Source organism: Mitsuaria sp. RG, assembly GCF_028369275.1.
Taxonomy (GTDB): domain Bacteria; phylum Pseudomonadota; class Gammaproteobacteria; order Pseudomonadales; family Pseudomonadaceae; genus Aquipseudomonas; species Aquipseudomonas peradeniyensis.
In genome coordinates this window covers 56,600-114,270 of sequence record NZ_JAQMYQ010000010.1, presented here as the reverse complement: position 1 = coordinate 114,270, position 57,671 = coordinate 56,600, and the positions used below count along the sequence as shown (strand labels likewise).

General features: G+C 58.5%; 50 protein-coding genes and 1 pseudogene (2 of these 51 running past the window's edge). 21 read left to right on the top strand and 30 right to left on the bottom strand.

All coding sequences use genetic code 11. From position 1 onward, the window contains the following. From POF53_RS08565 to POF53_RS08550, 4 genes are all read right to left on the bottom strand, one after another. On the bottom strand, positions 1–82 hold the beginning of the coding sequence (locus tag POF53_RS08565) for a hypothetical protein (RefSeq protein ID WP_498967269.1). The gene continues 197 nt to the left of window position 1, outside the view; the window shows 82 of its 279 coding nt (coding positions 1–82); its start codon is at positions 80–82; its stop codon lies beyond the left edge, outside the window. Between the two features lie 357 nt (positions 83–439). Further along, positions 440–1,345, bottom strand: coding sequence for an alpha/beta fold hydrolase (locus POF53_RS08560; RefSeq protein ID WP_498967267.1), 906 nt, complete (start codon positions 1,343–1,345; stop codon positions 440–442). A gap of 163 nt (positions 1,346–1,508) precedes the next feature. Continuing rightward, positions 1,509–1,610: a DUF3077 domain-containing protein gene (locus tag POF53_RS08555; protein ID WP_302328695.1), complete on the bottom strand. Its 102-nt coding sequence runs from the start codon at positions 1,608–1,610 to the stop codon at positions 1,509–1,511. A gap of 205 nt (positions 1,611–1,815) precedes the next feature. Continuing rightward, entirely contained in the window at positions 1,816–2,073 is a 258-nt protein-coding gene (locus POF53_RS08550) for a hypothetical protein (protein ID WP_254464302.1), read from the bottom strand. 447 nt (positions 2,074–2,520) lie between these two features. On the opposite strand from POF53_RS08550, the gene POF53_RS08545 reads away from it, so the two are divergent. Then, positions 2,521–2,988 (top strand): hypothetical protein, encoded by a 468-nt coding sequence (locus tag POF53_RS08545; protein WP_475858737.1) that lies wholly within the window; start codon positions 2,521–2,523, stop codon positions 2,986–2,988. A gap of 431 nt (positions 2,989–3,419) precedes the next feature. Here the strand turns inward: POF53_RS08545 and POF53_RS08540 are convergent, their stop codons facing one another. After that, the gene (locus POF53_RS08540) at positions 3,420–3,590 is read right to left on the bottom strand and encodes a hypothetical protein (RefSeq protein WP_475858738.1); all 171 of its coding nucleotides are present in this window, start codon (positions 3,588–3,590) and stop codon (positions 3,420–3,422) included. 543 nt (positions 3,591–4,133) lie between these two features. Here POF53_RS08540 and POF53_RS08535 point away from each other — a divergent pair. After that, positions 4,134–4,376: a hypothetical protein gene (locus POF53_RS08535; RefSeq protein WP_254464301.1), complete on the top strand. Its 243-nt coding sequence runs from the start codon at positions 4,134–4,136 to the stop codon at positions 4,374–4,376. A 223-nt stretch (positions 4,377–4,599) separates the two neighbouring features. Here POF53_RS08535 and POF53_RS08530 read toward each other — a convergent pair whose 3' ends face one another. Further along, on the bottom strand, positions 4,600–5,313 hold the full coding sequence (locus POF53_RS08530; protein ID WP_498967263.1) for a tellurite resistance TerB family protein: 714 nt from the start codon (positions 5,311–5,313) through the stop codon (positions 4,600–4,602). A gap of 166 nt (positions 5,314–5,479) precedes the next feature. Further along, positions 5,480–5,875, bottom strand: a complete 396-nt coding sequence (locus POF53_RS08525) for a RidA family protein (protein ID WP_110737717.1) — start codon at positions 5,873–5,875, stop codon at positions 5,480–5,482. A 140-nt stretch (positions 5,876–6,015) separates the two neighbouring features. Between POF53_RS08525 and POF53_RS08520 the strand changes: the two genes are divergently transcribed. Beyond that, positions 6,016–6,930 (top strand): LysR family transcriptional regulator, encoded by a 915-nt coding sequence (locus POF53_RS08520; protein WP_498967261.1) that lies wholly within the window; start codon positions 6,016–6,018, stop codon positions 6,928–6,930. A gap of 241 nt (positions 6,931–7,171) precedes the next feature. Here POF53_RS08520 and POF53_RS08515 read toward each other — a convergent pair whose 3' ends face one another. Both POF53_RS08515 and POF53_RS08510 read right to left on the bottom strand, forming a co-directional pair. Next, complete coding sequence (locus POF53_RS08515) at positions 7,172–9,076, bottom strand: caspase family protein (RefSeq protein ID WP_498967259.1); 1,905 nt, start codon at positions 9,074–9,076, stop codon at positions 7,172–7,174. Further along, entirely contained in the window at positions 9,073–12,558 is a 3,486-nt protein-coding gene (locus POF53_RS08510; protein ID WP_498967257.1) for a caspase family protein, read from the bottom strand. Before POF53_RS08510 ends, POF53_RS08515 begins: the two co-directional genes overlap by 4 nt. A 990-nt stretch (positions 12,559–13,548) precedes the next feature. On the opposite strand from POF53_RS08510, the gene POF53_RS08505 reads away from it, so the two are divergent. Then, positions 13,549–14,760 carry a hypothetical protein gene (locus POF53_RS08505; protein ID WP_498967255.1) on the top strand — a complete coding sequence of 404 codons (1,212 nt, stop codon included), beginning with the start codon at positions 13,549–13,551 and terminating at the stop codon, positions 14,758–14,760. 302 nt (positions 14,761–15,062) lie between these two features. Here the strand turns inward: POF53_RS08505 and POF53_RS08500 are convergent, their stop codons facing one another. Next, positions 15,063–15,968 (bottom strand): hypothetical protein, encoded by a 906-nt coding sequence (locus POF53_RS08500; protein ID WP_498967254.1) that lies wholly within the window; start codon positions 15,966–15,968, stop codon positions 15,063–15,065. Between the two features lie 449 nt (positions 15,969–16,417). Further along, complete coding sequence (locus tag POF53_RS08495) at positions 16,418–17,335, bottom strand: LysR substrate-binding domain-containing protein (RefSeq protein ID WP_498967252.1); 918 nt, start codon at positions 17,333–17,335, stop codon at positions 16,418–16,420. Positions 17,336–17,458: 123 nt separating this feature from the next. Between POF53_RS08495 and POF53_RS08490 the strand changes: the two genes are divergently transcribed. Continuing rightward, positions 17,459–18,094 (top strand): glutathione S-transferase family protein, encoded by a 636-nt coding sequence (locus POF53_RS08490; RefSeq protein WP_498967250.1) that lies wholly within the window; start codon positions 17,459–17,461, stop codon positions 18,092–18,094. A 15-nt stretch (positions 18,095–18,109) separates the two neighbouring features. Beyond that, positions 18,110–19,141 (top strand): LLM class oxidoreductase, encoded by a 1,032-nt coding sequence (locus POF53_RS08485; protein WP_498967248.1) that lies wholly within the window; start codon positions 18,110–18,112, stop codon positions 19,139–19,141. A gap of 142 nt (positions 19,142–19,283) precedes the next feature. On the opposite strand, the gene POF53_RS08480 is transcribed toward POF53_RS08485, so the two are convergent. The 5 genes from POF53_RS08480 to POF53_RS08460 form a co-directional block, all read right to left on the bottom strand. Beyond that, a complete protein-coding gene (locus POF53_RS08480; RefSeq protein ID WP_232856088.1) occupies positions 19,284–20,258 on the bottom strand; it encodes a 5-oxoprolinase subunit C family protein in 975 nt (324 codons plus the stop codon). Then, entirely contained in the window at positions 20,255–21,127 is an 873-nt protein-coding gene (locus tag POF53_RS08475) for a 5-oxoprolinase subunit B family protein (protein ID WP_028690765.1), read from the bottom strand. Before POF53_RS08475 ends, POF53_RS08480 begins: the two co-directional genes overlap by 4 nt. Beyond that, entirely contained in the window at positions 21,124–22,497 is a 1,374-nt protein-coding gene (locus POF53_RS08470) for an acetyl-CoA carboxylase biotin carboxylase subunit (RefSeq protein ID WP_498967246.1), read from the bottom strand. The genes POF53_RS08475 and POF53_RS08470 overlap by 4 nt, the downstream gene beginning before the upstream one ends. 10 nt (positions 22,498–22,507) lie before the next feature. Further along, the gene (locus POF53_RS08465; protein ID WP_498967244.1) at positions 22,508–22,753 is read right to left on the bottom strand and encodes an acetyl-CoA carboxylase; all 246 of its coding nucleotides are present in this window, start codon (positions 22,751–22,753) and stop codon (positions 22,508–22,510) included. Positions 22,754–22,847: 94 nt separating this feature from the next. Continuing rightward, on the bottom strand, positions 22,848–23,606 hold the full coding sequence (locus tag POF53_RS08460) for a 5-oxoprolinase subunit PxpA (protein ID WP_498967242.1): 759 nt from the start codon (positions 23,604–23,606) through the stop codon (positions 22,848–22,850). A gap of 125 nt (positions 23,607–23,731) precedes the next feature. On the opposite strand from POF53_RS08460, the gene POF53_RS08455 reads away from it, so the two are divergent. The 3 genes from POF53_RS08455 (at position 23,732) to POF53_RS08445 (ending at position 26,274) form a co-directional block, all read left to right on the top strand. After that, on the top strand, positions 23,732–24,649 hold the full coding sequence (locus tag POF53_RS08455) for a LysR family transcriptional regulator (protein ID WP_498967240.1): 918 nt from the start codon (positions 23,732–23,734) through the stop codon (positions 24,647–24,649). A 503-nt stretch (positions 24,650–25,152) separates the two neighbouring features. After that, positions 25,153–25,398, top strand: coding sequence for a DUF3630 family protein (locus POF53_RS08450; protein ID WP_498967238.1), 246 nt, complete (start codon positions 25,153–25,155; stop codon positions 25,396–25,398). Positions 25,399–25,956: 558 nt separating this feature from the next. Next, positions 25,957–26,274 carry a hypothetical protein gene (locus tag POF53_RS08445; RefSeq protein WP_498967236.1) on the top strand — a complete coding sequence of 106 codons (318 nt, stop codon included), beginning with the start codon at positions 25,957–25,959 and terminating at the stop codon, positions 26,272–26,274. Positions 26,275–26,545: 271 nt separating this feature from the next. Here POF53_RS08445 and POF53_RS08440 read toward each other — a convergent pair whose 3' ends face one another. Both POF53_RS08440 and POF53_RS08435 read right to left on the bottom strand, forming a co-directional pair. Beyond that, positions 26,546–27,262: a hypothetical protein gene (locus tag POF53_RS08440; protein ID WP_498967234.1), complete on the bottom strand. Its 717-nt coding sequence runs from the start codon at positions 27,260–27,262 to the stop codon at positions 26,546–26,548. Positions 27,263–27,468: 206 nt separating this feature from the next. Continuing rightward, entirely contained in the window at positions 27,469–27,711 is a 243-nt protein-coding gene (locus tag POF53_RS08435; protein WP_475858757.1) for a hypothetical protein, read from the bottom strand. Between the two features lie 459 nt (positions 27,712–28,170). Here POF53_RS08435 and POF53_RS08430 point away from each other — a divergent pair, with 459 nt between their 5' ends. From POF53_RS08430 to POF53_RS08420, 3 genes are all read left to right on the top strand, one after another. Then, positions 28,171–28,674, top strand: coding sequence for a sigma-70 family RNA polymerase sigma factor (locus POF53_RS08430; protein WP_498967232.1), 504 nt, complete (start codon positions 28,171–28,173; stop codon positions 28,672–28,674). Next, positions 28,674–29,672, top strand: coding sequence for a FecR domain-containing protein (locus POF53_RS08425; RefSeq protein ID WP_498967230.1), 999 nt, complete (start codon positions 28,674–28,676; stop codon positions 29,670–29,672). Before POF53_RS08430 ends, POF53_RS08425 begins: the two co-directional genes overlap by 1 nt. 82 nt (positions 29,673–29,754) lie before the next feature. Further along, a complete protein-coding gene (locus POF53_RS08420) occupies positions 29,755–32,151 on the top strand; it encodes a TonB-dependent siderophore receptor (RefSeq protein WP_498967228.1) in 2,397 nt (798 codons plus the stop codon). Between the two features lie 91 nt (positions 32,152–32,242). Here the strand turns inward: POF53_RS08420 and POF53_RS08415 are convergent, their stop codons facing one another. Next, the gene (locus POF53_RS08415) at positions 32,243–33,229 is read right to left on the bottom strand and encodes a fimbrial protein (protein WP_498967226.1); all 987 of its coding nucleotides are present in this window, start codon (positions 33,227–33,229) and stop codon (positions 32,243–32,245) included. 285 nt (positions 33,230–33,514) lie between these two features. Here POF53_RS08415 and POF53_RS08410 point away from each other — a divergent pair, with 285 nt between their 5' ends. The 7 genes from POF53_RS08410 to POF53_RS08380 all read left to right on the top strand — a co-directional run bounded on the left by POF53_RS08410 (position 33,515) and on the right by POF53_RS08380 (position 45,666). Beyond that, positions 33,515–36,307 carry an ATP-binding protein gene (locus POF53_RS08410; RefSeq protein ID WP_254464281.1) on the top strand — a complete coding sequence of 931 codons (2,793 nt, stop codon included), beginning with the start codon at positions 33,515–33,517 and terminating at the stop codon, positions 36,305–36,307. Further along, positions 36,294–37,475 carry a response regulator cyclic di-GMP phosphodiesterase PvrR gene (gene pvrR / locus POF53_RS08405; RefSeq protein WP_254464280.1) on the top strand — a complete coding sequence of 394 codons (1,182 nt, stop codon included), beginning with the start codon at positions 36,294–36,296 and terminating at the stop codon, positions 37,473–37,475. The genes POF53_RS08410 and pvrR overlap by 14 nt, the downstream gene beginning before the upstream one ends. A 49-nt stretch (positions 37,476–37,524) precedes the next feature. Then, the gene (locus tag POF53_RS08400) at positions 37,525–40,722 is read left to right on the top strand and encodes a hybrid sensor histidine kinase/response regulator (protein ID WP_254464279.1); all 3,198 of its coding nucleotides are present in this window, start codon (positions 37,525–37,527) and stop codon (positions 40,720–40,722) included. Positions 40,723–40,840: 118 nt separating this feature from the next. Beyond that, the gene (locus POF53_RS08395) at positions 40,841–41,488 is read left to right on the top strand and encodes a response regulator (protein ID WP_254464278.1); all 648 of its coding nucleotides are present in this window, start codon (positions 40,841–40,843) and stop codon (positions 41,486–41,488) included. A gap of 122 nt (positions 41,489–41,610) precedes the next feature. Continuing rightward, positions 41,611–42,201, top strand: a complete 591-nt coding sequence (locus POF53_RS08390; RefSeq protein ID WP_254464277.1) for a fimbrial protein — start codon at positions 41,611–41,613, stop codon at positions 42,199–42,201. Between the two features lie 71 nt (positions 42,202–42,272). Next, positions 42,273–43,004 (top strand): fimbrial biogenesis chaperone, encoded by a 732-nt coding sequence (locus POF53_RS08385; protein WP_254464276.1) that lies wholly within the window; start codon positions 42,273–42,275, stop codon positions 43,002–43,004. Between the two features lie 67 nt (positions 43,005–43,071). Continuing rightward, a complete protein-coding gene (locus tag POF53_RS08380) occupies positions 43,072–45,666 on the top strand; it encodes a fimbria/pilus outer membrane usher protein (RefSeq protein ID WP_498967222.1) in 2,595 nt (864 codons plus the stop codon). Between the two features lie 352 nt (positions 45,667–46,018). On the opposite strand, the gene POF53_RS08375 is transcribed toward POF53_RS08380, so the two are convergent. From POF53_RS08375 to POF53_RS08340, 8 genes and pseudogenes are all read right to left on the bottom strand, one after another. Then, the gene (locus POF53_RS08375; RefSeq protein WP_254464275.1) at positions 46,019–46,531 is read right to left on the bottom strand and encodes a GrpB family protein; all 513 of its coding nucleotides are present in this window, start codon (positions 46,529–46,531) and stop codon (positions 46,019–46,021) included. Positions 46,532–46,611: 80 nt separating this feature from the next. Further along, positions 46,612–47,154, bottom strand: a complete 543-nt coding sequence (locus POF53_RS08370) for an AAA family ATPase (RefSeq protein ID WP_254464274.1) — start codon at positions 47,152–47,154, stop codon at positions 46,612–46,614. A 124-nt stretch (positions 47,155–47,278) separates the two neighbouring features. After that, positions 47,279–49,702: a TonB-dependent siderophore receptor gene (locus POF53_RS08365; RefSeq protein WP_498967219.1), complete on the bottom strand. Its 2,424-nt coding sequence runs from the start codon at positions 49,700–49,702 to the stop codon at positions 47,279–47,281. Between the two features lie 73 nt (positions 49,703–49,775). After that, entirely contained in the window at positions 49,776–50,735 is a 960-nt protein-coding gene (locus POF53_RS08360; protein ID WP_498967217.1) for a FecR family protein, read from the bottom strand. Continuing rightward, on the bottom strand, positions 50,735–51,253 hold the full coding sequence (locus POF53_RS08355) for a sigma-70 family RNA polymerase sigma factor (protein WP_110737654.1): 519 nt from the start codon (positions 51,251–51,253) through the stop codon (positions 50,735–50,737). The genes POF53_RS08360 and POF53_RS08355 overlap by 1 nt, the downstream gene beginning before the upstream one ends. A 163-nt stretch (positions 51,254–51,416) precedes the next feature. After that, positions 51,417–52,272, bottom strand: a pseudogene (locus tag POF53_RS08350) (IS5-like element ISPsp10 family transposase). A 316-nt stretch (positions 52,273–52,588) separates the two neighbouring features. Further along, complete coding sequence (locus POF53_RS08345) at positions 52,589–53,224, bottom strand: hypothetical protein (protein ID WP_232856103.1); 636 nt, start codon at positions 53,222–53,224, stop codon at positions 52,589–52,591. Positions 53,225–53,473: 249 nt separating this feature from the next. Further along, positions 53,474–54,595: a hypothetical protein gene (locus tag POF53_RS08340; RefSeq protein WP_475858765.1), complete on the bottom strand. Its 1,122-nt coding sequence runs from the start codon at positions 54,593–54,595 to the stop codon at positions 53,474–53,476. A 191-nt stretch (positions 54,596–54,786) separates the two neighbouring features. Here POF53_RS08340 and POF53_RS08335 point away from each other — a divergent pair, with 191 nt between their 5' ends. Then, the gene (locus POF53_RS08335) at positions 54,787–55,002 is read left to right on the top strand and encodes a hypothetical protein (protein WP_498967214.1); all 216 of its coding nucleotides are present in this window, start codon (positions 54,787–54,789) and stop codon (positions 55,000–55,002) included. Between the two features lie 106 nt (positions 55,003–55,108). On the opposite strand, the gene chrA is transcribed toward POF53_RS08335, so the two are convergent. Together chrA and POF53_RS08325 are read right to left on the bottom strand one after the other, a co-directional pair. After that, positions 55,109–56,461, bottom strand: coding sequence for a chromate efflux transporter (chrA, locus tag POF53_RS08330; RefSeq protein WP_232856105.1), 1,353 nt, complete (start codon positions 56,459–56,461; stop codon positions 55,109–55,111). A gap of 140 nt (positions 56,462–56,601) precedes the next feature. Next, positions 56,602–56,802 carry an ATP-binding protein gene (locus tag POF53_RS08325; RefSeq protein WP_498967211.1) on the bottom strand — a complete coding sequence of 67 codons (201 nt, stop codon included), beginning with the start codon at positions 56,800–56,802 and terminating at the stop codon, positions 56,602–56,604. A 349-nt stretch (positions 56,803–57,151) separates the two neighbouring features. On the opposite strand from POF53_RS08325, the gene POF53_RS08320 reads away from it, so the two are divergent. Further along, positions 57,152–57,427: a hypothetical protein gene (locus tag POF53_RS08320; protein ID WP_232856106.1), complete on the top strand. Its 276-nt coding sequence runs from the start codon at positions 57,152–57,154 to the stop codon at positions 57,425–57,427. Between the two features lie 60 nt (positions 57,428–57,487). Here POF53_RS08320 and POF53_RS08315 read toward each other — a convergent pair whose 3' ends face one another. Further along, positions 57,488–57,671, bottom strand: the end of a protein-coding gene (locus POF53_RS08315) for a hypothetical protein (RefSeq protein ID WP_498967209.1). Its footprint extends 1,538 nt past the window's final position; the window shows 184 of its 1,722 coding nt (coding positions 1,539–1,722); the start codon falls outside the window, past its right edge; the stop codon is at positions 57,488–57,490.

Here is a 57,671-nt window from a genome sequence, read left to right as displayed (position 1 = left end):
TGTCTTCAAGGAGATGAGGGGACTCAGTGGACGGGGGTGGATCCGGGACGATCTTCAACATGACTTCATACTCGACGTTCATGAATGATCAACCAGACACCCATTTACCTGCAGGAGGATGGGTGGCGGCTACGTGCGGGTCTGCAAGTCCGGGGAACATCGAGCGATAACCCGGCCGGCCCGAGGGCCAACCGCACGTAGCCACCATTGAGCACAACCACTGGAAAACGCCAGCGACTCGAAGGTGAGTACAGTTCGATGTTCAGACGGGCTTGCAGGCCCGGTCGTTGATTTGGCAACGACCCAGCGAGACTAGCCGCCACTTCGAGGGCGCAACAGTGGCCAAAGCATGCTTCGGAAATGCACTACTCGAAATAGGGAAAATCTGATTCATCCCTGTAGGACGCACCAACAAATCATTGGCCGGGCTCCGCGCTGCTTACTTTTTGAGGAAGGTTTCTACAACGCTGGCAAACCGTTCCGGTTGATCGAGCATGACGAAATGAAAACTGTCATCGATCCGGGTGAAATGGATATCAGGTGTCGAGGCATAGGCCCGACGGAACGTTGCATCGACGCTGGATGCAGGCACACCGTAAAAATCGTCGTATGCATAAACGACTTCGACCGGCGCGCTGATGCGACCGAGTTCGGGACGCAGATCAGTGATCATCAACTCATACACCGCATCCGCCACGGTCTTGCGATCAGAGCTGATCCCCGCAGAAACCAGCCCTGGCCAGACCGCCTCGGTCTTGGCGAGTCGGGCGATGGATGCCTTCTGCATCGCTTCGCTCTGCTCCGGCGATGCCGACAAGAGCGAACTACGCATTGCTGCCGCCTGCGCCGTAGCGGTTTCGCTGGTGGCCGAAGGGTCAATCAGCAACGTATAGAACGGCAACGCATCGACGATCATCAAGCGCCCAACCTGATCGGGATGACGAGCCCCCAGCATCAATGCAACCTCTCCCCCCAGTGAGTGACCGATGATCACGGGTGCCTCTATATGCTGGGTGCGGATGTAGTCAGCAATTGCCTCGGCCACCGGAGCGACCACTTTCCCTTCGCTATCGGACACCGCAGGCAAACCGGCAAAGCCTGCGAGCTGCACAAGGTGAAGACGGTGGTTCTGGCGTAACCGAGCGGCAAGGTCAGCCCATACCTCGCGAGACGATGCCAGCCCCGGAATCAGGATCACATCCCTGCCCTCGCCTTCGACCTGGACCGAGATACGCTGCTGATCAGTGTGTAACGGAGACGAAGGCTGGCCGGGTGACGCCGACAGCGACGCCGACATCAACGACAAGGTAGTCCCGACTGCCGCGAGGATCGTTGCGATACGCATCAGATTCCCCTCTCCGGGCGATGTGCTGCTTGTTTCATGGCCACTCCTTTGACTGATGACAGCTAGGCACTATACGGGCTTGTCGCCACGATAAAAGGTGTTGAGGGCATTCGAGTGTGGTCCGGGTCGGTTCGGCTGACCACCCAGACCACCGGGGTCTGTTTCACACCTTCTTCAACATCCCCATATGCGCATCATCCATCAATGCCTTGGCCATATCGCTCAGGTAGTGCGATGCCCAGACCAGCACCGGTTCATTGTCCATTTGCGAAATCCTCTCTCGTGGAAAAGCCATAACTCATTGATTTAGCTCAACCCTGTAGGAGCGGCCTTGCGCCGCGAAAGGGCTGCGCAGCGGCCCCAGGTTCCGAGCCGCCATCAAAATCGCCGGGGCTGCTGCGCAGCCCTTTCGCGACACAAGGCCGCTCCTACATGGCTAGATGATCGCCTAGGGGGCCGTGGCAGCCCTGTCAGTGCAATGTGTATGACGGCGGTCGCACACTCATCTGGAGCTGGGCCAAAGCCGACTCCAGCAGCATGCGGGTGGCATCAAGCTCGTGCATCATCGTCAGCATCACCAGAGTGGCCGGTGATTTCGGCAGGTGACTGAACGACTGATGGGCGACGGCCAGTGCGCACATGACGTACTCGGTGGCCTGGACGAGGGTGTCCTCGAGGAGATAGGAGGATTCGGTGGACGGGGGTGGATCCGGGACGATCTTGAGCATAAACACCTCGCAATGCATTAGTCAGACCGCCACCTCTTCACTTGCAGGTGAAGGGTGGCAGCTACGTGCAGGTCTGCAAGACCGGGGCATTACGAGGCGAAAACCCGGCTGACCAAAAGGCCACCCGCACGTAGCCACCATAAAGCGAGACCCACGACTCGACGCCGAGGCTCATGGTGAGCACCATCGTAATACCGCGCAGGCTTGCAGACCCGGTCGTTGATTTGGCAACGACCCAGCGAGACTAGCCGCCACTTCGAGGGCGCAACAGTGGCCAAAGCATGCTTCGGAAATGGACTACTCGAAATAGGGAAAATCTGATTCATCCCTGTAGGACGCACCAACAAATCATTGGCCGGGCCCTGCCCTACTCACTGCTCACCCCTTGGCAGACATTCACAGCCAAAAGCAGTAAGTTATGTGAGCTTCAGCAGAGCGAGAAACTGAATGTTCAACCGGCTATCAATTGCCAGTCACAAGTCCAAGTACAGCCAAGGTTACTACCCAACCTTTGCAATTGACGGATCACCCCTTGAGGTTTGGCTACCCAGACAGAATGCGGATGCCGAATTCCACCTTGTAGCCGCCCACTCCGGTTTGCACAGTGATGAAGACACCTTGTTGATCTGGGATCGGATCTATTCCACGGTGCCAGGATGGAAGACCTTGGTGCCGTTGCTGGTCTGCGCGGATGACCTGGACCTCACTTGCACCGTGATTGTCGCTGAGCAATGCGCCCATGAGCATGCCGTTCACTGGAGTCGATTTGGCTTGCTGAAGGACCTGATCATTGTCGAAGCCCCTGCTGTTGACTGGTTCGACGCGATACCCTGCCTGACTTTTGAAAGGTCGCATTTTCACAGCGTGCTGGATGAGTTCAGAGTGCAGGAAAACATCGAAATGTACTGGGACTAGCCTGGCCGGCAAGCGATGTGAGATCCGCTACTCCCGGAGAATCCCTAGCTTGCGTACCCTTCCCCTGATGAGGGCAAGGCCTATTGAAGGCGCGTGCCTTTGGTGGCACCTTCCAGGCAGGTGCAGCTGCCGACGGTCCAGCCGAGTTTGCCGTGGTCTGCAGGGGTTTCGTTGTCCATTTGCGAAATCCTCGGGTGTCTTTTGCATAGCGGTATCGACGTTTGGGTTGCCATGCGCCTGCAGGAAATTGCCCAGCCCTACGGGCAACGCTACCGCGTGGGAACTTGGTTCGCAGGTAGTCCACATCCCCCTGTGGGAGCGGGCTTGCCCGCGAACACCGGCAAAGCCGGTGCCAGCCACCGCGGCGCCTGCTTCGCGGGCAAGCCCGCTCCCACAGGGAAACAGCTCCCTGCTGACCTGTGGCAGCTCTATCAGTGCAATGTGTATGACGGCGGTCGCGCACTCATCTGTAGCTGAGCCAGTGCCGACTCCAGCAGCATGCGGGTGGCATCAAGCTCGTGCATCATCGTCAGCATCACCAGGGTGGCCGGTGATTTTGGCAGATGGCTGAAAGACTGATGGGCGACGGCCAGTGCACACATGACGTACTCGGTGGCCTGGACCAACGTGTCTTCAAGGAGATGAGGGGATTCAGCGGACGGGGGGGGGCCGGGACGATCTTGAGCATGATGAAATTCTCTAGTTGCGCTGATCGGACCGCAGCCCATCGCTTGCAGGCGATAGGGTGGCGGCTACGTACGGGCCTGCAAGACCGGGGCAACTAGAGTAAGCCCGGCTGACCCGAAGGCCACCCGTACGCAGCCACCATAACGCACGGCCAATGGCTTGAGACCAATGGCAAGGGGTGGCGCTGATCTAGTTGTCCCGCTCAGGCTTGCAGACCCGGCCGCTACTTTTTGCAGCGACTCAGCGAGACTAGACCTCTGTTGGAAGGCGTAAAAGCGGTCAAAGCATGCTTCGGAAATGGACTACTCGAAATAGGGAAAATCTGATTAATCCCTGTAGGACGCGACGCGGGTCTCTCCCCTGCCCGTCTACCCAGCCCCAAAAAAGACGGTTTACATCTCACCCAGAGCTTGTAGAGAATCCCGCCACTTTTGGTCATCAGGTCTGAGAAGCTGCATATGCCCTACATCATGCAAGCTGCCATCCTTCTGGTACTGGGCGCACTGCTCGTTCAGCTTCTGAAACCATACCCCATACGCAAGTGGCTGGGCGTGGCGCTGTTGGCTGCGGGCCTGGTCGGCATCTTCAAATTCGACCAGCAGCAGGTGCCGGGCTTTGACCTGGAGCTGCTGGCGCTCCTGGCCGTGCCGTTGGGCGTGGTGCTGTTCGTGACGCGGCGACGGTTCATGGAGGTGGGCTGAAGCCCAGGTCAAGCTCTTGCAGGAGATCGCCGGGCCCTATGGGCTACGCAGTCGTGCAGGAAACAACGTTACAAGCATTACCAACGTGGGAGCGGGCTTGCCCCGCGATGCGGCGTATGGCACCGGCATTGCCGGTGATCGCGGGGCCAGCCCGCTCCCACGCAGCCCAACAACCAGGTTGCATTGAGAACAGCGCCTTGGATCAATGCCCACTTCGGATCGATCAGGCGGCCCCCTTCGCCTGCTGCTCCAGATGCACCTGCAACGTCGGATCGATCCCCAACGCACTGGCCAACTCATCAAGGTAGGCCCGCTCCGCATCCTGTTGGTCATCCACCAACATCACACTGGCCAGGTACATTTCCGCAGCCATGCCCGGGTCCTGGGCCGACTGCGCCACCTCGGCGGCATCGAGTGGTTTGCTGACTTCCTCATCCAGCCACTGCTGCAATTGCGGGTCGCTGGTGTGACGTTTGATTTCGGCGTAGATCAACTGTTCTTCCTGCGGGTCGATGCGACCGTCAGCCTTGGCTGCCGCAATCAGCGCACGCAAGATCGCATGGCTGTGATCTTCGGCCTCGGGGCCAGACAATTGATCCACGGTGCGCACGGCCTGTTGCGGGGCTGCCGCCTGGCTGCGCTGCCAACTTTGATAAGCCTGGAACGCCATCATGCCCAGCGACGCGAGAGCCGCGTAATTGACGCCACCAGCAGAGCGTCCCTGAGCGGAAGCGCCGGCGTTGCCACCACCGCCACCCAAAATGCCGCCCAGTAAACCACCAAGACCACCACCACCCCCTGCTCCACTGCCGCCGCCAAGCAGCCCTCCCAGCAATCCACCCAGGCCATCTTGCGCTGACATGCCGCCGCGCCCTTGTTGCGCTTGCGAGCCCTGCCCGGCCCGAAGCAACTGTTCCAGTAGATCACTCGTGTTCATGGCACCGCCCTCGGTCGGTAGTCGTCGCCCAGACAAGCAACGATAGCCCCCGCAAGGCGAACCGCCATTACCGTCTGGCCGACGGGTAAGCGGGAGCTTACCGAGTGCAGCGAAATAGCATGGACGCACCCTGCAACTTGAACCCGAAGCAGGGGCTGGACCGCCTCTATTGCGGCAGTTTCGCGATCACCTTGATCTCGAAATCGAAGCCGGACAGCCAGGTCACGCCAAGAGCGGTCACCGTGGGATAAGGCGCCTCACCCCAATACTCGGCCGCCACCTCCCAGATGGTTTCGAACTTCGAATCGGGGTCGACCATGAAGATGGTCGTATCAACCACATCCTCGAAACTACTGCCGGCCTCGGCGAGAATCGCGTTGAGGTTAGCGAAGGCCAGGCGAACCTGCGCCGCCAGGTCCGGCTCGGCCGAACCATCCTTGCGGCTGCCGACCTGACCGGATACGAACAGAAAACCATTGGAGCGAATCGCCGGCGAGTAGCGGTGCAGCTCGTACAAAGCATGGCGATCGGGTGGGAAAACGACATCACGTTTGCTGGACATTACCTACCTCGTTCTAGGCCATCGCGGCCCGGTGTTTACGGTAAGGTCACTTTAAAAAGGCCACCTACCTGGATAAACGGGCAGCGCTGGTCAGGACTGTTTGTATACTCCAAACAATCCAGGTGCGAACGAGGCGTGGAATGGACCGATTCGATGCAATGCAGGCGTTTGCCCGAGTGGTGGAAACCGGTAGTTTCACCAAGGCGGCCGCCACCCTGCACATGAGCAAGACCACCGTGACGCAGCTCATTCAGCAGCTGGAAGCGAGGCTGCGCGTACGCTTGCTCAACCGCACCACACGCAAGGTCAATGTCACCGCCGACGGCGCGGCCTACTACGAACGCGTCGTCCGGCTACTGGTCGACATGGACGACGCCGAGACCAGCTTGTCCAGCGCGTCGATGGCACCGCGCGGACGGCTGCGGGTGGATGTCCCCAGCCCGCTGGCGCGAATGCTGCTCATACCCGCCTTGCCAGAGTTTTTTGCACGTTATCCAGAAATCCAGCTGACCGTGGGCGTCAGCGATCGCATCGTCGACATCATTGGTGAAAACGTCGACTGCGTGGTGCGTGGCGGCGAGATAACCGATCAGTCCCTGGTGGCAAGGCATGTGGGCGATTTGAAGCTCGGCTTCTATGCCACGCCGGGCTATTTGCAGCGTTTCGGGACGCCGGTGCACCCGCGTGAGTTAGAGGAAGGCCAGCACAAAACCATCGGCTTTCTCTGGTTTCGTACAGGCAAAACCTTGCCCTACGCGATGCAGCGAGGTGAGGAGCGCATAGAGGTCCAGGCCCGCCCGCAACTGACGGTCGATGACGGCAATGCGTACCTTGCCGCCGGCCTGGCTGGCCTGGGGATGCTCTGGCTGCCGCAATACATGGCCAAACCTCACCTGATCAGCGGCGAGCTGCTGCCGTTGTTTGAAGACTGGCACATGTCGCCAATGCCTATGTACCTGGCCTTCCCGCTGAATCGCCATGTTAGCGCCAAGGTGCGAGTGTTTATCGACTGGATAATCGAGTTGATGGCCGAGCATGCGCCGGTGGTTGGATGAAGCGGGTGTAAACCATCTCAGGATCAGGTACTCCAAATTTCCGCTTCTGTCCGTTTTCCGCCAGTGCGGTGCAGTGAAGGGCAAAGCGGCATTTCGCGACCGTCCGCCTCCGACCAAAAGCGGACCTTTGGTGCGGAAACAAAAACTGGAACCTTATCAGCACTGGCTGTATCGCATAATTCGCCGCCTAGAAACGTAAACGCTACACTACCTTCTGCTCGCGGGGCTATACCGCATGAAACTATTCCACAACCATGCTTGTTACTATCGTCGACCAACCGGTCAGAGGAAGTGGCCGGATCGAGCCCCGTGATACAGAACCAGAGTTTCGTATTAGTTGCGTAAGTGGGTCTTTGTCTGTCTGCAAGGACACTCTCCGCAAGGAATCTTGCGCTAGACAGGGCTGCTGCAAGGCTTCGAGTGAAACCGGTACATCAGCATCCAGAACAAAGAAATACTCCCGCCCACGGGCTGGCCCGGCTCGAAGGGGCTTAGTGCGGGCAAGTGCGGTTTGTGGCAGATCTACACCGTAAGGTGGTGGACTCAACAAGCGTACACAGAGATTTGATGAGATATTCAGCAAATAAACATGCCTTGCCTTGGCATCACTGTTGTTGATGCTTACTTTAAATAAATCGCCCGCCTTGAGGTGAACCTCTCCGTTGCGAATTACCGGCTTGGTCAATTCCTCTGTAGGGCTAACCAGGTAGATGTTGGTAGTAATCGGAGACTTGGGCCTCAAGGGGTTAGTCAGGCCAAGCAGAGCTTGGACATGGGCTAGACGCCCGAGAAGAATTGCCAATGAATCGTCAAGCGTGATGTCAAGCCCGGACGGCATGCCTAACGTACTACCGTCAGAGAGAGTCAGTTGAGTCCTCCCATTCCGGATTTGCAGCCAATGCGTCGCCTGATCGCTCTGGGTCACCTTCACGAATTCGAATTTTGATAGCGCCGTGACGAGCTGGGTCCGTTCAGCCTCATTTCCACCGTCAATTGCAATGCGCAGCTTTAAATCCCCAAACGCGTGACTGCGCTCAATGGCGAACATGGTTGAGGGTAACGTCGAACTGGACGTGAGCGTGACTTGAGCAGTGTCTGCCTTCACATCAATCACTTTGGCTGTTGCGAGCGGTGACGCCCCAAGCGCAGCATTTGCTGCAGAAGCGAAGAGATCGTACACCGAGTCCACGGTGACACCTGTCGCTGCGCCAATTCGAAGCGTTGCTGTTTTGTCATCAGTTTTTTCTGCAAGTACTGGCGGCCGCTTTAAAGGGCCCGTCCCCAGAAATTTCTGCTGCAGATTACCTTCACCTTGTGGTCGATGTGGAACACCCAAAGCAGCCATGCTTACTCTAGTGCGGGTAAGGACATCCAAATAAGTAGTCTCCGGCTCGGATCGGCGTAACACGCCAACAAGAGCACGAGTAAACTCACTCATAACCTTACCGCCCCGTTCTATCTCAATCGCCTCTTCGGAATCAGAAGCTGCCGCCAGAAGAGTCCCATATCCACCGGCTATATCGCGCGACCCACTTGAACTACCCCGACCTGGGCTTGCATGTGCAGAACGCAGTACCGGTGGCGCATACTTGGCGTGGGCTAGAAAGCGGATACCAGTGCCTGAATAGCAGCTATCGAGAATAACAACTGGCATTGCACCTTTTGCCCGAGACGCATCGATAATCGCACCAAGTTCATCATCGGTGATATCAAGCACTTTACCCTCAATTGCACGTGCATCATAGGGAAGAATCGTGCTGTCAAATCTCGACGATTCATCAAATGAACTGTCGTAAATTCGAGAGCCATGACCAGAAAAATAAAATAACGCAACCTCACCCGGCTCGGGTTCTTCCACCATCACCTTCCTCAATGCAGCGAGTACTGCACTGCGAGAAGCTTTTTCATCGAGGAGCACCGTTGTCTTGCTCGTTTGCAACCCAAACCTTTCGGATAATACTTCCATCATGGCTGCGACATCATTGGGTGGGCCTTTGAGAACCGCAAGCCCAGCACTACTTGAAGCCTGGTAATTCCCAACGCCTACCAAGAGTGCATGGACGCGAGGCGGAATGTCTGCCGCCATGGTATACGACCCACCAGAAATCAATGCGAAGAGCACTATTAGCCGGGAGAAATAATTCATTGACTAGTCCTCGATGTTCGTATTATCACAAATTCTCGTGCCGAGCTCGGATCAGGAATAAACACCCGTGGTGTTTGCCCCCTATTCAGAAACTCGTCTGCGAACTCTGATCGATTTGACCATCTTTTTGGGTTGAGGCCTGCCAGGCCAGCATCCAACTCCTTTGGTGTTTCCGATTGAGCGAATTCAAGCCACTCTCGAACAGTTACGAAGCCATCCTGGTTTCCATCCGCTTCTCCGCTCAACCCACGTTCAAAAAGTACGTACGAGAAAACGCCATGCCCAAGTCGCTGTAACTCGTGCGCAGCCTGAGTGCTTTGTGAGGCGCTCAGAATGAAAATTGCCTTGTCGTAGGCTAGCTGAGCCAGACTGCGGCCGGCGAGTGGCCCTGCACGCGCGTCTACTTGATCAAGTGCCTGACCAGATTCACACGCATCAATAATGATGACAGCGCGGTCTGCCTGTAGAGACTCCAATGCGACTCGAATCTGATCAGCGGAAACGGTACCGTCTGCGAGCCCGGCCCCTACGACTGCATTTGCTGCTATCAGCCTATAGTCGCCGGCAAAACCACCTCCATGGCCTGCGAAGTAAATGAAAACAGCGTCTGACGGCGTGCTACGTCGTAAGCCTACAAGGGCACCAGCCTGAACGGGATCATGTGATCCGGCGAGTATCTTCAGGCCTCTTATAATTTCTGACGAAGTTGCATCCTTGTCGAGCAGCATAGCTGTATTAACGGTGGCGTATTGCCCTGACGCTTGCAATGCCGAGACAAGTTTTGTCTGTGCCAGGGATGCATCCGGAACAGCAAACGTCAGCTCTGACTCTTGGGGAGAGTACCTGTTGACGCCTATGACAAAAACAAAAGCGTTCCGGGCGGACTTGAGGCTTGAACCTCCGAAAACCCGCACTTCGGTTTCCCTACTTCGAAGTCCGGAGGAAGAAAAGCAGTACGCAGAGAGAAGGTTTTCACCTTCTAGGAGAGGAAGCGTTGCTTTGATTAGGGCCACACCATTCTCAGCAGTTGTGGGAAAAACGGATTCTATCAGTCGCCGATTTCGAAACACTCTGCATTCCCCGACTCCGTCCCCTCTGCCACGAACTTCCGCCTCAAAGTTAATCGAAGGTGATTGGGCTACCTGGCGACCTTGAAGCTCACTATTCGTCTCATTTGGCTCAATCAGTGCCCAGGAAATTTGCTCTCCATTTTCATTCGTTCGCGAATCACCAAGCAGCTGAACGGTCGTTGATGATGGCAGTGCCGCACCACGAAAATAGTTTGATATTGGAGCGACAATATGGACTGTCGGAGGATTAAGTAGTTGTACCTCAACAGGTGAACTCAACATTGCTGAATCGTCAATCTTCATGGCTTGTGCAATCAATTGCGGTCGATAGGAAATTGCGAAAAAATTCGCCGGTTCTATGGCCACAAGGGGTGTTTGAGTCAACGTAGCCCGAAGGTCGTCCCACGCGGCGTAGGAACCATCAAAGCCGCCGGTCTCATCACGAGCAAGCCATCCACGTCGATCGAGACTGACCAGTTCCGCCAAGCGTTTACCGTCCTGGATACGGTAGAGGAATAGCTTTCCGTGACCAGACCCAAACGCCACTATTCCTGCGTCCTGACTTATTGCAACGCCGTTGATGGCACCACCGATCGAGATGTCTTGAGCGTTGTAGCTCTGGCCGTCCGCCGACCAAATACGCGCAGCACCTTCGGCAGTAGCCGCTACTCCACTACTGGTGCCGGATAACCAAGCGTATGATTGAGGAGAATCTTCGTAATCCATGATATTGGAATTGTCTGAGACTGACTTCATCGTCAAGCGCCGTAAGCTTCCATCTTGCGCATAGACGGGTACGCCCATTTGGGGCTCACTGCGTGAAACCTCCACTCCTGTCTGCGCGTTCAATTCAAGCGTTCCGTTATGGCCAAAAATCGTCAGCCGATCACCGGCGACGTTCATTGCTGCACTCATTGCCCCTACATTGGAAAAGGGGACATTCATGGTGGTACGATCATTATTATTAACAAAGGTTACACTGTGACGTCCCAGAATGGCTGAACGCTCCAAACTTCCCGCGACTACGCCTACGGGCTCCTTGGTTTCGAACGTGGACAGGACCACACCATTGGTAATGTTCACTATTTCGACAGCACCACTTTTATGTGAAATCAACAAAATTTCCGGACTGAGAAAAACCAAGCCAAGGACTCGCTCCTTGTCGAACTCAAGTGAGTTTGTAATTCCCTCGCCGGAAACATAGACAGCAGAATAACGCACCTGTGTTTCGACATCACTGAAAGCGGGTTCTGGAGGCGTTCTTACTCGTTTTAAAGGATCAAGCACACGGTACCAGTTTGAAGTCGGCTCCCACACGGCCGCACCTCCACCGGCGAAACCTGCTGCCAAATAGCGTCCATTAGGGCTGAACGCCACCGCAGAAATATCATCTGCATCAATACCCAGCGATGAGCGGTGAACAGGAGGCGACAGGATAATACGCTGTATAAGACCATTTTTCTGTCCAGCAAGTATCGAGTCGCCACCGTCTGCAATGAACGTAATGGGACTGTGACCAATAGTAAATGACTCAAGAGACCAACCATCGCCTTTCACGCGATAGATAATATTTCTTGCACTTCCCTCCCATATCGAATTGGAGTGCCCACCTGCGACAACCGAACCGTCCTTGGAGAAATATATAAAGTCCGGGGTCGATAACAACGGATGCTTGGCCAAGATCACGCCATCGATGAAGCGCCACACACGAAGTTCTTTATCGCCAAGATCCGCGACCAATGAGCCGTCATGAGATACCGCAAATATGCTTTGAGATCCTGTAGGAAGTGCCCTGGATTTACCAGTATCCAGATCAAGTCGCACCAACCGGTCCTTACGTCGGTATACCAATGTGTTGGCATCTGCAAAGTCCGCACATTCCGCATCTACCTGAAGAGTGACGTATAACCGCCCTGTCAGGGTGTCCCATACAGAAAGGAGCTTGTGAGCGGAAGAGATCAGCCATCTACCATTGGGAGAAATTAGCAGGCGTCCAGCTTGCCCCTGAAATTGTATTTCGGTACGCCCTGTGGCGAGGTCGATGACCTTTATCGTGGCATTGCCGCCGAGGATGGAAAGCGAATTCTCGTTGTTGTTGAGCGTAGCGATGGCAAGACGAGCTGGGTTGGACGGATCACTTGCCAATCCTGCCATTGGCGTATACTTTGACGAAGCGAACTCTGAAACCAATAATCCGCTTTGCTCATCCCAGACTTTAACCCACCCATCCATTCCGGCGCTTGCTACAAGCCCCAGCCCCTCTAATCTAGTCATCCCTGTGATTGGCAACGAGTGCGGGGTTGGCAGGACAATACGAAGTGTTCGATCTTCTTCGCTTCGCGACAACGGGATAGCCAGCAACAAGAAAAGAAAAGCTGTGATCTGAACTAAATTCCTAGGATTTAGCATCATCGCGATCCTCCCGGAGCAGCAATCCAAACCGATCCTTTACGACTGAAATGCCATCGCTGGTCGCCCAACATTACAATGACTTGGCCCTGATCAATGGAGACGCAGCAACTCTGTCCAAAAGGCTCATCATTACCTTCGGGTGCAAGTTTACTTTCCCACTGCCAGCCACCAGGTGAGTGGCGAAATACGTCTACCCGCCCTGGGAACACCAGACCATCTCCCGTGTTAATTCCGGAGGTCGTAGAGACTAGTAGCTCTCCTTGCGCGAAGAGTTGCCCCGTGAAGACATCCAGGGAGCCGGGAGGAGGCAGTACACGGGACGTAAATGACCAATCAGGTTGTTTACGGTAAACACGTGCTTCGCCAGCCCCTCCAACTATTATCTGGCTTTCGGCTATTGCAATTGTTTTCGCAAACCCACGAGCGCCTTCTATCTCTTCTGCTTGCGCTGACAGGTTGTCCAGATCGAAAACCCAGACACGCTGTTGCCGTTGCTCCAGCACCGCGAGCCACCTCCCGTCCGAGGCTATCTGGGAACCAAAACCACTGTAGGCCACTGGATGGGGGGATCGGAGTACTCGGACAACCTGCCAACTACCGGACCAGTGTTGGACGACAAGCAAAGATCCCGACTGAACGATTGCCGCACTGTCAGCCCAACTTGCATCTCCTATTTCCCAAACGACAACGTCTGACGATTCCGGAACTTCTTGTTCCTGCGTAGGATTGATGCATATGCGTAGATCACCAACCTCGAGCCAAGTGCGAGGGTCTGTCGCGTGTGGACCATTAGTAACTAACGCGCAAGGTTCTGCTGCCAGGCCTGACAATGCGAGTATTGACAAAATGCCTGCAACCAGAAAAATAAAATTTTTTTTCATGGTGACTGGAATTCCTCATTTTGCTTGACCATACTCGGCCAATCATGCCTGACATCAAAATGATAGCAGGCTCCATCATGTGCGCCACAAGAATTTGAGGAAAGTGACTATGGTCTGCGTGAATAGATCCTTCGCCGCACTTTTTGGCACAGTAACTATTTTTTTAATTTCCTCTTGCACTAGCATGAGTCCTAGAGAAGGGGACAACTCTTCAAATTCATCATCAGGGCTTCAAGTCGGTCTGGGAAAATGCGTGACAATTCAAGGAGCAACAGGAAAAGGCATAGGTCTTGCCGACACTGTGCTTACAGCAGTGGTCTCCAAGGGCGTAAACCTTTTAGGCAATGCTCTAACCGCTGCAGGCAACGATGAGACAACGAAGGAGATAGGTTCACGCAACCTGGCAGGAGGCAAAGCACTTTTCCCTGAATGTGTGCAAGTAGTACGTGGACGCTTCAGGACGGACACACCTCCTGCTACCGCTCCGTGGCTAAGTGAATACTCGTCTCAAGCAAATGCTTATGAGCTATTGAAAAACAACGGCATATGGCCAGCGGATCGGCCTGATTTTTTCTTCGAAGGGGCAATCGTTACCAGCGAGGACAAGACAGCCGTGACAATCCGACCTTTGCTGGCCGTCATGAACAAATCGAAAGACTCGAGAATGTTCAGCGGCAAGGAGAGAAACGTAAATGCATTCTTTGCGTTTTCCGTCGCCGGTGCCTCCCCCGATATAGAGACAAACCCAGCGGCAACAGTGGCGCTGGGCCCCATGTCGCCGGGAAAAATTCTACGTTTTCCCGCTACGGGCAGCGCATCCAACTCCTCAACACCTTATGAAGCCTCCTGGTTCACGCTTAGCGAAGCTGACGCGGCCAAGCCTCTCACGATGACAACACTTATCGCCGAAACCGAACCGGGGAACCCTTACTTTGCATTCATAGCATCCATTTTTAACGATGAAACCGTGAAAAAGGGGATCACTGACCGGGCAAATATCATCGTAGTTCCAAGTGCTCGGATTGCCGCTGAAGAAACAGAAGCATCTAAGCAGAAGGAAAACAAAAATGACGCAGACACCAAACTTGCTGATGCCATTGATAAATTAGCGACCTGCAGCGCCGGAGGCGATGGTTTATTTGGGAAAGGAAATGCTGCAAAAAAAGCACTTAGGGAGTACCTTGAAGCCGATGAAAAACTCTCTAATTCGGCCAATAAAATTCGAGATGAAGATATCGAACTTATTAATTTGCACAACCAGAACACCATAGCCGCCCGGTGCAACGACATATATGAAATCTTGACGGGACAGAGACTGTAACGCGAGCCGAACGGGTCTCCGAGCGAGCGTTGTGCGCGCGCTCGGAGACCCGTTGGCATTATATATACTCTACCTCTGACTATGATCGCCCCCACACAGTTCCGCCTCTGGTCGTCACCAACAAAAAGTGATGCTCGCTAAAGGCTTGCGCCAGGGTGTATCTGCTTCATTAACTTCGGTGCCACGCTTCACGAGACGGCTGTTTCTCGTTACGGACTGCCTTCCACTAACGGCAGCTAAGGGTCGATAGCAGCCTGAGACCATAGGCAGGTATCGGCCACAGCAGCTACTTCAAGAGAATCTTAGCAATCTATTCTAAGAATAGCGTTGCCACCATCATTCAGAGCAGCTTCCCATCGAGATATCGCTATAGAAGTTGGCCCAACCACCGTATCAATCATCTCCTGTCGCTTGGCATTGTAATGACTTAATAACTCATTTCTTTTTGAGGTTACCGTACCAAGATCATCAAGATACTGCGACTGTGTCCCATGATCGTAGAAACGACCCATTTGATAGGGTTCCCTGCACTCTATCATGCATCGCGAACAAGGCGGCTTTACTGTCCAGGCCTCAATCGATGTAACGGCAGCTATGCGTGTATTCCATACTTCTACCGCCTGATTCGCGAAATTCTGAACTATTGGAATAGTTCTTGCTATGAGATCTCTAGCGCGCTTGAGTTCCCCTATGTCTTTTCTCGATTTGTACTTGACTAGATGGACCAGAAGCTTAAAGCTGGCGGCGGAAATGTACGGAAAGATAGCCACAAACCCAATCCCTTCGCTTCCAGTATAGGCATCTGCGCTTTTGCCTTCAGCTAATGTTAGACGCGCATCTTCTTTGATATTGGCCCCTTCATAGTCTTCAAGATGCATCTTGACAGCACTTAAGGAAGCTTGGATTTCATCAATTCTGCTATCCAATATTGCCTTTGACGTATGCGCATTAATTTCTTGAATAGCATCTCTAACAATGCTTTCAAACCTACCCGCGAGTTGATCAAGCTGCGACCTGAGGCTTTCACCATCAAGGTACGCTTTGGCTATGTTGGCGATGATCGATATCATGCCACCGGTAGAGGTAGGCTCCAACATTATGGAGGCGAGTTGCTGCTCTACCGCCCCAGCGTGCATGGGTTGCTTGCCAATGTCTGCCGTAATGCTTTGATTATTTATGCTGAATCCAGTGATCTCGAATAACTCCACCTTTACATCCTCCACCTAAAATAATGCGCAGAGCTAAACTCATCCATGCCCATCGGATTGATTGTTAGGTGCGCTCATGGATAATGTTAGCCGGGGGGAAGATATGCGAATATATTCTTTCACAGGAAGCTATAGAACCATTTGCTATAGAGCTGTTTTGCTAGCGCAAGTGAAGGATTGCTAGGAAAGGACGGAGCTCATGATAGAGGAAGCTAGTTTGAATTTTATAAAAACTGGTACTGAATCACCCGTAATTTCGCAGATAGCTTGAACGCACACTTTTGGCCAATTGCTGCCTTTCGCCACCGGCAGCGATGGGTTGATAGCTGCCGGTAGCGGCCAATCACTTTCGTCCCAAGGCAGACACTCGCGTCGCTCACGCCTGAGCTCTACCCGTCCAGCCCTGCCCCTCAGTTCCGTCATCAGCACTCTACGACGAAACACCTGAGTCAGCCCCTCCAGCACGCCCCCCCTAATGCCGCCTCAGCCTCAACCCGCGCTTGAATCCACTCAACAAACGCACGCACCTGCGCCCGACACATGTTCTCCCCACGACCAACCAGGTAATAAGCAAACCGCGAGGGCCAGGCCCGATCCACCGCCACCACCAACCTGCCACTTCGCAGATCCTCTTCTGCGAGCTGCGCCTGTACCAAAGCAATACCCTGCCCACTGACAGCCGCACGCACCAACAGCAGATCCTCATCAAAGCTCGGCCCCCGGCGGCTACGGTGATCGGGCTCGACACCATGAGCCTGCAACCACAGCGTCCAGTCGGCACGCTCGGCATCCTGCAGAAGTGGGTAGTGCAGGCAGTCCTGCGGCTCGTCCAGGGCCGGCCCGCCAGCAAGCAGACCAGGGCTGGCCACCGGCAGCAGCACAGGCGCCAGCAGCGGTATCGACTCCAGCCCCGGGTAATCGCCCAGGCCATGACGCAAGGCAATATCAACAGGCTCCCGGTGCAGGTCGACAAGCTCGGCCGTGGACTGCACCTGCACGTCGATCTCCGGATGCAGCGCATTGAAGTCCGCCAACCGCGGCACCAGCCAGCTGGACGCGAATGACGGCTGGGTACTGATCGTCAGGGTGTTGGCCCGTGTCAGGACTTGAAGATCGAGCAGCGCGCTTTCGATCTGGCCAAACCCACGCGACAGCCCCGGATACAGACTTGCGCCCGCCTCTGTGAGCTGCACGCCATAGCGGCTGCGGGTCAGCAAGGTAACCCCGAGGCGATCCTCCAGCAGGCGAATCTGTTGACTGATAGCACCCGGGGTCACGCCCATGCGCTCGGCGGCGGCCTTCAGGCTGCCCAGGCGAGTGGTTTCGGAAAAGGCACGCAACGCAAGCAACGGCAACACGGCACCCATGCAATACCAACCTTAGAAAAACTGATTTGAGCAAGTGGAATGATCGTTCGTAAACCACCTGGATGATACCTAGCATAGCGTTGTGCCAGAGACATTCGAATCAGTTTTATTAAGGTGAACAACATGACGGACCCTGCGTTTGTGCTTTACACCGACAGCTCCCCCAACGGTTTCAAGATCACCATTGCCCTCGAGGAGCTGGGGCTGCCTTATCGCCTGGTCCACGTGAACATCGACCTGGGCGAGCATCGCCACGAAGACTTCCTGGCACTCAACCCGGCAGGCCGCATCCCGGTGCTGGTAGACCGCAAAGCCGGCATCGTGCTGTTCGAATCAGCCGCAATACTGTTGTACCTGGCACAACACAGCGGCCAGCTGCTCGAACAGGCCGCGCAACCGCGTTGGGCGGCAATCACCTGGCTGATGCACCACAGCGCCAGCATGGGCCCGTTGCTGGGTCAGCGCGTGCACTTCGAGTGCTTCGAGCCCATCCCCAATCCTGCGGCGCAGAAGCGCTACCGCGCCCTCACCGAGGATGCCTTCGCACTTTTCGACCAGCAGCTTGCAACCCGCCCATGGTTGGCCGGCGAATCCTATTCGATTGCAGATATCGCCAGCTTCGCCTGGCTGCACATCGCCGAGATCGTTGGCTTCGACTTCAGCTCCTACCGCCACCTGAATCGCTGGTACCGACAGATCGAGCAACGTCCCGCCGTGCAGCGCGGCATTCGTCTCCCGGCGCCAGCCACCGGCCCCTGACTCCCAAACCAAGGAATGTCCATGACCCCTATCAGCACCCAGGGCGCCAGCGCCGATGCCTTCGCCCTGCATCCCGGTTACCGACGTATGTTCGCCCACGGTCAGTTGACTCTGGGCATCTTCCTGCCGCTTCGTTTCTATGACGGCGATATGAGCGTGCTGCACGGGCAGGCGCAACTGGTCAGCGAGATCGACCGCCTGGGCTTTGCCGCCGCCTGGGTACGTGATGTGCCCTTGTACGACCCTGCCTTCGGTGATGCCGGCCAGGTATTCGATCCGTTCACCTACCTGGCCTATCTGGTAGCCCATACCCGCAGGATCACCCTGGCAACCGGCAGCGCGATTTTCACGCTGCGCCACCCCATCGACCTGGCGAAAGCCGCGACCAGCGTGGACTGTTTGTCTGGTGGACGCCTGGTGTTGGGCATCGCCTCGGGCGATCGACCGGTGGAGTTTCCGGCCTATGGCCTGACCCATGACGGTCGAGGGGAGCGCTTCGCGCAGAGCGTGGACTACTTCCGCCGACTGCTGGCCGGCCATCCTGCACCGATCCATTCGCCACTGGGACAGCTTGATGGCGCCCAACTGCTCCCCAAAGCCGTCACTGGACGGATCCCGCTGCTGGTGACCGGTTCATCGCGCCAGTCCTTGCAATGGCTTGGCGAGCAGGCCGACGGCTGGATCACCTACCCCGACGCCACCCACAATATCCTTGGGCCTCGGCGCCTGGCCGAGAAGATCAGTGCCTGGCGGGCGCTCATTCCCGGCGGAGGCTTCCGCCCGCATGTCACCAATGAATGGATCGACCTGGATGAAGACCCGACCTTCCCGCGCACGCCGCAACAAGGTGGCTACGTGTTGCGCACCGGTCGAAACGGCCTGATCGATCTGCTGCATGAGTGGCGTGACGCCGGGGTCAATCATGCGGCACTGGGCATGCAGATGGCGCGGCGCCCGCCGTTGGAAATCATCCAGGAACTGGCCGAAGAAGTGCTGCCGCTGTTTCCTGCGCTGGCAGGTCCGGAACCTCATGCGCAAGCCTGGTAGCCGAGGCCAGACCATCACTGACGGCTGATACCGACCTTGCGCGGCGCCGCAAGTCAGAGGTTGAAGCGCGGGCAGCCGCCCCGTAACGAAGGGCGGCGTTGGCTTACCTTTTTGGCTTTACCCGCGCAGTGCGGCGGGCAGATCAGGAAGGGAACAGCTTACTCAGACAGCTGAGTTTTTTCTTGTAGGAACGTCGGGCTTGCAGCGCCTCTTCCAGCGTCACCGCGACGAAGCGAGCCTTCTGGTTGGGTTGCATCTGGCCGACCAGGTCGAGATCAGCACTGATCACCGTGCCGATCATCGCGTAGCCGCCACCGGACACTGCATCGCGGTGCAGAATGATGGGCTCGAGCCCTGCCGGCACCTGGATCGAGCCGATCGGGTAGCAGCTGTCGACGATGTTCGAAGGATCGGAACCGGCGCCGAACGGCTGCTCGCGAGGCTGGAAGCTCAGCGGGCTGCCACCCTTGAAGCGATAGCCGATGCGATCTGCCTCCGAGCCGACGGTCCAGGCTTCGGCGAAAAAGCTGTCCGCCGCCGCCAGGGTCAGGCGCTCGTAGTACAGCCCCGGTACCACCCGCAGGGTGATCTCCCCTCCCAGCGACTGACGCAAGGCCATGGGCAGACTCGCCCCGGCACGCCCCTTGCCGCTGGCGGCGCCGATCGGCAGCTCATCCCCAATCACCAGCCTGCGTCCCTGGAAACCACCCAGCGCCCCCAGCGCATAGGTGGAACGACTGCCGAGCACCACCGGCACATCGATACCGCCGGCCACCGCCAGATAAGCCCGCGCGCCAGCCTTGGGAAAATCGAAACGCAGCACTTGCCCGGCCTTCACTTCGAAGGCGGTGTCCAAGTGCATGTCCACGCCATCGACCTTCGGCGTCATCTGCGCACCACATACCGCCACCAGGGCGTCCTGCTGAAACTCCAGCTCCGGCCCCAGCAAGGTGCACTCCAGCGCCGCCGAATTGGCCGGATTGCCCACCAACTGGTTGGCCGCGCTCAGGGCGTACTGGTCCAGCGCCCCGGAAGGCGGGATACCCAGATGGTAGTAGCCTTCGCGGCCGAGGTCCTGCACCGAGGTGGCCAGACCGGGTTTGAGCACCTTGATCATGCCAGCACCTCCTGCAGCGACTTGGGATAGCCGATCGGGTCGGCGAGAAACGCATCGAGCGAGAACTCCACTGGACGGATGCGCAGATCGAAGCGCCCGGCTTCGACCTCGGCCACGGCGTGGTCATAGGCATCGCGGTCCATCGGCTTGAACTGCACGATGTCGCCGGGACGGAAGAACACCATGTGTTCCTTCAGGTACGCCAGGTTCTGCTGCGGGTCGTAGATCGGTGCCGGGGTGACGCCAAACATCTGGTAGCCACCGGCGCCACGTACCGAGTAGATGCAACCGAAGCAGCCGCCATGGCCCAGGGTCAGTTTCGGCGTGTCGGTACGCGGTCGCAGGTACTTGGGCACCTGCAACTGGCGCTCACGCTCGACCATCTGGAACATGAACGGCAGGCCCGCCACGAAACCCACCATCGAAACGAACCACGGCGCGCCACTGTGGGCGGCGATGAACGCCTCGACGTCGGCCAAGCCGTTGATGCGCGCGGCGTACTCCAGGTCCGTGGCATTCGGGTCCTGGTGGCGGTCGCGAAAGCGCATCAGGGTTTCGTGGGTCCAGGGATCGTTGTAGAGCACCGGGATCTCGATTATCCGGGTGTGCAGGGTGCGCTCGGCCACGGCCTGGGCCTCGGCCCCCTTCACCGCTTCAAGCAGATCGGCCGGGGCGATGCGATCCGGGTCAAAGCGGATCTGGAACGAGGCATTGGCCAAGCACACGTCGAGCACGCCATCGAGGGCCAGACGCTCCACCGCGCGGGTGACCGCCATGCCCTTGAAGAAGGCTTCAAGGGACATGCTGTCGCTGACTTCGGCAAACAGGTGTTCGTCGGCGCCAAAGCTGTAGCGAATCGGACTGCTCATGCTGCACCTTCACTGCGGCGCTCGGCCAGCCAGGTTTCCAAAGTGCCGGTGTGAAAATCGGCGGTGTGCAACCAGGGTTGCTCCAGCAGTTCGCCGTGCAACGACAAGGTGCTGGCCATGCCGGTGAGCGTGGTCTGCTCGACCGCCAGTCGCGCGCGGGCCAGGGCTTCGGTGCGGTCACGGCCATGAACAATCAGCTTGGCCAGCAGCGAGTCATAGTATGGCGGCACCCGGTAGCCTTCATAAAGATGGCTGTCGACACGCACGCCCCCGCCTTGTGGCCAGTTCAGCGCTTGCACAAGCCCTGGGCTTGGGAAGAAATCCCGCGCGGGGTCTTCGGCGTTCAGGCGCATCTGCAGGGCTGCGCCGTTGATCTCGATATCGCTTTGCTTGAGTCCCAGTGGCTCGCCACCGGCAATGCGCAACATGGCCTGGACCAGGTCGATACCGGTGATCAGCTCGCTGACCGGATGTTCCACCTGGATCCGTGTGTTCATCTCGATGAAGAAAAACTCGCCGGTGGCGTCGTCGTACAGGTATTCAAGGGTGCCAGCGCCCTTGTATCCCAGCGCCTCGGTCAGGCGCACGGCGCTCGCGCACAGGGCCTCGCGCTGCTGCGCATCGAGGACCGGCGACGGCGCCTCTTCGAAGATCTTCTGTCGACGGCGTTGCAGCGAACATTCGCGCTCGAACAGGTGAACCGCCTGCTTGCCGTCGCCCAGCACCTGCACTTCGATATGCCGGGCCTTGCCGATGAAGCGCTCCAGGTACACCGCGCCATTGCCAAAGGCGGCCTGGGCTTCGCGCTGGGAACGGGGGAATTCTTCGCGCAACTGTTGCAGGTTTTGCGCCAGGCGAATGCCGCGTCCGCCGCCTCCGGCCGAGGCCTTGATCAGCAGCGGGAAACCGACGGAGCTGGCGGCTTCGACCGCCGACTCCACATCGAACAGTTCATCGGCAGAACCGGGCACCACCGGCACGCCCGCCGCTTGCGCGGTGCGCCGAGCTTCGGCCTTGTCACCCATGCGGCGGATGGTCTCGGGGCTTGGGCCGACGAAAATCGCGCCAGCCGCGAGTACTGCTTCGGCGAATTCGGCGTTTTCCGAAAGAAAGCCGTAACCGGGGTGCACCGCGTTGGCCCCGGTGGCCTTCAGGGCACCGAGCAAGGCCTCGACATTGAGGTAGCTCTTGTCAGCGCGGGCCGGGCCGAGGATGTGCACTTCGTCGGCCATGCGCGCGGCCTGGGAATCGATGTCTGCTTCGCTGCACGCCGCCACGGTTGGAATCCCGAGCGCTTTCGCGGCACGGATGATCCGCACGGCGATCTCGCCACGGTTGGCGATCAGCAGTTTAACAATGCCTTGGGTCATGGTCGTGCCCTCACGCGTCTTCGAGTGTCGCGATGACCTGACCCGGCTCCACCGGATCACCGTCTTCGACCAGAAACGCGTTCAGGCGCCCTGCCGTACCCGCGGTCAGTTCGGAAAACTGCTTCATGACCTCTATCAGGCCAATCACCGTGTCGGCGCTAACGCTGGCACCGGCCTCGACGTAGTTCGGCGACTCCGGAGTGGCTTTGCGGTAGAAAGTCCCCGGCAATGGGGTGATGACTGTGTGCTGCGCCATGTCTGTTCCTCTTGGAATAGTTGTAGAAAGGCAGGCAAAAAATCTGTGTGTCGAGCAAACCCTGGCGTCTGCGTGCCAGGTGTCTTCGGTTGCGTTATCGCGGTGCGCGCACCTGGATCCCCGCGCCATCGAGCGCTTTGCGGGTGGCCTCGACCAGTGCCAGGGCACCGGGTGTATCGCTGTGCAAGCAGATGGAATCGAACTCGATCGCCAGGTCTTCACCCTCCACCGTGCGCACCACGCCTTGCTGGCAGGCACGCAGTACCCGCGCAGCGACTTGCGCGGGGTCGTAGGCACGCACATTGCGGGTGAAGACGATGGAGCCGCTGAGGTCGTATTCGCGGTCGGCGTAGAACTCGCGGATCACCGGTTGGCTCAGCTCCGTGGCGATACGCCAGATCGCCGAGTCGGGCATGCAATACAGCAGCAGCTCGGGCTCCAGGCGCTGCAGGTTTTCCACCAGCAAACGCGCCGCTTCCTCGTCCCGGGCCAGGTGCATGTACAGCGCACCGTGGGGTTTGATGTGTTGCAGGGCTACGCCTTGAACCCGGGCGAGCTCACGCAGGGCGCCCAGCTGATACAGCATGTCGTCCACCAGCTCCTGGGCCGATGCATGGATGTGGCGGCGGCCGAACCCGACCAGGTCGCGAAAGCCCGGATGGGCACCGACGGCCACGCCCAGGCGCTTGGCCTGCTCGACCGTGCGACGCATGGTGCCGGGGTCGCCGGCATGGAAACCGGTGGCGATGTTGGCCGAGCTGATGAAGCCCATCAGTTCGTTGTCGACTCCGTCGCCGATCGTCCACGGACCGAAGCCTTCGCCCATGTCCGAATTGAAATCTACTGCCTGCATGACACGTGCTCCTGACGCTTGTGACTTCATGCAGAGCACGTTAAGTTCCAGCCAACCCCTTGGGAAGATCTATTATCCGAGGGGATATCTTCTGAAAATCAGATACCTCATCAAGCGGAGTGTTCATGTCACTGACCCTGCGCCAGGTTCGCTACTTCGTCGCCACGGCCGAGATCGGGCAAATCTCCCAAGCTGCGATTCATCTGAATATTTCCCAGTCGGCGGTGACCACTGCGATCAAGGAACTGGAGGGCATGCTCGGCACGCTACTGTTCCAGCGCTCGGCCCAGGGCATGAGCCTGACCGATGCCGGGCGGCACTTTCTCAATCGGGCCTACGTGATCTTGCGCAGCGTCGACGACGCCCTTAACAGCCCGCTGCCGGACATTCGCGCCACCGGCCTGTTGCGGGTAGCGGCCAGTTACACGGTGATCGGCTACTTCCTGCCGCACCACCTGCAACGCCTGGAACACTGGCACCCGGACGTGGCCATCGAGGTGCACGAGCGGGAGCGCCAGGCCATCGAGCAAGGCCTGCTGGAAGGCGAATTCGACATGGCGGTGGTGCTGACCTCGAACCTGACCCACCCGGACATCGTTTCGAAAACCCTGTTCAATTCCGAGCGCCGGCTGTGGCTGCCCAGTCATCACCCGCTGTGCGAACGCTCGGCCGTGAGCCTTGCCGACGTCACACAGGAGCCCTTCATCCTGCTTACCGTCGACGAAGCCGAACAAAGCGCCATGCGCTACTGGGAACATGCCCACCAGCAGCCCAACGTGCGAATCCGCACCAGCTCTGTGGAAGCGGTGCGCAGCATGGTGGCCAACGGCAGCGGCGTGGCGATCCTCTCCGACCTGGTACACCGCCCCTGGTCGCTGGAGGGTAAACGCATCGAAACAGTGACCATCACCGACAAGGTCACCCCCATGAGCGTCGGCCTGGCCTGGCATCGCGAGCGGGAATTCAGCCCGGCGATGCACGCGTTCCACAATTACTTCCACGACGCCTTCCTGGCGCCGCAACAACTTTCAGCACGGCGCTGAAAGCAAGGAAAGCCTAGCCGGGTGATCGGCGGACGTGAGGACTGTTTTCTCAGAGAAATGAGCGTACTCGCTGCCATCCCTTCCAGCACTCTTCTGGAGCGATGTCCTCGTAACCCCTCTCTTTTTCCAACGCGACGGCGACACTGAAGGGTATTGCTGTCGCGGTTGCATTATCGCGAATCTCAAGCACCTCACCCTCGCTGAGCTGTGAGCCTTTGCGATCCTCCGCCGCCTTAAGCAGGGATACAAGCGCCGGAACAAAAACGAGACACAGCGGATCTGTGGACAAAGGTTTGCCTCTTGCGAAGTTAATTGGGACTAAGGATGCAGCTTATAGACCCGGGCAAGCACACGCAAAGCCCAACCCCACCTTGGCTGCTTTGCCAGGCAGCCCCGACGATTCGCTATGGGTCGATAGGGCTCACTCGAGAATGGCCGCTTTCAACCCATTGCTGCCGCTCGCGAGAACCACGAAAATCTGCATTCGCTTGATGAGGTGACGCATGGCAACCATAGAAATATCAGAACTCGCCGACTGGAAACTGTTCGAGACCGTGGCTCAGAAGCTTGAGCACGGAATAGGCGGTTACTGGAATGAAAAAGCCGACGGACTTGATCAGCGCTACTGGAGCCTGATCGCTGGCGAACACACGCTTACCCTGCACCTTGAGCACTACCTAGGCATTTCAGTATTTGTATCTGATAATTCCTATGAGATAGTTCAACGAGTGCGTGCATTGTTTGAGTAGGCGCGTAATGGGCAGCGGCTGACGACAGGCAGACGTCGGTCAATACGGTCACTACCATTCAAAGCACGCCAGTAAGTATTCGGGAGAAGTAGATGAGCGGGGATTTCACCTATGTATGGTTACTGCCGCTGCTGGAAAAGCCATTAGGGGAAGGTACGCAAGAGTTGCCCCGTGCGATAAAGGCCCTTGGAGAAAAATGCATACTTCCTGGCGACATAGCGTTACAACCGCTGGTCGTTACAGCGCTGACGTCACATTCTGACTATTGGTCGGGATTAGCGCTCAAATGGTTGGAGGATGGTTTCCCCATGGATCCCGAGCTGAAAACGCTCTTGATTCAGAGCTCCGAAGATCGGACGCTGTCTCAGTCTCGACGCCACAGGGCACGTAAGCTTGCCTGTCGACAACGGTCAGGAAACTGAACCCATAGCAGCCTCCAAGGGCGAAGCACACCCAGAAGCTACTATGTGAAGGTGACTATAGCTCTGGGGCGATTCAGGCCGATAAACTATTTAGGCTCCACACTCAATAACCTACACACGCCACAGGGATGCACCGATGACATTGACTGACTTGCAACAGTTGTCCGCATCACAAAGTGAACTCGTGCTTCCTTATCCCCGCGCGGTTGAAGCTTTGCAAATCATGGAGGCAACCGGCGCTACCCTGCTGGGCTGGGAGGGATGGTTGCGCTATCCAGACGGCAGCCTGGGACATTCCGATATTCACCAAGGCACCACAGATCCTTCAGCGCTTTCTTCATCAGAAACGTATATCTGGGCAAACACCACCATGAATCTGGCCCAAAAGGAGCACGAAATACAAAACGGGACTACCGGTATCAAGCTACTTTTTTGCATCACTGCGGATGTCTGAAACCACCTACCCCGCGCAACTGTAGTCGATTAGTTTCGTCGAGCGGTCGCCCCCTAAAGCGAGTCATTTCCGTGCTAGCGCTGTCGTCACGAGGGTAATCATGAACTCAATACTGAATCGCCCCTGATTTGGTAGCTAACTTAAGCTACAAGAAAAGCTTGCCAAGCCACAGATAACCCCCGTCGTTGGCCGACTGCGGCCTTCCACTAATGACCGCTTCCGGCCTGGCGCGGATGGCCGCCATCATGACAAACCAGGCGCACAGACCACTTCAGTCCCGCGTGCCTCCAGTTAGGATGTAGGGTGCCTGCGAATCTGCGAGTGGTTGAGCCCTGTTAATAAGGCTTCGAATTAATTTCTGCTCAATGGACGTTAGAGGCTGCCTACCTAGATTGAAGTCAGATCCTCCAGGATTGACGTGCATGAAGAACAGGCCGATGAAGTTTTCATCTTCTTTGTCTACCAGCATTTCCATGTAGGTCTCGTTAGACGCGGTCACAGCCAGATAAATCAGACCTTCAACTGTTGCCTTACCGCACCAGCGCACCTCATTCAATAGCGGGGTGAAGCCTTGATCCGTGGCGGTCACCGGCAGCTTCCAGGTGTTTGCATCTGCTGGAAAAGTTTTCAGCGCAGGTAACAGCCTTTCACGAGCAAGAATCCTGAACGTGTGCCGGTATTTTCCCTGATGAATGAGATGCGGGTTGCCGCCTGATGGCGATACCAAAGCCGCTTCGCTGGAGACGTTCGCGGTCAGCAAGTAGCTGAGAGCTATTTCCGAGGGCTGCTCGCTCCAGCCATTGATATCTGACACTGGGGGTGTCCAGAGAAGACGCACGGTATCTCCCGCACGGGGCCGGTCATTTTTGTCGAAATAAGCACACGCGTTGCCACCGATATCTGGCAAAAGCTCGTCCAAGGTAACCGTTGGAGCGCTGTGGTCAATTTTTGGCCCATTTGGCCAGAACGTTGGCCAATAGATATCCACGGATAGCGCGTCCTTCAAAAGGTGGTGATACTGCTCACTTCCAAGTCTGCAATCGTATGGTTGATGAGCTTTTTGATCAATGCAGTAGAACCTGATTGGCGTCTTTTGACCAGTCTGCACAGCGCATCTCGCCTAAGTCGTTTACGTTTGATCGTGTCCCAGGAAGTGGTGTAACTGAACCAGCCAAAGGCGCCTCGACAAGCACCCTACTCTCGCCTCTCAAATCGTCGTCTGCTCAGGAACAACCCTATACCGACCGGCACTGCAAGGGCAGACATCAATCCCAGGTCAAAGCCCTGCAAACGGGCCTGGCTCAGCGCCACACAACCCATCAGCCCAGCAATGACCAGCGCAACGCCTAGCCACTTACGCAGCAGGTACGGTTTCATGAACCGTTCAAACAGAAAAGCCAGCGCAACGAAGACGACTGCCTGGGTAATCTCGGACATGTGCACTTCCTCTCAAGCCCTGATGATCAGTGATTCGGCAGTACGCTGCGGGCCAATCCCACCATTCACCTGAGCCTGGATGCTCACGACTACGTCGCCGGCATGGTAAGTGGGTAAAACCTCATTGACGTAAGAGCGCACACCCATTCCTACAGCAGTACCGGCGGCGAGCCCTGCTACTGGCCCGGCCAGATTGCCCACGGTACGAGCAGCCCCACCAGTTAGCAATGCTGGTGCGCTGGGTATTGAGGGTGTCTGCTTGTTGACGGGTCAGCGGTTTGGAAATGCCGACCATCATCACACAAGGCAGGTACTTGGCCTGCATCTTGTCGTATACCTCTACGACTTTGCTATTCACCCATCAGGCCAGTCCTGCCCTGCGCCCTTCTGCATTCTTGTCGCTACCCAATTAATCCCATATGATACTAAGTCTCATTTGCACCCATTCCGTGGCAGCTCATGGCATCCATCGATACCGCTCAGCTCACTGCTCTCTACCAACAGCAACACCGCTGGTTGCGTAGCTGGCTGTATCGGCAATTGAGCTGCTCACACCGCGCCGCTGATTTGATGCAAGACACCTTCATGCGTCTGCTGGCCAGCAACGAGGCGCTCGAAATCCGCCAGCCTCGGCCTTTTCTGGCTAAGGTGGCACGCAGTGTCCTGTCCAACCACTACCGCCGCGCACGCCTGGAAAAAGCCTATCTGGAGGCGCTCCAGACCGAAGACCAAAGCGTGCTGCCGGATCTGGCGACCCAGCTGATTATTTTCGAGACGCTGGTTCGACTCGACGAAGCGCTGTGCGAACTCGATGTCGCCGTCAAAAAGGCTTTTCTCTGGTCGCAACTCGATGGGATCAGCCACGCAGAAATTGCCGAGCGGCTGGGTATTTCAATCGCTACCGTCAAGCGCCATATCATCAAGGCGGGTGCGCGATGCATGCTGGTGACGGAAGCACTGTAATGACTATCACCGCCAACACCTTTGGCCGAGAGCCCGCGCTATCGCCGAAAATGTGTGAGGAGGCGATGGAATGGTGGCTCGATATGCAGGAGGCCAATTTCGATTCACCCGCACAGGCCGCTTTCATGGCATGGCGTCGTGAACACCCCTTGCATGAGCTGGCCTGGGAAAAAGCCTTGGCGCTGGGGGAGCAGCTCGATTCATTGCGCACCCAAGGCGATCCAGACCTCGCTCGACAGGCCCTGTTGCTCCCCTCCCAGGAAGGGCTGAGCAGGCGTCGGGCAATAAAGGGCCTGGCCTTGCTGTTGGCTGCAGGTAGCGGTGCCTGGTTGAGTCGAGACAGCGAGTTGGTATCGCGCATGAGTGCCGACTACACCACGGGTGTGGGCGAGCAGCGACGTGTTGCGCTGGCCTCGGACCTGTCGCTTGAACTCAATACCCGTAGTGCGATAAATGCTCGCGCGACTGACCAGCGCTGGCACCTGCGATTACTCAGCGGCGAGGTCTTGATCAACACGGCCTTGAACCCGGCGCTGTTTATCGAAACCGCTCAGGTTCGGGCGCAGGCGTCCTCGGCGCGTTTCACGATGCGGCAGTTTGACAATGGCTCGACCCAGCTGGCGGTCTATCGTGGCTCGCTTGAAGTCATCCCGACTCAAGCCGGCACCTGGACCACCCTGCAAGCCGGACAGCTGGCGCGTTTCGGGCCGCTCGGGATGCTCGATCAGGGTGCAATGCAAGCATCCGCTCCCGCCTGGGCCGAAGGCATGATCGTCGCCAACGGCCAACCGCTTCAGGCGTTCCTCGATGAGCTTGGCCGGTATCGTCATGGGCATCTGGGGTGCGACGCCGCCTTGGCCAATCTGCGCGTATGGGGTACCTACCCGCTGGCAGACAGCGATCGAATCATCGATGCCGTCGCCCACACACTGAAACTGGACGTACAGCGTTTCACTCGCCTGTGGGTCAACTTGCGTCCCCTGCCCGCTAACGTTTGAAGTTTTTTGCGTCCTCGATGAGCCGTTTTGATTTCTGGCGAGACTCATAGGCCATACATCAAAAATCATCGGGAAACTTCACATGCATCATCGCAGTATTTCCTCCTACTACGTAACCTCGCTCGCCACTACCGCGGCGGTTCTGCTCGCCACTTCATCGCCAGCCTGGGCAGCCGCCGATAGCCGCGTGCAGCACTACGAAATTGCCCCGGCGCCACTGGGCGCTGCGCTCAATCAACTGGGCCAGCAAGCCCATTTGTTGTTGTCGTTTCCCAATGAGTTGATTGCCGGGCGAAACAGCCCTGGTTTGAGTGGCGATTACACGGTCCACGGTGCTTTACAGGCGCTACTCGAGGGCAGCCAACTGATTGCGGTTCGCCAGCCGGATGGGCGATACACCCTCCAGCGCGCACCGGCCCCTGCCGCCCTGGAGCTGCAGAGCATTTCCATTTCGGGCAAGGCTCCCGGGTCGACTACAGAGGGCACCGGACTCTACACCACCTACTCATCCAGCAGCTCGACCCGTCTGAACCTGACCCCCAAGGAAACCCCGCAGTCACTGACCGTCATGACCCGCCAGCGCCTGGATGACCAGCGCCTGACCAATCTCAGCGATACCCTCGATGCCACACCAGGCATCATCGTGCTGCGCGACGGACAGGGTGCCGAATCCGACGGTTACTTCTCCCGGGGCTTCGAGATCCAGAACTTTGAAATCGATGGTGTGCCCACCGTCAAGCGCATGGACAATTACACCCAGAGCATGGCCATGTATGACCGTGTGGAGGTGGTGCGCGGTGCTACCGGCCTGATCAGCGGCCTGGGCAGCCCTTCAGCGACGATCAACCTGATCCGCAAGCGCCCGACCGCCGAGGCTCAGGCCAGCGTCACCGCTGAAGCCGGCAACTGGGACCGCTACGGTACCGGCTTTGATGTGTCCGGCCCGCTGACCGAAACCGGCAACGTCCGCGGTCGACTGGTCGCCGACTTCAAGACCGAGCAGTCCTGGATCGACCGCTACAAGCAGGACTCGCAACTGATCTACGGCATTACCGAGTTCGACCTGACTGAAGACACCCTGCTGACCATGGGCTTCAGTTATCAACGCACAGACGTCGACTCGCCCATGCGCTCCGGGCTGCCGACCCGCTTCACCGACGGCTCTCGCACAAACCTCAAACGCTCGCTCAATTCAGCTCAGACCTGGTCATACAACGACCATGAACAAACCAGCTTTTTCACCTCGATCGAACAGCAGTTCGCCAATGGCTGGAGCGGCAAGATCGAACTCACTCACTCCGAAAACAAGTTCGATGAAGTCTTCAACTACGTCAACGGCGGCCTCAACCCGGACGGAAGTGGCACCACTCAGCTACCCGTGCGCTTCTCCGGTATCCCGCGCCAGAACAATATCGATGCCTACCTGACTGGCCCGTTCAGTATGTTGGGCCGCGAGCACGAGCTGATCGCCGGCGTGACCTTGTCCAACTACTACGAGAACGTGCCGAGCTACGGCGGGTGGAAGTACGACTATTCCGGCTCTCCGGCCGGCGCGATCGACAACCTGCTGAACTGGAACGGCGCCTCGGTGAAACCGCAATTCGACGTCACGGGTAAATCCACTGTCGACGAAACCCAATACGCCGCCTACCTCGCCACGCGCCTGCACGCCACCGACGATCTCAGTATCTTGCTGGGCAGCCGCGTGATCGACTGGCATCGTGACATCGAGGATAAACCCTACAACGCTGAACATACCAAGACCAAGGAGTCGGAAACCGGCGTCTACATTCCGTATGCCGGCGTGGTGTATGACGTCAACGACACGTGGTCGCTGTATGCCAGCTACACGAAAATCTTCAACCCTCAGTCGTCCTGGGTTCGCGACATCGACAACAAGCCACTGGACCCGATGGAGGGCACCGGCTATGAAGTCGGTGTCAAGGGCAGCCACTTCGACGGCAAGCTGAACTCCAGCGTCGCGCTGTTCAAGATCGAGCAGGACAACCTGGCGATCTGGATCGATACCCCAGGGGGCAACACTTACAAGTCGGAACAGGGCACCACTACCAAGGGCGCTGAGTTCACCCTCGACGGAGAACTGGCCGAAGGCTGGCAGGCCTCCGCCGGTTATGCCTATGCGGTCAGTACCGACGCTGACGACCAGCGTATCGTGACCACCCTGCCCCGCCACAGTCTGAAGACCTTCACCAGTTATCGCCTGCCGGGCATTCTGGACAAGGTCACCATCGGCGGCGGCGTGAACTGGCAGAGCAAGACCGGTGCCGACCTGCACACCTTCACCCAGGGCAGCTACGCCGTCACCAACCTCATGGCTCGCTACGACTTCAACCAGCATCTGAGTGCGTCAGTCAACCTGAACAACGTGTTCGACCGTGAATACCTCAGCTATGCCGGCGACCACGGCATGTACGGTGCTCCAAGGAACATCATGACGGGTATCAAGTACACCTTCTGACGTTCGCAGGCTACGGGCTGAGCCAGGGCCATCGGTTTCAATACAGTAGTGACGGCCACAAAAGGGAGACTGGAAATCAGGTGGCACAAAGTCAAAGGTAGGTCATGATGAACGTCACTTCGGCGTTTGCTGTCCCCGGATAGAGCGGTTCAGAAGGCAATCGATAGTAACTAGCGCTCATAGGGATTTTGAAGTTTCCACCGTTGCTATCGTAGCTTGAAAATTTCTGGGGAACACTCAGTGGAATGGGCCTGCCGCCAGTGTCGAACAGCTGCAGTGCAACGCCCTTGGCAGTGGAGTTTGGGTTAAGGGAAACGATACCTTGGGATTCGCTTACCGCTGAGCCGGTTGCCTTCAGCGTATAACTCACTTTCTTCAAGCCGGGAGGGCAATTATTCAAGGTCAAGCTGAAGCTGACTCTTTTTTCTATGGCGCCGGCTTGATGAAAGTCATCAGGCGTGTAGTCATCGCCCATTTCAACGTGGACGGCTGGCGTCTCGCAGGACATTGAGATAATAGTGGTGCCCGTTGTTTGAATCTCAAGAGGTAATATTTCTTCAACCCGGTAAAACCCGAGAGTTCCCGGGGGGATCACCGCACCGCTTACTATGCTACCGGTTTTGATTATTTGTAACGCGGAGTAGTAGTTATTCAGGGTATAAGAACCAGGAATCGAGCTGCCGTCAGGATATCCGCCTACACGGTAGGCATATATCCACGCCCAAGAAATTCCTGTATTTCCTATAGGTTGCATAACGGCGCCAGGCGTGGTATCCCCCACTTGATTCTTTAGACCGTTACGGCATGTGAGAGCGCACCGCCACTTATTATCTGTGACGCCTGTTGGCCCTAGAGGGGTTTCGTATAAAACTGTACCAACAGGAGCGTCTTGTGGGACTGAGATCATGGATGGGATGCTGTATTTCACAGCGCCTGCCTGATTGCCCTGGAGGAAAGATGAGATTTCCGCCATTGAGTTGCAGGAAATGAGCAATAGTGACGCTAACGCAATTGCTTTGTTTGGTTTCATCGTGATTCTTCGGCGTTTTATAAAGCTAAGCGAGCTCTCGTCTTGCATTGGGTAGTGCCTGGTGCAATTAAGGTGGCGGGCTGTTTTGAGCAAGTGTGAACCTGTTCGAAATAGACAGCGCAATGATTGCTCCATGAGGGATTTTTATTTTTCAGCACTGTGCCTTTACCGCAAATCAGATGATTCTTAAATCGCTACGCCACTCAAGGCAACTCATTGAAAGACGCGAAGGCGGCTATGCCATGGCCAGCCCGCCCCGCGAAACCGCACACGTGCGCCACGTTTAAGAATCGTCTGATCGTCCCTCTTCAGGCCACTTCCTAGAATCGGCCGATGCATCTACGACGATACCTGCTGCAGATCAACCCCGTGCTTTCCACACCCGAAGCCGCCCGGCGGCTGCTTCGGCTGTTCGCCATTGTTCTGGCGATCGGCATCCTCAGTGGCGTGTACAACGTCCTGGTATTCACCTTCAACAACGAACTTTCCCAGCGTCGTGGCTACATGAGCAGCGCCATCGCCGAGGCCCATACCTTTTTCACCAATCGCCAGGCTCTGTTGGAAAGCCTGAGCCTCACAGCGGTGCGCACCCCTCTGCAAACCCTGGCATCCACGCCCATGCCTGAGAATGAGGAAACCCATCTTCTGCTGGGCAGCGACCCCACCCATGTCTGGAACTTCTGGCTCACTCGTCGCCTGGGCGACTACTTGCAGGAAAAGAAGCTCGGCCTGCTGTATGTGAATACCGACGAACAGCCAGGCATCCGCTGGCTATACAATGCTTCATCCCTGCCACCTGGACTCCCGCCCGGGGTCCTCGATCAACTGAGGGCGCTCGATGCCCGCAGCGGTGCAGTCAACGAACTGTGGCTGAGCGACCAGGCGGGCAAACGCCCGCATCTCTATCTGTTCACCCGCCTCGACGCCCACGACGCGCCAACCGGATGGCTGGGCCTGGAGATGGACAGCCAGGAAGTTTCCGCCACGCTCAGCGACCAGAGTGCCGGCACCTTCGTGATGCTGACGGCCGATGGCATGCAAGTGTTCAGCAACAACACGCCTGCAGACCAGCAACTCTGCGATGCCGAGAACGACGGTTTCTTCGGTTTCATGGGCAACGGCCTGATCCCCGAACGGCTGGTGATCCGCAAGAAACTTGCCGCCTCCGACTGGCAACTGATGTACTGGATCGACCTGCACTCACTGCTGCAAGGCCTGTGGAAACAGTTGCTCGGCGCATTGCTGTTCTGCCTGCTTAGCCTGACCTTGATCGTGGTGCTGACCCGACGTTTCGAACAGCGCCTGATCCTCCCGGGGCTGCAGCGCCTCCAGGCCCTGGTGGAAAGCGAGGCGTTCAGCCGCGCCGTGATCCAGACCGCGCCGGTGGCCCTGTGCGTGCTGCGTCGCAGCGACAGCAAAGTGGTGCTGGAAAATTCATTGGCCCAACAATGGCTGAGTGACGACTGGTTGCAGCGGACCTTCGCCGCGACCGACGACGAGGGGCATGATCATGTCGAGTCCATTGACGGGCGCCACCTGTACATCCACCGTGCGACCACCCGCTACAAGGGCGAGGACGTGGTGCTCTGTGCCTTCAGCGACATCACCACGCGTAAGCAGGTGGAGACCACACTGATCGAAGCACGCCGTGCCGCCGATACGGCCAATCAGGCCAAGACCCTGTTCCTGGCCACCATGAGCCACGAAATTCGCACCCCGCTGCATGGCGTGCTGGGGACCCTGGAACTGCTGTCCCGCACCCGGCTCGATGCCCAGCAGACCGACTATCTGCTGGCCCTGGAAGGCGCCTGCGCCACACTCCTGCAACTGATCTGCGACGTGCTGGACGTGTCGAAGATCGAGGCCGACCAGTTGACCCTGGAGTTGACCGAGTACTCGCCCCTCGAGTTGGCCCAGGAGGTGGTTCATACCTACAGCGCCGCCGCCATCGGCAAAGGCCTGCAACTATATATCTGCCTTGACTCGCGCCTGCCGGAACGGCTGGTGGGCGATGTGAACCGTATCCGTCAGGTGCTGAGCAACCTGCTGAGCAACGCGCTGAAGTTCACCGACAGCGGGCGTGTGGTGCTGCGGGCACGTGTCCTGCGGCACGAAGCTGAAGGTTCCAGCCTGCTATGGCAGGTAAGCGACACCGGCAAGGGGATTGCCGAGCAAGACCGGCTGCGGATCTTCCAGCCGTTCTACCAGACCGAAGGCAATCTCAGGGCAATCACCGGCAGCGGCCTGGGGCTAGCCATCTGTCAACGCCTTACCGAGTTGATGCACGGCCAGTTGCACCTGGTCAGCGAGCGCGGACTGGGCACCAGCGTCAGCTTGATCCTGCCAGTGGAGTTCGCCCCCGGCACCGACTGCGCAACGCTGCCATACACGCTACTGGCCGAGCCCGTCTATATCGTCTCGCCAGTTCGCGAGCTGGCGCAAACCCTGGCCGGCTGGCTGTATCGCTGGGGCGCCCGACCTCATATAGGTCAGCCACCGGCCAGTGCCACGGCCCACGGTCAGTTGCTCGAAGTGCATCCGGGCGTGCTGCAACACCGGCTGGTTGAAAGCTGGAGCGGCCCGCAGATCCTGGCCAGCGCCGATGGCCGCAGCGAACACCTGCCGGGTGCCCAGGTGTGGCACGTCAACCTGAACAACCTGCCGGCCCTGCACGCGGCGATCAGCCAGGCCCAAGGGATAGGGGCCAATCGCGAGAATGACCGCCACCGCACTGGCGAGATTCGCCAGCTCGGCCTGCGGGTCCTGGTGGCCGAGGACAACGCCATCAACCAGCTCACCCTCAAAGAGCAGTTGGAAACCCTGGGCTGCAGCGTGGAAGTGGCCGCCGATGGCGAGCAGGCGCTGCTGCGCTGGCAGCCGGGGCGCTTCGATGTGGTGCTCACCGACGTGAACATGCCCGGCCTGGATGGCTATGGACTGGCCAAGGCCCTGCGCTTGCGCGACAAGTCACTGCCGATCATTGGCGCCACGGCCAATGCAATGCGTGGTGAACAGGAGCTGTGCCTCGCGGCCGGGATGGATCACTGCCTGCTCAAACCTTTCACCCTGCAGGCGCTCTACAACTGCCTGGAGCATTACCCCGGACACCGCCGTGAAGCCCTATAGCATCCTGATCGTCGAAGACCATCCTTTCCAGCGCCAGTACCTGCATCACCTGTTCAGCGAACTGGGCCACTTCAACCTGCATACCGCCAAGGACGGTCACGAAGCCATGGCACGCCTGCACGAAGGCGAATTCAATCTGGTGCTGACTGACTTGCTTATGCCCACCATGGACGGCGTGTTGTTCATCCAGCAACTGGCGACCCTGCCTTGCCGGCCAGACCTGGCAATCATGACCAGCGCCTCACGGCGCATGCTGACAGCGGCGAGCCTGGTAGCGAAGAACCTCGGTATCCGGGTGGTCGGGCTGATCTCCAAACCCATGACGCCGCCGGCATTGCATGCACTGGTCGCACAACTGCGCCCGGCCAGGCACAGCACCTCCGACCGCTCGGAACTACCTGCCTTTGACCGGCGATCCTTTATCCAGGCACTGGACTCGCAAGCCTTGCAGGCGTGGTTCCAGCCCAGGGTCTCGGTGCAGAAAGGGAACATCGTGGCGGCAGAGGCGCTGGTGCGCTGGGTACACTTGGAGCGGGGAGTCCTGTTGCCTGGTGCGTTTCTGCCCGCTCTGGAAGCCAACGGGCTGGAGGAACGCCTGCTCTGGGAAATGCTCGAGCAAGCCATGGCGGCGCAGGCGTGCTGGCGCCTCAAAGGCTTCGACATTCCGGTGTCGATTAACCTGCCCACCCACCTGCTCGACGATCCGAACCTTGCAGACCGGCTGCTGAAATTCGTGCTGCATCACCAGGGGGCGCCTGGAAATCTGTGCTTCGAGCTGCTGGAGTCTTCCCACACGCTCAAGCCTGCCAACTACTACGCCGGCGCCTGCCGGTTGCGCATGAAGGGCTTTGCCCTCGCACAGGACGACTTCGGCAAGGGCTATAGTTCCTACCTGAATCTGGTGTCCACCCCCTTCAGCGAACTGAAGATCGACCGGGCGCTGGTGCAGGGCAGCCAGGACAACGATCATATGGCCTCGGCGCTGAGCAGCCTGATTGCCTTGGGTCGCAAGCTGGGCCTGACCGTGGTGGCCGAAGGCGTGGAAACAGCCGAACAGCTCCAGTTACTGCGCAAGACCGGATGCGAGCAAGCCCAAGGTTTTCTGATTTCCCAGGCCTTGCCGGCAAGTCAGTTCGAACAGATGCTGGCTGCTGAAGCAAACCCCTAGGCTGAGGGTATAAACCTGGCTCCCCATCAACGCGCTACGAGCCGCTCCCATGAAACACAACAACGACCGCCTGGAAAACCTGGCCCGCAGCTCTTCACGTTTGAACAAGAGCGTGACGCTGCTGGTAGCGATGGCCCTGTTGCTGGTCGGGCTCAGCGCCTGGTCGCTACAACGCCTGATTGAAGAAACACAGGGCACCATGCGCCTGCACTTCGCCCGGCTGATGGAAAACATCCAGGAGCAGGAAGACTTTCTCCAGGCCTTGACCCTCCACAGCCTGCAGGGTGACCTGCTCGGCGACGGCAGCCACAAGGTGCGTGTGCTCACCCCCTTGCCCGAAGAAGGGCCGAACATCTATCAGGGCCAGGCCTTCTCCTTTTCAATGCCGTTCAGCGTCAAGGTCACAGCCGATGCCCTCACTGCGCCCGTGCTCGGCCTTGGCGCCAACCTGGCCGACTTCTACAGCACCTTCTGGGCCGACTCCTACTACCGCTCGCCGCAAGTCTTCCTGTTCAACCACCAGGGCAACTACGACATCACCGTGCCTGCGGCGGGACGGGGACGCGAGCACGGCAAGATGATGGCCTCCCATGAACGCTTCATCGATGTGTTCAATACCGTGTTCGCCCGACGGCCAGATGAACAGCCAGCCAGCACCGGCATCCTCTGGAAAAGCTATGTCGATACCGCGCAGGGCTCTGCCCCCGCCCGCCTGCTGGCCTACGTCAACCTGGACCTCGAACCTGAGCAGATGACCATCAAGGGCGCAGGCGCCCATATAACCCTCGCCCTGCTGCTGGACCTGGCCCAGATCAACGATTTCGAACGTGTCCTGGACTGGTCCATCTACAACCGCTTCACCCTGCTTGCCCCGACCGGCGAGGTCCTGATCGGAGCCCTGGACCCGGACTCGCCCTTGCATGACGGCCTTAACCTGCGCAGTGAAGGCCTGGTATTCAAGCTGAACAGCGCTCAAGGCAAGGACTGGACCGCCGTCTACACCATCGGCTTCGGGCATTTCTTCCGCGCCGCGCTATGGCCCTTGAGCGCCGTTGTGGCCACCTTCCTGGCGCTGCTTGGCCTGAGCTGGCTGGCCAGCCGCTGGTACCGCCGCAACGTGATCCATCCGGCGCGCCAGGCCCACGAAAATATCGCCGAAAGCATCGCCTTCAGCCGCGTGGTGATCGACACCGCGCCCACCGGCCTGTGTGTCGTGAACCAGGCGGACAGCCAGGTCGTCATGGAAAACCAGCGCGCTCGGCAATGGTCCGGCACCACCCGGCTGATCAGTGCCTTGCAAGCCCGAAGCCAGGGGAACAGTGCTAGCGAACTACCGATAGAGATCGACGGGCGCCACCTGGAAGTGAACCTCGTCTCAACCCGCTACCAGGGCCAGGACGTCAACCTCTATGCCTTCAACGACGTCACTCGTCATATCGAGGATGCCCACGCCTTGGAACAGGCCATGCGCGCCGCCGACCTGGCCAACGAAGCCAAGACCCTGTTCCTGGCGACCATGAGTCACGAGATCCGCACCCCGTTGTACGGAGTGCTGGGCACGCTGGAACTGCTCGGCCTGACACCGCTTGCGCCACGCCAGCAGGCCTACCTGCAAACCATCCAGCGCTCATCGGCTACCCTGTTCCAACTGATCAGCGATGTGCTCGATGTGTCGAAGATCGAGTCCGGCCAGATGAACATCGAGCCCGTGGCTTTTGCACCACTGGAGATGATCGAAGACACCCTGCGTACTTACGCTGCCTTCGCCCAGCGCAAGGGCCTGCAGCTGTATGGGTGCACCGATGTCACCCTGCCCGAGCGGCTGCTGGGCGACCCACTGCGCATCCGCCAGATCCTCAACAACCTGCTGAGCAATGCCATCAAGTTCACCGACGCAGGCAGGGTAGTGCTGCGTACCCGAGTACTCGCGACCAGTGCCGAGGAGGTCAGCCTGGAGTGGCAGGTAACCGATACCGGCATCGGCATCGACCAGGCCGAACAAGCGCGGCTGTTCGAGCTGTTCTACCAGGCCCGGGAGGCCTCCGGAGAAGGGGGCGCGGGCCTCGGCTTGCCGATCTGCGGCTGGCTCAGCGAAATGATGGGCGGGCAGTTGAGCGTGGTCAGCGAGACCGGCTTGGGCAGCAGTTTTTGCCTGCGCATGGCCTTGCCAGTTTTGCCGTCGGAGGCCGCCAACATGAAAGCCGTCGACCCGTCGCTGGCGCCTGTCCAAGTTCGCGCACCGGTGCCGGAGTTGGCGCACAGTCATTGCGCCTGGCTCAACCGGCTGGGCATCCCGGCCAGCGTGGCGGTGTTGCCGCTGGAACCAACGCGGGCTGACGCCTTGCTGGTGGATGTGCTGCCCGCCGACACTACGCCGAACTGGCCCGGCCCACAGGTGCGCTGCACCAGTGGCGGTCCCGTACCTGCCCAGCCGGTCGAAAGCGGTTGGGAGGTAGACTTGCATGACCTGCGAGCCATCGCCCGGGCCATCCTGCAGGCGCGCTCGGCCCAACCGGAAATCGCCAGTGCCCCCCTGCCCTCACGCAACCCGGCGCCAAACCTGCACATCCTCGTCGCCGAGGACAACCCGATCAACCAGGCCATCCTCAAGGAGCAGTTGGAAACGCTGGGCTGCAGCGCAATGGTGGCCGCCAACGGCGAACTGGCCCTGCACCTGTGGCAACCCGGAGCCTTCGACCTGGTACTGACCGACGTCAACATGCCAGTCATGGACGGTTACGAGCTGGCCATTGCCTTGCGCGAGCTGGACGCCCAACTGCCAATCATCGGTGTAACGGCCAACGCCATGCGCGAAGAAGGGCAACGCTGCGCGGCCGCAGGGATGAACGCCTGGCTGGTGAAACCGCTGAGTTTGCAGACCCTGCGGGCGCAACTGATCAAGCAGTGCAAGCCGGCATCCCTACCGGAAACCCCGGAGCCTGCGGCTACATCGACCAATAGCGACAGCATCCAGTTGTCACCAGCGATGAGGCCACTGTTCCTCAGCACGATGCAAGACGACCTGCAGCTGATCGGCAACGCCCTGGAACAGGGCGACCACAAACAGCTCGGCAAGCATCTGCATAGCGTTTCCGGTGCCCTGGGCGCCGTCCAGGCGATCGAACTGGCCGACCGGTGCGCTGCGCTTGAGAGCGAATTGGGCCGCACTGGGCTTGATGCCCAATTGGCGCTCGAGGTGCGCGGGGTGATGGGCAGGATGTTGTCAATCCTCAAGACCATGACGTAGGGCGTAGGTGATGCCCGGCGGGAGCTGGCTTGCAAGCTCCTGCAAAATGGTCAGGAAGATCGACCTATCCGCTTTTCGCTAGACTCCATACCCGACTCCGAGATTACGGTTACCGCTCATGCCAACACTCAAGGTTCTCATTGCCGACGATCACCCCATCGTATTGCTGGGTGTGCGTGAACTGGTCGCACGCGACCCGCGCTTCTGCGTGATCGGCGAGGCAGTCAACTCCAGCGGCCTGGTGCAATTGCTGGCCGAGCAACCGGTGGACCTGGTGATCACCGACTACAACATGCCCGACGACTCGCCCTATGGCGACGGACTAAAGCTGGTCGACTACCTCAAACGTCATTATCCAGCCGTGAAGGTACTGATACTGACGATGATCTCCAACCCGTTGGTACTTACTCACCTGCAAGAGCTGGGGGTGATCGGGGTTATTCGCAAGAACCAGCTGCACACCGAAATCGAGCGCGCGTTGGACGCTGTTGTGAAAGGAAGGCGATACCAGCATCCCAATACTGTGAAGCATTCCGTTATTGAATCGAATACTGACCTGGATGCGCGCCTGCAAAGGCTGTCGCCCAAGGAATTTGAAATTCTTCGCCTGTTCATTTCCGGTGCCAGCGTCGGTGATATTGCCCGCAACCAGAACAGAAGCGTGAAAACTATCAGCGCACAAAAAAATTCCGCTATGCGCAAGCTTGAAGTCAGCAGTAACCAGGACTTGCTCAATTACTGCCGGGAGCGCGGCATCTTCAATTAATGAAATATCGTGACACCTGCCCGCCGATATAAGAATCGTCTGATTTCAACAATGCGCCTGCTTTCTTATCGTGGCGTGGCGTTATGTGCTGGACCTCTTATAAATCGACATCGGGCAATTACATGAAAAAGACCGCGCTCGCATTGGCACTGATGGCTTCCATCGGCCATGCATTTGCAGCTGGAGAACCGCCAACAGCCGTCCAGGGTGGCAGTGGCAAGATCAGTTTCACCGGCACCATCAACAATGACGCCTGCACCATTGATGGCGCCGACAAAAACCGGGTGATCGCCATGGACATGGGCAACATTGCGATCAAGGACATGGGCACCGCCGAGAACCCGACCTCCGGTCGAAGCACCGGCCAGAACTTCAACCTGAACATCAACTGCAATGCTGGCACCAAAGTCGCCATGGTCTTCGACCCCAACAGTGGCGGTTCGGGCCTTGTGGCCGGCAAGAAGGTCCTGGCGCTGGAAAGCGGCAACGCTTCTGCGACCGGCGTTGGCATCGCCTTGATTGACGCCAGGGGTGCCCTGATCGATCTGAGCTCCAAGTCCACCGCAAGGCTTGAGAGCGACATGAAGAAAGTCGGTACCGGCGGCGAAACCATCCTCAGCTTCTCCGCCGCCTACGTCACCACAGGTACCGAAGGCACGGCCACTGCCGGCCGTGGCGACGCCACCCTGCCGTTCATCCTCGAATACCAGTAAGGCTTCGCAGGATCGATCATGGGCAAGGCTTTCGGGCCTTGCTCCTATTTCTCCAGTTCAAGGGCACTCGCATGTTGCACCCTTCCATCCCCGCCTGCCTGGGGTTACTGGGCCTGTTACTGGCTGGCCCCGCCAGTGCCAGCATTTCCCTGAGCGCCACACGTGTGGTGTTCCAAGGCGCGCACAAGGAAGCCAACATCAACGTGCGCAACGGCAAGCAGGAAGTATTGGTCCAGTCGTGGATCGATAGCGGCGAAGCGTCGGGGGCCGCACCGTTCGCCGTCACACCGCCGCTGGCCAGGATCCTCCCCGGCGAACAGCAATTACTGCGCATCCTGTACGAAGGCAAAGGCCTGTCTACTGACAAGGAATCGGTGGTGTGGCTGAACGTACAGGAAATTCCGCAGGCAACCACCAAGGCCAATACCCTGCAGTTGGCCGTGCGCCAGCGCATCAAGGTGTTCTTCCGCCCCGCGCACCTTTCCGGCGATCCGTTGATAGCACCGTCGCAATTGCTGTGGGTGTTGTCGGGGGGAGAATTGAAAGTCAGGAATCCCACACTGTTCCACGTATCGATGGGCGATATAAAACTTGAGGCTGATGGGCGTGTTGAACTTGCTGCGGACTCGAGCATGATTGCACCCGGCGAAACAAGACGCTTCAAGGTCAAACAGTTCAGTGGCACTTCACCTGTACAACTGACGTTCGACAGCATCAACGATTACGGCGCGCAAAACCAATACCAACTCACTGTTGGCGCAAGCAACGGAGAGAAATCCGCCGACGTCAAAAACACCCCCTGACGCCACACCAGAAACTTACTGGCATCCGTGGCAACTCCAGTCAAGTGCGGATGATAAAGGCTTTTGCATGTCGTTCATTGCCGATACCCGTCGCGCCGGTTCGTTGCGACTGAATACTCTATACATGGTACTTTTTTCTGCACCGGCAAGTTTGGCCCTCGCCTCCGCCCCCCTTGATACACCCGCACCGCTCGCCTTCAACACCCGCTTTTTGCAAGGCGCGTCAACCGATGTGGATGTGCAACTTCTGCTGGTCGAAAACAGTGTTCTGCCGGGCACTTACCGGGTCGACGTGTACAGCAACGACGCCCTGGTCGGTCGCCGCGACATTACCTTCAACCTCGACCCGGCCACGGGGCACACTGAGCCCTGCATGAACCTGGAGCTGCTCACACAACTGGGCATCGACATGGGCAAGCTGGAGGCCAAAGGCACGGTCGACCCGGCAGCCCCCCAGGCATGCTACGACCTGCCTTCCCTGATCGACCAGGCCAGCCTGCGCTACGACGGCAGCCGCCTGCGTCTGCTGGTGAGCGTGCCGCAAATGGCCATGCAACGCGGCATGCGTGGCTACGTTGACCCGCAACTGTGGGATGAAGGTGTTCCCGCAGCGCTCATCAACTACCAGCTCAACGACAGCCGCAACGCCAGCAATGGCTACACCCGCTACAGCAACAACCTGGGCCTGCGCAACGGCATCAATCTGGGCGGCTGGCGCCTGCGCAACGAGTCTAACCTGAGCAACGGAACCGGCCGGCCGAGCACCTTCACCAGCAACCGCAGCTACCTGCAGCACGACGTCACCGCGCTCAAGGGGCAGTTCAGCGCCGGCGACATCTTCACCGACAGCGAACTGTTCGACAGCGTGCGGTATCGTGGCTTGAAGCTGGCCTCCGACGAAGGCATGCGCGCCGACAGCGAGCGGGGCTATGCCCCCGTTGTGCGTGGTGTGGCACAAACCAGCGCGACCGTGGAAGTTCGTCAGAATGACTACCTGCTCTACAGCACCAACGTGCCACCCGGCCCGTTCGAAATCAGTGACATCTACGCCAGCGGCTCCAGTGGCGACCTCGAGATCACCATCATCGAGGCCGACGGGCGCCGCCGGGTGAGCCAGCAGGCGTTTTCCAGCCTGCCGATCATGGTTCGTGAAGGACAGCTGAAATACAGCCTCTCGGCTGGCACCTACAGCAGCAACACCGACGGCATGGCGGAGCTGAAGATGCTCAGCGCCACGCTGGCCTACGGCCTGGGCAGCAACCTCACCGGCATCCTCGGTCTGCAGACCAGCGACCACTTCAAGGCGTTAGCTGTGGGCTTCGGGCGCAATACCTTCCTCGGCGCGGTATCGCTGGACATGACCCATTCCTCGAACCAGGTCCTCGGCCAGACCACAGAAGGCGACAGTGTGCGCGCCCTGTATGCCAAGACCTTCAGCGGCACTGATACCAGCTTCACACTGGCAGCCCACCGCTACTCCACCGAGGGCTATCGCACCCTGACCGACCATGTCCAGGACATCAGCGAGGGTGTGGCCAAGCGTACCGGCAACACCAAGACCCGCACGGACCTGACCATCTACCAGAGCCTGGGTCGCAATCGCGAATGGGGCAGCCTGTATATAAACGCCAGCGACCAGCGCTACTGGCGCCAAGGTGGCACCCGCAGCTTTTCCGCCGGTTACGGCAGCAGCTGGGGCGATGTCAGCTACAGCTTCGATATCGCCCGCACTGAAGACTTCAGCTACAGCGGCACGCCGAGCCAGGATACCCAGTTCAACCTGTCGGCGTCCTTTCCGCTCGGACGTCAGGCCAGGGCGCCCCGCGCGTTCGTCACCACCACGACCCAGAAAGGGGGGGACAGCACCCAGGTAGGCATCAACGGATACACTTCCCCCACCAGCAACACCTCGTATTCGATACAGGGCGGCAACAGCAGTACGAGCGGCAGTTCGGGCTCAGCCAACCTCAACATGCGCACTGCGCTGGCCGACATCAACCTGGGCTACAGCCAAGGGCGCGGCTACGATTCTCAGAACCTGAACCTCTCCGGTTCCGTGGTTGCCCACGCGGACGGTATCAACCTGGGCCAGCCGGTCGGGGAAACCTTTGCCCTGGCCCAGGTGCCGGGTATCAAGGGAGCGCGGATCAGCAGCTACAGCGGCGTCGAAACCGGCCGCAACGGCTATGCGGTGATCCCCAACGCCCAGCCTTACCGCATCAATTGGGTCAGCCTGGACACCCGTGAGCTGGGCGGCGAAATCGAAATCGACAATGCCACCCAACAGCTGGTGCCCCGTCGCGGTGCCATCGTCGTTGCCCGGTACAAGGCCAAGACCGGCCGCCGGGTCGAGTTCGAGCTGTTCGATGCACAGAACAGCCCCATCCCCTTCGGTGCTTCGGTGCAGGACGCCAGCGGCAAGCAACTGGCCATTTCCGACCCCATGGGCAAGGCGCTGGCACTGGTCGAGAAAACCCAGGACACCCTGTCGATCAAGTGGAGGCAACAGCAGTGCTCGGCCTCGTACTCGCTGCCCGAGCCCAATCCGGCCCTGAATTATGAACGCCACCGATTGGTGTGCCTACCAGAGGGAACTGGCCTTGGCCAGCCCAGACACAAGCAGTACCTCCCCTCATCACCCACTGCGCCGCCCGCTCGGTGAGCATGATCAACGTCGTATTGGTACTACCCACCAGCGGCGACGGCATGATTGACGCATCGACCACCCGCAACCCTCCAGCGCGTTCCGCCGTTGGTTAGATCTGTCGCCTACGGCGAATCGTCAGTAGGGATGCTGCCTCGCTAGACCTAACGGATAGTGCTCCATGCATTTGCCTCTAGACGAAATGCATCTGCAGCGCTCAGGCATACAACTCCAGGTGGGCACCGACCCAGACTTTTTTCCAAAATGCGCCCATTACAGGAAGATGGACAGTACGTCAGCTTTTGGCCACCGGCAGCTATGGGTCGAAAGCAGCCGATCACATGCGACTGAATAGCCTCATTGCAAACCATCACCAAGGCCTGATGCCGACCTCACACAGCGCCGCAAGGATAAACGGCCCCTTCTTCTCCAGATACTCAGCCATCCCCCCGGTATTGGTGGCCTCAAGCTCAATCTTGAGGTCCTGATACCGCTGCCGGAGGGAGGCGTCGTTCCTGAGCAGATCCCTGAACGTCAGCATCTGGACGACTGAAGAGTGACCACATCTGCAAATGTGGACCTTGTGGGTGCGCACCTCGCCAACATTGCGGCGGTAGAAATGGTGTCCTTGCGACAGGTCACTGCCGCGTACATACCCCAGACTAAGCAACACCTCGTCTCGCGCTGCCTCATTGCGATGCTCTGAAACCTCGATCAGCACATCGATCTCGGGCTTGGCGGCGAGTTGCTCAACAGCCGTGCTGCCTACGTGGTGTATGCCGAGAAGCTCATCACCGAATGCCGAGGCGAGTAGCACTTTGTCCGCCTCGTACCGCTGCGACCATTCAGGGTTGTAGGTCGTAATCTTGCTGGTCAGCGCCATGGGCCATCCTTGGGAAAGTTAAAACGTTCTGATGCGCCTTCACGGCAGACACCTGCCGCCGATCAACCGAGATAGAGTCTCTAGTGGCCTTGCACAGCCTGATCAGGCTGCGCCCCCAGACTCGCGAGAAAAACCTCGGTATCCCGATTCGACCGCAGGCAGACCACGCGACACTCCGACGGCACCGTCGCCACGAATCGCTTGATCGCCTCTCGAGACGAGGTTTTCGTCCGCCACATGAACCTGAAAAATTCCGGCAGGTTGGCCAGCAGTTCCGGGCAGTCATCCGGCAGGTCGGGCCGAGAGCGACCGCGGTTCAGCGCCGTTCTGAGAAGCACGCGCCAGAATCGAAGCGGCGCCGAGCGATCGATCCATATCAGCATGTCAGCGCGGGCCAGCCGGTTCGTCCATGTAGTCGAATGCCCCCCTTCGAAAATCCAGCGCTCACGGGCCTCGACCTCATGGCAAAGACGCGTCTTCTCGTCACGGCTGCGCTCGACCCACCCTGGCTGCCAATGAATCGTGTCGATATGCACGACCGGCAAGCCCGTGCGCTCGCCCAGCTTGCGCGCCAGGGTGCTTTTCCCGGACCCTGGCTGGCCAATGATCATCACCCGTTGCATTGAAGCTCCCTGCCTGCTGAATTTTTGGCGCGCGATTCTACGGCAATCAGCGACGCGGTCAACTGCATGCGTACTTGCAAGGGCATCGGTACAAGACGGGTGAAGCGCCACCCCAGGCCTTTGATCAATATTGGTAGCGCAAGGTAACCGCAAAATTGCGAGGATCACCGTAGTACAGGCCACCGAAATTGTTCGAAGTGGGCAACGACTGGTAGTACGTCTTGTCCAGCACGTTGTTGAGGTTGTACTGCACACTGAACTGTTGGTTGATCTGATAATGGGCATGCAAGTTGAGCAAGGCGTAGCCACCCTGTTCAATCGTGTACCCGGTCACATCAGCGGCGGTGCGGCTCTGGGCATACACATCGCCGCCCACACGCCATTGGTCGAGGACACCGGGCAAGCGGTAGTCAGTCGACACCTTGAGCAGGCGCCGTGGGATCTTGCGATAGTAGTCCGATCCTTTGCTACCGCCGGCCACATACTCGGGATCACTGTAGGTGTAGCCCGCGCTGACGTTCCAGTTCTCCAATGGCTCGCCTGAAATCTCCAGCTCGAAGCCGCGGTTACGCACTTTCGCGCCGGCTTCGTAGCATTTGCTCGTACCGGTCACGCCGCAGGTGGGCGACACCGACAGTGCCTCGGGCATGTTTTCCAGGTTGGTCTGGAAAATCGCCAGGGAGGTGTTCAGGCGGCCTTCGAAGTACTCACCCTTGATGCCGGTTTCGTAATTCTCGCCTTCGATCGGGTCAAGCAGGGTATTGCCGACACCATAGTAACTCTGTGTCTTGTAGATCTCGGTGTAGCTGGCATACCAGGTGTGGTGTTTGTCCAGGTCCAGTACCAACCCCGCGTAGGGCACCAGCCGGCCATTCTCCCGGTATTGATCATTGGTATAGGGGCTGCCCACCTTGTAGTCCGACCAACTCACCCGCGTGCCGAGGATCAGGCTCAGGTCATCAGTGAGGCTGAAGCGCGAGGCGCCGTACAGCCCACGCTCCTTGCGCGTGTAGTTGTAGTCCGCGCCGATGGCATTGAGGATGGGGCTGGGCAGCGCACTGTAGTCGAAGTCGGTGATGTTGATCGTCGGGTTGTTGGTGGCACTCTTGATCACCGCGTCGAACTCGTCCTGGCGCGTGTTGGCCCCAAGCATCAGCTGATGTTTGCGCCCGAACAGCTCGAAGGGGCCGGTCGCGTAGAGGTCCAGCGCAAACTGGGTGTCTTCGTAGTCGGCCTGGGAGACGGTCATCCGATAGTTGTCACCCGATACCCGGTTCGGATACGCGGAGAGAAAGTCGGCGTCCGACCAGATCGCGTTCATGGCCAGGGTCACCTTCCACTCGTTGTCGAAGTTGTGCGTGACATCGCTGAACAGCGTGTAGTTGTTGCGATCCAGGTGGGCCCACTTGCCGTTGAGGTTGGTGGAACGCGAAAGCGGATAGAAAGAGCCGTTGCTGCGGGTATTCAAGCCGCCCCAGTCATAGCCGTTCTGGTTGTCCTTCTGGATCGTGGCGCCGACCGTCAGCACGGTGGCGTCGTCGAGATCCGCTTCCCCGACCAGGTAGAGCAACTGGTTGTCGCGCCCGGAGCCGTCCTTGTAGCTGTTGGCGTTGTTGTAATAGGCCACCGCACGGCCGCGCACATTGCCCGTTGAGGTCAATGGCCCGGACACATCCACCTGGCTACGATAATTGTCCCAGGAGCCCGCGCCCAGCTCCGCGCCCAGGCGAAAGCCCTGGGTCGGTCGCTTGCGCACCAGGTTGATTGCCGCCGACGGATTACCTGTCCCCTGCAGCAAGCCATTGGCCCCGCGTACGACTTCGACGCGGTCATAGATCGCCATGTTCGAAGTGGACATGACGTCCATCGAGTAGTTTTCCGAGATATTGGTCGGAATACCGTCATATTGCAGATCGCTGATCTCGAAGCCGCGCGAGTAATAGGTAGAGCGGTCAGTGCCGATCTTGGTGAGGGTGATGCCGGTTGCCGTGCGCGCGACATCGTCCAGGTTCTGGATGTTCTGGTCGTCCATCTTCTTGCGGGTGATCACCGTCACCGATTGCGGTGTTTCGCGCAGGCTCAGGGCGAGCCTGGTCGCCGTATTGGTTGACCCCGTGGTGTAGGACCCGCTGCCCTCGGTAGTCGCGCCGAACACCTTGCTGGAAATGGTGGTCGCCCCGAGCTCCAGCGCGTCTGTAACCGGCGATGCCTGCAGGAGTTGATAACCATCCTGGGTTGGGCTTGCCACCAGCCCCGAGCCCAGCAACGCCTGGGCAAAACCGCCTTCGATGGTGAAGCTGCCTCGAACGCCCGGGCTGGTCAAACCTTGCACCTGGCGGGATTCGAACGAGATGGGGGCGCCGCTGGCCTGTGCGTAACGACTGAGTACTTCACCCAATGGGCCGGCAGCGATGTCATATCGCTGCACGATCTGCTCGGCCAAGGCGCTGGCAGGCAGCACCAGCGGTGCCGCACAAAGGGCCAGGCGCACGGCCAGGCAGAGGCTGCGCGAGGTGGAACGCGGCAGCGCTCGAATCGGCGAGTTCATGTTTTCGATACTCCTGATGGTGTTGGCCATGGGAGGACGGGCGAAAATCGAAAACACGAAATGATTATTGAAATTATTTACTCACCACATCGGGCTTCAGGGTCACCCTGGTTGTCCACGGGGTGTACTGACTGACCTCGATTGGCAAGGTGCGCTGCAGCAGCCGCAGTGCCTGGCGTGGATCGTCCAGCGGCAGCATGACCGTGACCCGCAGGCCTGCAAGGGCTGCATGGTCGGCCCACAGCACACCGGGGTAGTGACGCGACAACCGCGCGAGCACATCGCTCAGCGGCTGGTCGTCTGCCAACAGCTGGTGCTTGCGCCACGCCTGTTCAAAGGGTTCTGCCTGCACCTGCTCTACCTTGCCAGGGCCTTTGGCGCTCAGGCGCACGCGTTGGTTGGCGGTCAGGTGCAATGATTGCCCGGCACTGCTGATGGCGGTGGTCGACTCGAACATGACCACCTGCGTCGAGTCGTCCTGTCGCTCCACCGTGAAACGCGTGCCAAGGGCCTGCACACGCCCATGCGCCGTGACCACCACGAACGGGCGAGGATCCTTGGCGACATCGACCAGGACTTCGCCGCGCAGCAGTTCGATCCTGCGTTCGCCAGCGTCGAAGTGCACATCCACTGCCGAGCCCGCGTCCAGGTGGATCTGGCTGTCATCGTCGAGTCGGTGATCGAGCCAATCCCCTGCCGAGGTGCTCAGGTCCGCCAGCAGGTAGCCCTGTTGCCAATAGGTCGTTGCAGCCCACGCCATTGGCACCAGGGCGATCGCCAAGGCCAGTGCCTGAACCTTGTGGCTCAGGGCTTTGCGCGGTGCGTGGCGCAGGGCCGTGACGACCGCGTGGCGGGGAAGCTGTTGCAGCGAACCCAGACACCCCTGCAAGCGGGAGACCGCCGCGCCATGCTCGGGCGACTCGGCCAGCCAAGCCTGGAATGCTGCCTGCAAGTGCTCATCGGCCTGGTTGTCGAGCAGCACCAGCCATTGCGCCGCTGCGCGCAGGACGGGATCGGCCGTCGTCTCTGCCATCAGCTCATCCCCATGGCGGCATCGCACGCCAGCATGGCTTCGACCAGGTCGGCCTGCACGGTCCTCACCGAGATGCCGTGATGGCGTGCAATGTCATCCTGGGACCAGCCTTCAAGGTGACGCAGGATGAAGGTCTCCCGGACCCTCGCCTTCATGCGTGACAACGCCCGGTCGATACGTTCGAGCAGCTCGATGGCCTGCAGGATCTGTTCGGGAGAAAACGCCTGATCCATGTGCTCGATACTGCGCTCGAGCTCCTCTCTGTAGGCCTGTTCCAGCCGCAAGCGGCGACCGTTGTCGATCAGGATACGACGCGCGATGGTGGCCAGGAACGCTCGAGGTTCACGAGGCGGATCGTAGTGCCCGGCCGTGAGTACACGGTAAAAGGTGTCCTGGGCAAAATCCGAGGCCTGGTGAGGACATTGCAGGCGACGGCGCAGCCACGTCACCAACCAGTGATGGTGCCCTGCATACAGTTCGCCAATTGGGTCGGATGAGGTGGATCGCGGTTTGTCCATGAAAACGGGCAATAAATGAGAATGAATCTAAATTAGCATTTTTGCTTCGCCCTCGCCATGGCCTTGTCAGCGACAGCTGTGGGTCGATAACGGCCCCTGGTGACCGGCTGCTCTCGCCCCATAGAGGCCATCCGATGTTGGCCGCTGGCGGCCCAAAGCCGCATTAGGCACTGTACGAAAAGTAATGTCGTAAACACCGCCGCCAGCAAGCCAGCGTAACCATCGCAGCGAAGCTTTCCGCTAGCTTGCAGTAGCGTGTACCCAGGCGGCGGTGCTCCTTCAACCAACCAAATAGCCGTTCGATAGCGTTCCGCTGCCGATACTTGGGCTTGTGTCAAACAGGCGCGGTAAGCCCGGCTTCGGCTTGCGCTTCATGTCACGCAGCGGAATCACCGGCTGCATCCGATAGCGGTCGCAGTATTGCCGCAAGGATTCTGCATCATAGCCTTTGTCGGCCAAGAGCCAGCGGCAGCGCTTGCGTGGCCTACCTCGATTCGAAGGGATGTGGACACCGTCCAGCAGTCGCTGAGCATGGGAGATGTCGCTGGCGTTACCACCTGAGAGCGTGAAGTGGAGTGGGATGCCACGGGCGTCACTGACCATGTGAATTTTCGTCGTCAACCCGCCCCGGCTTCGTCCAAGTGCGTGGTCCGTTGGTTCTTCAGCCCCCCTTTTTTGCCTGCTCCGGCAGAGGCACGGGTGGCCCTCACGGCGGTTGAGTCGATGCACCAGGTGGTTAAGTCAATCTGGCCCTGTGCATTGAGTTTGAGGTGTAACCGCTTGAGCATCTTGTTGAAGGTTCCTTGGTTTCGCCAGTCTCGAAATCGTTGATAGACCGTCGACCAAGGCCCGAATCGTTCAGGCATGTCCCGCCAGGTTGCACCGGAGCACAGCACCCACAACACGCCGTTGAGCATCAAGCGATCGTCAACTCTTGGGCGTCCTGTACGTCGATGTGCGGTAAAGAGATCCGCGACTATTTCCCATTCTGCGTCGGAAAGTTCGTATCGCTTGGGCATGGCAGAATCCTTCGCCTAAAAAGCGAGAACTCTACGGAAAATCAGGCTTCCAGAGGCTCCGGTGAGGTTTCAAAGGTTTTCATACAGAACCTAGAGCGTCTGAAAGGATGTGCAACCCTCCGTTTTGTGTTGGGCATAGCGTTATGTCTGGAGATTTTTCCGTCGGATCATGGTGTACGGACTAACCTTGATGAGAACGTTCCTCCAGCTACCAATTCTTTTGGGGGCGAATATCATGCTTGCAGCGTTGTGGCTGGTGGTTTTGATGGCTTCTAGTACCGGCGTCGGTCAGGTGCCGTAGGACTTCAGACAGATCCTAAGGTATCTCGATCTGTGCCCAATACTGGGTCGCAAATTCACGATGTATTCCAACCGGCGTGCTGATCAATCGAACTTTCGAACCGCGCGGCACGGTGCCCAGACTGGCACGCCCTTGATAATACTGCGAGTCATTCGCTGGCAGGCCGTCGCGAACCACCATGTTACCGAGCACCTGATAGGTAGTGCCTGCCTTCAAGTTTCCAGGCGCAATGACGATGGGTTGGCCTGTCTCAAGCGCCCCGAGTTTAAGCGCACTCCACGCGTTGTCGTAATTGCCAATAAATATATAGCCCTGGCGTGAACCCGGAGAAATTCTTGAAAACTGTGCGGACTGGTCAGACACCGTCTGAGCGGCCTCAGCAATGGCTGCTTGAACGATAGGGGTTTGTGCGCTTGGCGTGCGAGCCTTTAACTCTTCAATTGCGGTCAGCGCAGCATTGAGCTTACTTGCCAAATCACTGACCTCACTTTTGGTTTCCTGAGTAAACTTTATACCTTCAACGCTCAACTCCGACACCACGCCAAATTTTATGCCTAAGGTATGCGTGGCCACTATCAGAGCCAGGAGAATTGAAAACACGGTCAGCGGGTATTTTAGAAGCTCGGTCAAGTTCACTCTCTCATTGTTCATGGCGCGCTCCAACAAGGCATTGTGGGTATCCGTAGTACCCGTTATTAAAGTCACCCATCATCCGAACTGGCCGTGCCACCGAAGCCGGATGAGTCAATAGTAGTTGAGGCTGGAAGATAAAGTAGTCGCTGCATGGCTGCCAAAGAATGGGAATAAATCGGTCTATCCTCCTCACCGACAGACCATCAGTAGCAGAGGCGGCTGCCAACGACCGCAAAGAGATCATGAGCATCGTCCAGGCGTGCATTGTCAGGGAGCAGGAGGCCCCTTGCGCTCGCTTAACACTGCGCGGGCACCATCGTCCTCGATACGGGAGGGGGGCGCCGTGTAGGCTGGGCGCGGACTACCGGATTGCGCGTCAATGCCTATGGCAAAAAGCAGTCCAAGCCCCTGAATGTACTGGACGTGTTCAGCATTCTTGTTGTCGAAAGGAATCATGTCGCCAGATGCCATTTCGAATGCGAGCCGCTTTGGATCAAAAATGACATTGTTGTATTTTTTTTCTATTTCATGCGTATCACGGGTAACGGCAACAGTGCGTTCAATCTCCGCAAGGACTCCTTTTTGACGGAGCTCAAGTAGCTTGTTCAGGTGCTGTTGCGAGAGAAAAGCAGGTCGATAACCGACTGGCAAGGGCCGAGGATCAGTCAGTGATACCTGTGTTGTCGCAGTTCTTCCTCCGTCGATCTTTGCGGTACCGAGCACATCCAGCGAAATGCCGGCGGCACCTAGGACGTCTCTGAGCACACCTAACTTCTTCATGACCTCGTCCAATCGCACTTCGCCTCCGAGCTGACCCGAGCGCTCGACAGTCGCAATCGTTTCGATCGTTTGTTTCGCTGTGAAGACTTGCCCCAACACCAACGCCGCGTTGCCAGAGCCTGGTTGCCGCATAAGTTTCCCGATCGCCGCACAAGCCCGGAGGTTTTTTTTGAATGCAGTCATCAACGCGACATCCGATGCCACGTGAGCCGAAACGTCACGAAAACGAATGGTGACCGAATCGCCCATCTTGACGCCGACACCACCTCCAACCCTGGCCGCTTCTGTGAACTGCGCCTGCACGTTCCCGGACAGATTACCAGCCACGCTTTCCACGGCCTCCTGGAAACGGGATTCTTCCTTGTCGACACTTACATTGTTGAAGCACTCTGCCTGTCGGGCAACATAGCCGCCGAACACATCACGGTACACGTCTCCTGGCTTCTCGCCTGCGGGAAGAAATATTGGAATAACGGGGTCTGGCTGATTACGAAAATAATCGAAGAGAATCGCTTTGAAGTCCTTCAGCGCACCTTCCAATGGTGCGGCATCCGCAGGAGGGGACGCCGACAAACACGCGAACAGGGCAGTGGCGAGTAACGTTTTCATCAGACGCTTCCTTCAGGGCTCCGCTGCCCCAGCACTAAGCCTTAATCTACTGCCCCCCCAGCCATCGTAGATCACAATGCGCCGGATTGTCGGTCTATCTGGTTTAGCCTGACCACCTGCAGGCAACAGGCTGTGAGGCTTTGTTGGGAGGCGTACAGAGGTGTTCTCAAAGCGTCCTATCGATCTGGCTGATGGGATGGCGCACCACCTTCCTGGTCACCGCGCTGGTGGGCATACCGGTGCTGCTGGCGCAGATATTCCTGCTGCCGCGGTTGACCCCGGACAAGGCCATCCGCATCAGCGACCTGCCTGCCCTGTTCGTCAACCCGAAGCAGCGCGGGGCTGTTCAGCCTGGCCACGGCCCTGGTGGGTTGCGGCTTCGTCACGGTGCTGGTGCTGGGGCGTAACGTCAGCAACAGCCTGGCGGCCCAGTTGTCCTGAACGCGCTGCGCAAGAACGTGTGAACCAAGGGGCCGCCTTGCGACCCATCGCGGCTGAAGCCGCGCCTGCACATCAGGCGCGCAGCAGGTGGATACAAAGCCCCGCCAGCGCGCTTGCCAGCAGCACCTGGATCACACCACGCTTGTAGCGCAACAGCGCGACCGCGGCGGCGATTGCAATCACCGCTGAAGGCCACTCGAAGGCTCCGGCGAAACCCTGCGGCCACATGACGTGGTAGGCAAAAAACAACGCGAGGTTGATGATCACACCCACCACCGCGGCCGTGATGGCCGTCAGGGGAGCGGTGAATTTCAACTCGTCGTGCGTCGCCTCCACCAGCGGCCCGCCTGCCAGGATGAACAGGAACGAGGGCAGGAAGGTAAACCACGTCACCAGGCTGGCGGCGACCGCGCCCGCCAGAAACGGATGATCGGCTCCGAACATCGGGTGGACATAACCGCCAACGAACCCGACAAACGCCACCACCATGATCAAGGGGCCTGGAGTCGTTTCGCCCAACGCCAGGCCATCGATCATCTGCGTCGGTGATAACCAGCCGTAGTGCCCCACTGCTCCTTGGTATACATACGGCAGCACGGCGTAAGCACCGCCAAAGGTCAACAGTGCGGCCTTGGTAAAGAACCAGCCCATCTGGGTGAGCGTACCTGCCCACCCATATACCAGCGTCAACAGCCCCATCGGCAGCATCCACAGGCCGGCGCCGACCATCAGCAGGCCGACCAGATAGCTCCAGCGAAAGCGTGCATGCACCGGTGTGGGCGTGTCGTCGTCGATCACGGCAGCGCCATGGCTGGCCTTGACTTCACCCTGCTTGCCGCCTGTCGCGAACTGCCCAGGTAGCAGCCTTCCACCCAGGAAGCCGGTGATGGCGGCAATCAGCACAATCAACGGGAAAGGCAGGTTCAGCGCGAATATCGCGACAAACGACGCAGCGGCAATTCCCCACAACCAGCCATTCTTCAGGGCCCGCGAACCAATGCGATGCGCGGCCTGCATGACAATGGCCGTGACCGCCGGCTTGATGCCATAGAAAAGGCCCGCGATCGCAGGTACCTCACCGAAGGCAATGTAGACCCAGGACAGGCCGATCAGGATGAACAGTGAAGGGAGCACGAAAAGCGTCCCCGCAATCACCCCGCCCCAGGTGCGATGCATCAGCCAGCCAATGTAGGTTGCCAATTGCTGGGCTTCCGGCCCTGGAAGCACCATGCAGTAGTTCAAGGCATGCAGAAAGCGCTTCTCGCTGATCCAGCGGCGCCTCTCAACCAGTTCCTGGTGCATGATGGAAATCTGCCCTGCCGGGCCACCGAAACTGATGAACCCAAGCTTGAGCCAGAAGAGGAAAGCCTCGAGCAACCCTATGGAGGGCTGCTCGGCAACACCCTGTGAGGTGGATTCAGCCATCGGTTCTCCTCGGCGGCAAAGGGGGGGATTGTCATTGCTGATGGCCTTACGTGCCAGGGCACGCTCGATGCCAACCGCCTCAGGTAGCTGGGCTACACCAGCGCCTAGATGATAAGCACCGGTCAAGCCAGCACAAGCGCTCATTGCCTGGCGGCCAGCGCAAAGGTCAGGCGAACGCGGGTTCCCTCGTTCGGTGTGCTCTGAATATCCACCTGCCCGCCGAAGCGCTCCATGATGCGTTTGACCATCACCAGCCCCCCCAGACCTCCCTGCTTGGTCGTTGTGAAGGGCTGAAAGAGCCGTTTGCGCTTCGTCTCCAGCCTCTTTCTGGCGATGCCCAAACGCCAGGATCAGGCACCTGTGGCACGGGGCGCGGCCTGGGCGACGTGCCTCGTGTCGTGATCATCGCCGGCGCGTTGTTCTTCGCCACGGCGGTACTGCGCAGCGCGAGTACCAGCTGCAGCTGTGGCTCGACGCGATCGCCGCCGAGCAGGCGGCGAGCACCTTCGCCGCGGTGGGGCTCGTCAATGCCTTGCTGGTCGTCTTGCTGACGCAGTCTCTGATCGCGTTGACCGCTCGTTTCGGCACACTCGCCAACCTGGCCCTGGCGGCCATGTTCTATGGCATCGGATTCGGTGCCTATGCGCTCGTCGAACACACAGCGTTGATCCTGTCGTTCTTTTCTGGACGATGGGCGAGATTCTCGGCGTCACCCAAATCACCGCGTTGATCTCTCAGGAGACCTCATTGCAGACCCAGGCCCGTCTCTTTTCCCTCATCCCCATTCTCCTGGCGGCCGCCAGAATGGTCTCGGTGGGGTTGGGCGCTTCGTTGATTGCCGGCGTCGGGTTCACGCTGAGCTGGAGCCTCTACGGCACGCTGGGGTTGCTGTTCGCAGGCGCCTGCTTGTTGTGGTTCAGCCGTAAAGACGCAGCAGCGCATGCCTCGTCGGCGCAAGAACGTTGAGCAAGGAAGCGAGCAGCCTGTTCCGACTGACCGCTCGCCACACCATTCGACGGCCACGCATCACCCATGAATCCAGAACGCACTCTCGGCGAACTGCTCGCCATTCCACCAGTTGGCCGTCCCTGTTTCCATGCGGAAGTTCCTTGCCCCGGCCTGGCTCTGCAGCGGCGCCAACACTTCGCCATTGGCATGACGCCTCGCGCTCTTCTGCGCCGTTTCAGGGACGACGGCAACGATGTGCCCG

Coding starts and splice junctions, on each gene's coding strand:
- POF53_RS08455 (WP_498967240.1), top strand. CDS start 23,732: ATGTCACTGACCCTGCGCCAGGTTCGCTACTTCGTCGCCACGGCCGAG.
- POF53_RS08515 (WP_498967259.1), bottom strand. CDS start 9,076: ATGAATTATTTCTCCCGGCTAATAGTGCTCTTCGCATTGATTTCTGGT.
- POF53_RS08490 (WP_498967250.1), top strand. CDS start 17,459: ATGACGGACCCTGCGTTTGTGCTTTACACCGACAGCTCCCCCAACGGT.
- POF53_RS08400 (WP_254464279.1), top strand. CDS start 37,525: ATGAAACACAACAACGACCGCCTGGAAAACCTGGCCCGCAGCTCTTCA.
- POF53_RS08435 (WP_475858757.1), bottom strand. CDS start 27,711: ATGTCCGAGATTACCCAGGCAGTCGTCTTCGTTGCGCTGGCTTTTCTG.
- POF53_RS08380 (WP_498967222.1), top strand. CDS start 43,072: ATGTCGTTCATTGCCGATACCCGTCGCGCCGGTTCGTTGCGACTGAAT.
- POF53_RS08430 (WP_498967232.1), top strand. CDS start 28,171: ATGGCATCCATCGATACCGCTCAGCTCACTGCTCTCTACCAACAGCAA.
- POF53_RS08385 (WP_254464276.1), top strand. CDS start 42,273: ATGTTGCACCCTTCCATCCCCGCCTGCCTGGGGTTACTGGGCCTGTTA.
- POF53_RS08415 (WP_498967226.1), bottom strand. CDS start 33,229: ATGCAAGACGAGAGCTCGCTTAGCTTTATAAAACGCCGAAGAATCACG.
- POF53_RS08420 (WP_498967228.1), top strand. CDS start 29,755: ATGCATCATCGCAGTATTTCCTCCTACTACGTAACCTCGCTCGCCACT.
- POF53_RS08360 (WP_498967217.1), bottom strand. CDS start 50,735: ATGGCAGAGACGACGGCCGATCCCGTCCTGCGCGCAGCGGCGCAATGG.
- POF53_RS08395 (WP_254464278.1), top strand. CDS start 40,841: ATGCCAACACTCAAGGTTCTCATTGCCGACGATCACCCCATCGTATTG.
- POF53_RS08375 (WP_254464275.1), bottom strand. CDS start 46,531: ATGGCGCTGACCAGCAAGATTACGACCTACAACCCTGAATGGTCGCAG.
- POF53_RS08525 (WP_110737717.1), bottom strand. CDS start 5,875: ATGTCCAGCAAACGTGATGTCGTTTTCCCACCCGATCGCCATGCTTTG.
- POF53_RS08505 (WP_498967255.1), top strand. CDS start 13,549: ATGGTCTGCGTGAATAGATCCTTCGCCGCACTTTTTGGCACAGTAACT.
- POF53_RS08480 (WP_232856088.1), bottom strand. CDS start 20,258: ATGATCAAGGTGCTCAAACCCGGTCTGGCCACCTCGGTGCAGGACCTC.
- POF53_RS08470 (WP_498967246.1), bottom strand. CDS start 22,497: ATGACCCAAGGCATTGTTAAACTGCTGATCGCCAACCGTGGCGAGATC.
- POF53_RS08355 (WP_110737654.1), bottom strand. CDS start 51,253: ATGGACAAACCGCGATCCACCTCATCCGACCCAATTGGCGAACTGTAT.
- POF53_RS08520 (WP_498967261.1), top strand. CDS start 6,016: ATGGACCGATTCGATGCAATGCAGGCGTTTGCCCGAGTGGTGGAAACC.
- POF53_RS08460 (WP_498967242.1), bottom strand. CDS start 23,606: ATGCAGGCAGTAGATTTCAATTCGGACATGGGCGAAGGCTTCGGTCCG.
- POF53_RS08410 (WP_254464281.1), top strand. CDS start 33,515: ATGCATCTACGACGATACCTGCTGCAGATCAACCCCGTGCTTTCCACA.
- POF53_RS08560 (WP_498967267.1), bottom strand. CDS start 1,345: ATGCGTATCGCAACGATCCTCGCGGCAGTCGGGACTACCTTGTCGTTG.
- POF53_RS08320 (WP_232856106.1), top strand. CDS start 57,152: ATGGGCGAGATTCTCGGCGTCACCCAAATCACCGCGTTGATCTCTCAG.
- POF53_RS08445 (WP_498967236.1), top strand. CDS start 25,957: ATGACATTGACTGACTTGCAACAGTTGTCCGCATCACAAAGTGAACTC.
- chrA (WP_232856105.1), bottom strand. CDS start 56,461: ATGGCTGAATCCACCTCACAGGGTGTTGCCGAGCAGCCCTCCATAGGG.
- POF53_RS08465 (WP_498967244.1), bottom strand. CDS start 22,753: ATGGCGCAGCACACAGTCATCACCCCATTGCCGGGGACTTTCTACCGC.
- POF53_RS08510 (WP_498967257.1), bottom strand. CDS start 12,558: ATGATGCTAAATCCTAGGAATTTAGTTCAGATCACAGCTTTTCTTTTC.
- POF53_RS08365 (WP_498967219.1), bottom strand. CDS start 49,702: ATGAACTCGCCGATTCGAGCGCTGCCGCGTTCCACCTCGCGCAGCCTC.
- POF53_RS08450 (WP_498967238.1), top strand. CDS start 25,153: ATGGCAACCATAGAAATATCAGAACTCGCCGACTGGAAACTGTTCGAG.
- POF53_RS08495 (WP_498967252.1), bottom strand. CDS start 17,335: ATGGGTGCCGTGTTGCCGTTGCTTGCGTTGCGTGCCTTTTCCGAAACC.
- POF53_RS08555 (WP_302328695.1), bottom strand. CDS start 1,610: ATGGACAATGAACCGGTGCTGGTCTGGGCATCGCACTACCTGAGCGAT.
- POF53_RS08485 (WP_498967248.1), top strand. CDS start 18,110: ATGTCCATGACCCCTATCAGCACCCAGGGCGCCAGCGCCGATGCCTTC.
- POF53_RS08530 (WP_498967263.1), bottom strand. CDS start 5,313: ATGAACACGAGTGATCTACTGGAACAGTTGCTTCGGGCCGGGCAGGGC.
- POF53_RS08475 (WP_028690765.1), bottom strand. CDS start 21,127: ATGAGCAGTCCGATTCGCTACAGCTTTGGCGCCGACGAACACCTGTTT.
- POF53_RS08535 (WP_254464301.1), top strand. CDS start 4,134: ATGCCCTACATCATGCAAGCTGCCATCCTTCTGGTACTGGGCGCACTG.
- POF53_RS08370 (WP_254464274.1), bottom strand. CDS start 47,154: ATGCAACGGGTGATGATCATTGGCCAGCCAGGGTCCGGGAAAAGCACC.
- POF53_RS08345 (WP_232856103.1), bottom strand. CDS start 53,224: ATGAACAATGAGAGAGTGAACTTGACCGAGCTTCTAAAATACCCGCTG.
- POF53_RS08390 (WP_254464277.1), top strand. CDS start 41,611: ATGAAAAAGACCGCGCTCGCATTGGCACTGATGGCTTCCATCGGCCAT.
- POF53_RS08550 (WP_254464302.1), bottom strand. CDS start 2,073: ATGCTCAAGATCGTCCCGGATCCACCCCCGTCCACCGAATCCTCCTAT.
- POF53_RS08545 (WP_475858737.1), top strand. CDS start 2,521: ATGTTCAACCGGCTATCAATTGCCAGTCACAAGTCCAAGTACAGCCAA.
- POF53_RS08540 (WP_475858738.1), bottom strand. CDS start 3,590: ATGTGTGCACTGGCCGTCGCCCATCAGTCTTTCAGCCATCTGCCAAAA.
- POF53_RS08335 (WP_498967214.1), top strand. CDS start 54,787: ATGGGATGGCGCACCACCTTCCTGGTCACCGCGCTGGTGGGCATACCG.
- POF53_RS08425 (WP_498967230.1), top strand. CDS start 28,674: ATGACTATCACCGCCAACACCTTTGGCCGAGAGCCCGCGCTATCGCCG.
- POF53_RS08340 (WP_475858765.1), bottom strand. CDS start 54,595: ATGAAAACGTTACTCGCCACTGCCCTGTTCGCGTGTTTGTCGGCGTCC.